This window comes from Acidobacteriota bacterium, from assembly GCA_030774055.1.
Lineage (GTDB): Bacteria > Acidobacteriota > Terriglobia > Terriglobales > Acidobacteriaceae > JACPNR01.
The window spans coordinates 1-44,370 of sequence record JALYLW010000067.1; the positions used below are offsets into that span (position 1 = coordinate 1).

Here is a 44,370-nt window from a genome sequence, read left to right on the forward strand (position 1 = left end):
GCATGGTGGTTCTCCTGACGCTGTTAGCCGCCGGCGGCGTCGTTGGTGAGTGAGGTCTCGAGCGAGTCGAGTTCCTGGCGAAGCGCGTCGACCTGCGCCTGCAGCAGGTTGCGGATGGACAAGATGCCGAGCAGCCGCGCCTGGTCGTCAGCCACGGGCAGGTGGCGGATGTGCTTGTCGACCATGACCTCGAGCGCCTCGCCGGGCGTGGTGTGGACGGTGGCCATCATCACCGGCGTGTTCATCATCTCGCGCACCAGCGTCTTGGCGGGATCCTTGCCGCTGAGGGCGAACTTCTTGAGCACGTCACGCTCGGTGAAGATACCGGCGATACGATTCTCTTTGTCGACTACGGCGACCGCGCCCACGCGGCTGGCGATCATCAGGTTGATGGCGTCGGCGAGGGTGGTCTCAGGATTGACCTTGGCGGGGACATCGTCGCAGAGGGTCAAGATACTCATGTTGGTGCTCCTTGTTGGCCCGCCATTATGAACCCCGGGGGCTTGATGTCAAGACGGAACGGTCATACCCGCTTGGCGAAGCGCGCATTTATTTCGCCTCGTTCTTCCAGACCTTGCCATCTTTCATCACGAAGCGGACGTCTTTCATCACGCTGATATCGCGCGTGGGATCACCGGCGATGGCGATCACGTCGGCATAAGCTCCGGGCGCGACCGTGCCGATCTGCCCGGTCATCTCCAACATCTCGGCCGGACGCGAGGTCGCCGAGACCAGAGCGTCAAGCGGCGACATCCCGAGCGCGACCATGCGCGGAAACTCCTGCGCGATCGGGTCGGACCACGAGAAGCCGCCCACGTCGGTGCCGAAAACGATCTTCACGCCCGCTTTGAGCGCCTTCTGGAAACTCGGGCCGTGCACGGCGACGCGTTTGCGGTCGCGCTTGCCGGCAGGAGTGTTCTCCGGCGCCCACCCGCCGTAGTAGACGGAGAGCGTGGGGCAATACCAAGTCCCCTGGCGAAGCATCTGCGCGACGTTGGCGTCGGTGAGCTCGAGGCCGTGCTCGATGGAATCGCACTTGGCGTCGAGCGCGCGCTGCAATCCAACGCCGTTGTACGCGTGGCACGCGACCTTCTTGCCCCAGCCGTGCGTCTCGTCCACGATGGCATTGATCTCTTCGAGCGTGAGTGTGGGTTGGGAAAAGAGGTTGCCGTCGCGGTCGAGCCACGACCGATGCGTCATGTAGACCTTGATCCAGTCAGCGCCATTATCGAGCTGCTCGCGCGCGGCTTTGCGCGCTTCGATAGGGCCATCGATGAGCTGCGCGCCCTTGGGCAGGTCGGGCTGGATCTCCGGCGCGTAACCCTCGAGGGGATAGCCGCCGCTCGTCGAGATGGCGCGCGTGGAAGCGAAGATGCGCGGGCCCGGGATGTATCCCTTCTCCACGGCGCGCTTCAACCCGACGTCCCCATAGCCGGCGCCCTCGGTCTCCACATCGCGGATGGTGGTGAACCCCTGGTCGAGCGCACGGCGCAGCGCCATGGTCGCGCGCGCGGCGCGATAGGAGATGCCGCCGAAGAGGAGATTCCCGTCGTAGCCACCCTCGACCGGATCCTCGCCCTGGAGAAAGATGTGGGTGTGCGACTCGACCAGTCCGGGCAGCACCATCACGTCAGGCCCCAAGGTGATGCGTGTGGTGGCAGTCTTCGCGTCGGCATTGTCGGGGCCGGTGACGGCAACGATCTTGTTGCCGCGGATGAGGATGGCGCGGTTATGCGTGACCTGCTTGCCGTCGAACAGGTTCGCCGCGGTGATCACGGTGAGCGGCGCCACTTCGACGCTGGCCTGCGCCCGGGCGGCGGTGGCCGTGCCCAGGATCGCGCCCAGGATGATCAACAGTAATAGCAGTCTGCGCATCTCTCCGTGCCTCATCTCTGTGCCTCCGTGAGTCTCTGTGGTGGGTTAAGGGAGCCAGATTGTAGTCGGCGCGGCATGCTGTAGCAATCGTGGCGGTAGAGACCTCGTTTTCCACCTCGCTCCACAGGAAGTCCGCGTATCGCACAGGCACGGAGACGACCGGCATTGCGCGCGCAGCGCGATGAGCAGTACAGTCGGAGGCAGAGATTCCGGATACCCGTGTCGTCATCCTCAAACCAGTCCGCGAACCAGACCGTCTGTCCCCTCTGCGATGGCACGGGATGGAAGTCCGTGAGCAACGGCGCCGCGCGCAAGGTGGCACGCTGTGACTGCATGGCGGCCAACCGCGCCGAGCGCCTGCTCGCTGCCGCGCACATCCCGGCGCGTTACGAGCATTGCGAGCTGGAGAATTTCGATACCACCGGCAGCCGCTCCGGCCTGTCCGCAGCACTCTTGGACGCGCGGCGGTTCGTCGAAGAATATCCGGTGCACCGCGCCGGGCTGCTGTTCGTCGGCGATATCGGTGTGGGCAAGACGCATCTTGCAGTCGGCGTGCTGAAATTGTTGATGCGGGAGAAGAGTATCCCGTGTCTGTTCTACGACTACCGCGAGCTGCTCAAGGACATCCAGAACTCGTTCAATCCGTCGGTACACGAGACCGAGATGGACGTGCTGCGTCCCGTCTTCGATACCGAAGTGCTGATCATCGATGAACTGGGCGCGGTGAAGCCCACCGACTGGAAGTGGGACACCATCTCCGACATCATCAACCGCCGCTACAACGCGCAGCGCACCACCATCTTCACCACTAACTTCCCGGACTTGCCCGAGAGCGGCAGCTCCGGCTCGACCGACCTGCGCAGCTTAGATTCGAGAAGCCGGGCCGCCGCCGAGCGCGCCAACCGCAAAGAGACCTTGGGCGACCGCATCACCGAGCGCATGCGCTCGCGCCTGCACGAGATGTGCAAGCTGGTCGAGCTGCATGGCGATGACTTCCGCGTGAAGGTCAAGAGCGCCAGCTTTCGTTAGGTTTCTCGTTTCCGGTTTCTCGTTTCTCGTGGCCTGAATCCGAGAAACGAGGAACGAGAAACCAGAAACCGTGAATAATGGCCTCGTGGGACCCATCCACATCGACTTCGCGCCCGAGAACGACGTGGCGATCTTCGAATCGCTGCCGGTGAAGCCTGCCGTCTTCACGCTGCGCGGCGAGCCGGGCAGCGAGCCCTATGTAACGAAATCCGCCAATCTGAAGCGGCGGCTGCTGCGCCTGCTGGGCGCGCCCGAGGAGCGGACGAAACGCCTCAACCTGCGCGAGCGTGTCCGCTCCATCGACTACACGCTGACTGGGTCTGACTTCGAATCGCGCTGGGTGCTTTATCAAACGTTGCGCCGCGAGTTTCCCAAGGACTATGCCGACCGGCTGAAGCTGCGCCCTGCGCCCTTGGTCAAGCTCAACCTCGATAACGAGTATCCGCGGGCTTATGTCACACGGAGAATCACAAACCTGCGGGGCAAGTCGCAGTATTACGGTCCGTTCCAGTCGCGCGCCACGGCGGAGAAGTTCCTCGCCGATTCGCTCGACCTGTTCAAGATGCGGCGCTGCGACTTCGATCTGCACCCCGATCCCGAGTTCCCGGGCTGCATTTATTCCGAGATGAAGATGTGCCTGGCGCCGTGCTTCAAAGGCTGCACCGACGCGGAATATTCCGACGAGGTCGCGCGCGTCCGAAAATATCTCGACACCGCGGGCGATTCCCTCACGCGCGAGTTCGAAGCCGAGCGCGAGAAGGCGAGCGCCGAGCTCGCCTTCGAGCAGGCAGCGGCACTGCACACCAAGCTCGAGAAGGTGCATGCCGCGGCGCAGCAGCGTCCCGAGATCGCGCGGCGCCTCGACCAGCTACGCGCGCTCATCGTGCAGCCGGCTGCCGAAGCGGGCTGCGTGGCCTTCTTCCTGCTCGAAGCCGGACGCCTCGCCGGGCCCACACCGTTCACCGTGCAGGACCAGGGCGAGGGCAAGCATCTTTCGATGGAGTCGCGGATCGTCGAAGCCTTGGCCGGTGCCGACCATCCGGCTCCAGGTCCGCCCAGCGAGCTGGTCGAGCACATCGCGCTGCTCAAGCGCTGGGTCTTTCGCACGCAGCGCATCGGCGAGATCTTTCTCGCCAACGAGAATGGCGAACTGCCCATGCGGCGCATCGTCCGCGGAGTCTCGCGCGTCTTTCGCGGCGAGAAGGAAGGCGCGTGGTCAGCGCCGGCGGGCCAGCTGCAGATCGAGCCCAAGCTGGAAGAGCCGCTCAAGTAGGGCTTCCTCGACTCACACGCACCTCGCAAGCTCGGTTCTTGTTCGCTCGGAATGACAATTCCATTGAGGTTGTCATTCCGAGCGAGCGTGAGCGGCAGCGAGCGCGAGCCGAGGAAGCCCTATATAATCGCGGTTCATCCGTATGCTTAAGACGCGTCTATTCCGCTCGACCACCGTGCTGGCGGTGCGCCGCAATGGCCAGGTGGTGATGGCCGCCGACGGCCAGGTCACGCTCGGCGACAGCGTGGTGAAGCATTCGGCGAAGAAGATCCGCCGGCTGCACAACGACAAGATCCTCGCCGGCTTTGCGGGCTCGACCGCCGACGCTTTCTCGCTCTTCGCCCGCTTCGAAGGCAAGCTCGACCAGTATCACGGCAACCTCGGCCGCGCTGCGGTAGAGCTCGCCAAGGACTGGCGGACCGACAAAGTCCTGCGCCATCTCGAGGCCTTGCTGCTCGTCGCCGACAAGGAGCAGATGTACCTGATCAGCGGGCAAGGCGACGTGATCGAGCCCGACTCGAGCGCTTCCGCCATCGGCTCCGGCGGACAGTACGCGCTCGCCGCCGCCCGCGCGCTGATCGACAATACCGACCTGCCTGCGCGCAAGATCGCGGAGGAAGCGATGCGCATCGCGGGAAAGATCTGTATCTACACCAACGACACGCTGACGGTGGAAGAGCTGTAGCGAGTACCGAGTTGCGAGTACCGAGTACCGAGTCCATGTCTGGATACTCCGGGACGCCATTAGCGAAGAAGCTTGGCCTGAAGCCGGGCATGGTCGTCGTCCTGAACGAGCCGAAGGGATTCCGCAAGTTGCTTACGGACTTGCCGGCGGGTGTCCGCTTCACTGATAAGGCGGAGAAAGATTCGGCCGCGGTCTTGTTCTTCACCACTCAGCGCAAAGAAGTCGAGAAGCTTCTTTCGCGACTGATGAAGCAGCTCACGCCCGACGGGATGATCTGGATGGCGTGGCCGAAAAAGGCTTCCGGCGTCGCCACCGACCTCACCGAAGACGTGATGCGCGAGGTCGCGCTGCCGCTCGGCCTGGTGGACATCAAAGTCTGCGCCATCGACGAGACGTGGAGCGGCTTGAAGCTGGTGATCCGCGTAGAGAACCGCAAGAAATGAAGCGCTGCCAGCCCGCCGGAATCGAATCTCCGTTACGATACTAAGTACCGAGTACTGAGCTATGGCCATCTATCTACCCGCCACCGCCGAAGAGCAGCAGATCGCGCTCGACGAGCTCACGCCGAAGGAGATCGTCGCCGAGCTCGACAAATACGTCGTCGGACAGAACGCCGCCAAGCGCGCCGTCGCCATCGCCCTGCGCAACCGCATGCGCCGGCAGAAGCTAACGCCTGAGCTCGCCGAAGAGATCATGCCGAAGAACATCATCATGATCGGGCCCACTGGCGTGGGCAAGACGGAGATCGCGCGCCGCCTGGCCAAGCTCGCCGATTCACCCTTCCTCAAAGTGGAAGCCTCGAAGTTCACCGAGGTGGGTTACGTGGGACGCGACGTGGAATCGATGATCCGCGACCTGATCGAGATCGCCATCGACATGGTCCGCGAAGAGAAAATGGAAGAAGTAGAGGACAAGGCTGAACTCAACGCCGAGGAACGCCTGCTTGACCTGCTATTGCCGGGTTCGCGCGCGCCCGAAAACGCGCAGCAGCCTTCCAGCGCGTCAGCCGGCTTTCTGGAAGGCCAGACCGAGCCGCAAGCGCGCACGCGCGAGAAGCTGCGCCAGCAACTGCGCGAAGGCAAGCTCGATGAGCGCATCGTCGAGCTCGAGGTCCGCGAAAAGTCCTTTCCCGCATTCGAGATCATCTCCAACCAGGGTGTGGAGGAGATGGACATCAACATGAAAGACATGCTGCCCAACCTCTTTGGGCCGCGCATGAAGAAGCGCAAGATGAAGGTCTCGGAAGCCTTCGAGTACCTCATCCAGGAAGAGGAGCAGCGGCTAATCGACATGGACCAGGTGCAGCGCACCGCCGTGGAGCGCGCGGAGAACTCGGGCATCATCTTCCTCGACGAGATCGACAAGATCGCCGGACGCGAGACCGGGCATGGGCCCGACGTATCGCGCGAGGGGGTGCAGCGCGACATCCTGCCCATCGTCGAAGGCACCACCGTCAACACGCGTTACGGCATGGTACGGACCGACCACATCCTGTTCATCGCCGCCGGCGCCTTCCACGTCTCGAAGCCGAGCGACCTCATCCCCGAATTGCAAGGGCGCTTCCCCATCCGCGTGGAGCTGCACTCGCTCACCATGGAGGATTTCGTCCGCATCCTGACCGAGCCCAAGCTCTCGCTGGTGAAGCAATCGACCGCCCTGCTCGAGACCGAAGGCTTGAAGCTGGAGTTCACCGAAGAAGCGCTGGGCGAGATCGCGCGCTTTGCCTTCCGCGTGAACGAGGGCACGGAGAACATCGGCGCGCGCCGTCTGCACACCATCCTAGAGCGTGTGCTTGACGAGATCAGCTTCAACGCGCCGGAGATGAAAGGGACAGACGTGAAGGTCGACGGCGACTACGTGCGCAAAATGCTCGCTGACATCGTGAAAGATCAGGACCTGAGCCGCTACATCCTTTAGCAGCTCCGCTCTAGCGGTGGCTCTCTTTCGAGCCGCGTTCGATCAGGCGCTTGGTCAACAGCACCAGCCCGATGATCTGCGTCCACTCCGAGACGATGTTGCCGACCACCTGGTTCCACTTCCCCTGCGCAGGGTTGTGCAAGTAGATCGCCAACCACACCGCGCCGGTGATGAGCAGGAAGATGGTCAGCGAGTGGCACTCCAGAAAATCAAGCACCTTGCCATGCCAGCGATGTTTCGGGCTACGACTCTCCGCCGAGCCTTGCTCGAACAGGAACTTGGTGGCGAGCACGGTGACGACCACGCCGGTCCAGTCCGCGATGGCGTTGCCGAAGAACGCGCCCCAGTGCGTGTTCGGGTCGGAGCGCCAGTAGAGGATGATCCAGAGCAGTAGCACCCCGACCGCCACGAGGCTGAGCGAGTGGCGCTTCAGGAAGTTCCCTTTGTGCTTTACCAGGTGGAACGTCGTCATGGCGCGTGTTCCCTCCCGCACGATCAGACTGGCAAAAGCCTAGCAGCGATTCGACTTCGGCGGCGCGATTCCATCTGATAGGCTGTTGCGTTTTGATGCACATCCCACGATCGGCTCTGTCTCTCGTCGCTATCGCCGCCGCGCTCCTGCTTGCCGGATGCGGTACGCCCGGCGCGCCCTTGCCGCCCACGCTCGACCTGCCGCAGCCGCCTAGCGACCTGAAGGCCACGCGCAGGGGCGCCAAGGTCACGTTTACCTGGACCGTCCCTTCGCAGACGACGGACCGCGCCCTGGTGAAGCCGGGCCATCTGGGAGCGACGCGCATCTGCCGCGGACAGCAGCCGGTGATGGGGATGAACGCCTGCGTGCAAGCCGCCGGCGAGGTCCCTGCCGCGCGGCTCCAGCCCGGCAAGCCCGCGACGTATACGGATACGCTCTTGCCACAACAACAGGCCGGCTTCACGACTTACGCGGTCGAGACGCAGAATGCGCACGGCCGTTCGGCGGGACTGTCTAACCAAGTCCAGGTCCCGCTGGCGGCGACCGTAGCCGCGCCGCTGTTGAACGCGCGCGTCACTGCCGAAGGTCCTGAGATCTCCTGGCGTCCGATCGTCGGCTGCGTGGCGCAAGACCAGACGACGGGCGCGACCTGGTGCACCTTCCGCGTGCGCCGTGTGCTCAAAGGCGCACCGCCGGAAAAAGAGAGTGTGGTCGCCGAGGTGGAAGACCGTCCCGGCGCGGACGCCGCCCGCACCGACTACGTCCTCAAGGTCACCGACCCCCTGGCGGAGTGGGAGAAGACCTACGTCTATCGCGTCACGCCGATCACGCACGTCCGGGAGGGCGACCAGACCGTCGAAGTGGAAGGCGACGACTCGGCGCCGGTCGAGATCTTTGCGCACGATGTCTTCCCGCCGGCAGTCCCCAGCGGCGTCCAGGCGGTCTACTCGGGCCTGGCGCAACAGAAGTTCATCGACCTGACGTGGGCGCCCGTCATGGACGCTGACCTCGCCGGTTACAACGTCTATCGGCACGAAGAGGGCGCGGCGGCGGTGAAAATCAGTGGTGAACTGGTGAAGACGCCGGCCTTCCGCGATCCGAATGTCCAGCCCGGCCACAAATATTTCTATAGTGTCGGTGCTGTCGACCTGCGCGGCAACGAGAGTGCGAAGTCGGCGGAAGCAAGCGAGCAGGTTCCCCAGTGAGTAAAAGCCCGTCCATGAAAGAAGAAGAACCTTAATGAGATACCAGCAATGAGGTACTGCCGCTTCCAGAGCCCTACCGGCCCGGCCTACGGCCTGATCGAGAGTGTAGGCGGGCGCGACATGATCACGCGCTCGCTCAGCATGCCCGAGGACGCCACCAGCTTCGGCGCCGGCGGACACATGGCCGCCATCGCGCTTTCCGAAGCCAAGCTGCTCGCGCCCGTGGTCCCCTCGAAGATCATCGGCGTAGGACGCAACTACAGCGACCACGCCAAGGAGCTGGGCAACGAGCCCCCCAGCGAGCCGCTTATCTTCCTGAAGCCATCGTCGACCATCATCGCTTCGGGCGACACCATCGTGAAGCCGCGAGTCTCGCAGCGGGTGGATTACGAAGGCGAGCTGGGCATCGTCATCGGGCGCAAGTGCCGCAACGTCCGCGATGACGAAGACGTGAAGGCGTACATCCGCGGCTACACCTGCGTGAACGACGTGACTGCGCGCGACCTGCAGAAATCCGATGCGCAATGGACGCGCGCCAAGGGCTTTGACACCTTCTGTCCGGTGGGCCCGCTGCTCTCCGACGAGATCGATCCCGCGAACGTCACCGTGGAGACGCGGGTGAACGGAGAGCCGCGGCAACGCGGTTCCACGCGTGACTTCATCTTTTCTCTCGATGCTATAATCCGCTACATCAGCCGCGTCATGACGCTCTCGCCCGGCGACCTGATCACCACGGGGACCCCAGCCGGCGTCGGGCCGCTGCAGGCCGGAGACATGGTGGAAGTCACCATCCCGGGTATTGGGACGTTGCGGAATCCAGTCCAGGATGAGCCCAGCGCATGAAGTTCTTCATCGACACCGCCAACCTCAAAGAGATCCGCGAAGCCGCCGCCCTGGGCATCCTCGATGGCGTCACGACCAACCCGTCGCTCATGGCCAAGGAGGGCAAGCCCAATAACAAAGAGACCATCCGCGAGATCTGCGAGGTGGTGGGCGGGCCAGTCTCGGTCGAGGTCGTCGCCACCGAAGCGGGCGCGATGTGCAAGGAAGGCCAGGAGTACGCCGCCTGGCACAAGCACGTGGTGGTGAAGCTGCCCACCACCAAAGACGGCGTGAAGGCGTGCAAGTGCCTCGCTGACCAAGGCATCAAGATCAACATGACGCTCTGCTTCTCGCCCAACCAGGCGCTGCTGGTGGCCAAGGCAGGCGCCTCGTACGTGAGTCCCTTCATCGGGCGGCTCGACGACATCAGCGAGAACGGCATGGACGTCATCCGCCATATCCTGACCATCTATCGCAATTACGGCTATCCCACCCAGGTACTCGCGGCCTCGATCCGGCATCCAATGCATGTGGTGGACGCCGCGCTCGCCGGCGCGCACGTTGCCACCATCCCGTTCAAGGTGCTGGAGATGATGTTCAACCACCCGCTGACGGACAAGGGACTCGCGGCTTTCTTGAAGGACTACGAGAAGGTGAAGAAGCAATAGGATTTGTTCATTGGGTCATTGGGTCATTGCTTCATTCTGAGCCTCGCAGCTCCGGGCGGTAAGCCGCAAATGGACCACTGAAGCAATGAACCAATGAATCAATCCTAGGCCGCCGTATGACCTCACTTCGTCTGCTTCCAATATTGATCGCTGGCGTGGCCGCGCTCGCCGGGCTTGGCGGCTACGCGCTGTGGCGCGCGCGCCGCAAGACCCCGGAGCAGCGCGAGCAGGAGCGCCGGACGCGCATCGCGCAGCTCGGACGCATCACCGACGGCACCGTGATCGACGTGAGCGAACTTGCCGGTAATCAAAGCGGCCCGGGCGCGTTGCAACTGCTCATCTATCAGTACGACGTTGCCGGCGTGTCGTATGAAGCGGCGCAGGATGTGACGCATCTGCGTCCGTTCGTGGACCTGCATACCTGCCGCATCGGCGTCCCCGCATCGATCAAGTACGATCCGCAGAACCCCGGCAACTCCATCGTGATCGCAGAGAGCTGGAGCGGGCTGCGGGCGTAAACCCCGTTCTTACCGCAGAGCTCGCGAGGACGCAGAGGACTTCTCTTTCCTTTTGCCATTTCCGCTCTGCGGTCTCTGCGTGCTCCGCGGTTAGAATCCTTGCGTGCTTCCCGAGATCATCTCTGGCGTAGCAGCCGCCGGCGCCGCAGCCGGCGTCTTCACCTACGGCGCCACGGTGGCGAAGTCGCAACTCTTCGGTCCCACGTTCTTTGGCGTGGCGCCCTCCGGTAAGGGCGGGAAATCAAAGCAGCTCGCGCTCACTTACGACGACGGTCCCAACGACCCGCACACCCAGCGCTTGCTCGACGTGCTCGACAAGCACGGTGTGAAGGCGACGTTCTTCCTCATCGGACGCTACGTGGAGCAGCGTCCGGATATCGCGCGCGCCGTTGCCGAGCGCGGCCACGTCGTTGGCAACCACACGTTCACCCATCCCAACCTGATATTCAGTTCGAAAACCGCGCTGAAAAACGAGCTTGAGCGGACCGAGAAGGCTCTCACGCAAGCTGTAGGTGAGCACTCGCGGTTGTTCCGTCCGCCGTTTGGCGCGCGCCGCCCGGCGACGCTGCGCGTGGCGCGGGCGATGGGGTTCCAGACCATCATGTGGTCGGTGAAGTGTTGGGATTGGTCAGCGCCGAGCGCGGACTACATCGTGGAGAAGGCGCGCCAGCGTATCCGCGGTGGCGACGTCATCCTGCTGCACGATGGCGGACACGTTGAATTTGGCGCCGACCGCGCGCACACCGTCGCTGCGACTGATGAGTTGATTCGCGGCTATAAAGGTGAGGGGTTCGAGTTTGTGACGGTGCCGCAGATGCGGGCTACCGGAGATCACAGCCACTAGATCTGTGATTCCGAGGAATCTGCTTTTGCGCAAGGCAGATTCCTCGTCGCCCGCCGCGGCGGGCTCCTCGGAATGACAACTCAAATAGTCCTGAACGCTTCTCTCGCCGCTTCCACCGTCGCTCTGACATCGTCTTCCGAGTGCGCGTTGCTCAGGAACGCGGCCTCATACTGTGACGGCGGCAAATAAACGCCACGCTCCAGCATCGCCCGGTGCCATTTGCCGAACGCCGCCGTGTCGGACTTCGACGCCGAGCCCCAGTCGGTGACCTTCCCTTCTTCCTTCTGAAAGAACCAGGTGAACATCGAGCCCACGCGGTTCGCGCTCAACTTCACCCCGGCCTCTTCCGCCGCGGCGCAGACCTTTTCGACCAGCACGCCGGCAAGCGATTCGAGCCGCGTGTAGATCTCCGGATGCGCCCGCAGATGTTTCACCGTGGCCAAACCGGCGGCCATCGCCAGCGGATTCCCGCTCAGCGTCCCCGCCTGGTACACCGGGCCGAGCGGCGCGACCTTGTCCATGATCTCGGCGCGCCCGCCATAAGCCCCGACCGGCAAGCCGCCGCCGATGATCTTCCCTAAGGTCGTAAGGTCAGGCGCTATTCCGAAGAGCTGCTGCGCGCCGCCCAGCGCGACGCGGAAGCCGGTCATGACTTCATCGAAGATGAGCAGCGTGCCGTTTTTCGTGCACATCTCGCGCAGCGCCGCCAGATATCCCGGCGCCGGTGGGACGCAGCCCATGTTCCCGGCCACCGGCTCCACGATCACGCACGCGATCTGGCCCTCGAACTTCGCGAACGCCTGCTCGACCGCGGCAATGTTGTTGAAGGGCAGCGCAAGTGTGAACTGCGCGAGCTCGTCGAGCACGCCGGCGGAGCCGGGGATGCCGAGCGTGGCCACGCCGGAGCCGGCCTTCACCAGCAGCGAGTCCGCGTGGCCGTGGTAACAACCCTCGAACTTGACGATGTACTTGCGCGCGGTGTGCGCGCGCGCGAGGCGGATGGCCGACATCGTCGCCTCCGTCCCCGAGCTGACGAAGCGCAGCTTCTGGATCGCGGGAAACGCGGCGACCACCGCCTCCGCCAGTTCCAGTTCGAGCGGGGTGGACGCACCGAAGCTCACGCCCGAGCGCGCGCCCGCTTCGATCACGCGCGTCACCTCCGGATGCGTGTGGCCGAGGATGAGCGGTCCCCACGAGCCCACGTAGTCGATGTACTGATTGCCGTCCGCGTCCCAGATCAGCGGGCCATTGCCGCGAACGATCCATGGTGGCTCGCCGCCGACCGCGCGAAACGCACGCACCGGGGAATCCACGCCGCCGGGGATCACCCTTTCGGCGCGCTGCTGCAACTTGCGAGAGAGTTCGTGCTTGCGCGGCATGGAAAAAGAAAAGCCGCGAACAATATAGCAGCGGCGCGGATTTTGGGCGGACGCAGCCGCGTCAGGCCGCGAACGCCAGGCTACCTTGGCGCAATTGCAGCGCGCGCCGCAGGAAGGCCGCCGCGAGCAGCGCCGCGGCGAATCCCAGGTACATCAGCGGACGTCCTGACTGCGCCGTGACGCCGATATAGTCCATGTCCGGCGTGGCGTGCATCGGGCCAACGTACCACCACGCGACGTAAATCGCTTCGAAGAGCTTGCTCGACCCACTCCACGCGCCGCAGGCAAGCGCGAATGCGGGGATGAACAGCGCCGCCGCCAGCCAGCACGCCAGTCCGTTGATGTCGCGAGCAACAAGCATGCGCAGGGCCGCCGGCCCGCCGGTCAGCACGGCGACCAGCACGCCGGCGAGGTAGAGCGCCGGGAACTGCCGCGTGATGGAGTGCGCGCTCGAAAAGACGAGCGGACCGGTGCGGAAGCGCGCCTCGCGCGTCCCCATCTTCGACCAGATCAGCGCCGTCCAGATCCAGGTGAGCGGCAGCACGACCGCCCGCGTGTCTTTGGCGCTATTCGCCAGCGCCGCGATGAACAATCCGCCCAGCCCGATCCACCACAGCCAGGGCAAGCCTTTGAGCATGAGGCGTAGTTCGCTCGCTACCACCTGCGCAAAGCGGAAGCGCGGCGCGGCGGCGGGCAGCGGCGTGAGATGGGCGTTCATAGGAAAGACAGGAGCAATCGCGATCGCGTCGGATTCGTCCACCGTTTCCGTCTTTCTCCGGAATATCCGGAACAAGCTCCAGCCGCTGCCGCGCAGGCGCAGCCGCATGCGCGCCGGATCGAAGCGATGGAAGATGAGCGCGGCGAGCGCGACCAGCGCGAGCGCGGCGAGCACCCAATAGACGCGGCTCAGCAGGATGGCTGCCGTCCAATCCATGCCGTCCCACACAAATGTATCGAGGTTGGCACGGCTGTGGCCGCCGCCCACAGAGAACGCGGTGCGCGCTTCCGGATGCACCCGGCGCAGTGCGCCAATGATGTTCTGCTGGAACATCAGGATGCCGGCCAGGTCCTGCTTCTTCATCTGGACGGAAGCGCCGAGCAGGATGCTCCAGCCAAAGAAATACGCGAAGTTGCCAAAGCCGCCGCGCAGTCCCGGCGTGCACTCGAAGAAGACAGCCACGCAGCTGATGACGAAAACTCCGGGCAGCGCCACGATGAGGAAGGGCGCAATGAACTTCCACAACTCGAAGTGGCGGTCCTCGCCCTGCCACATCTGCATGGCGATGCCGGCCACGGCAAGCACCGCGACCAGCGTACTGAGCACAAAGAAATTACTGACCGCCTTGCCCAGCACGTACGTGGTCTTTCGGATGGGCGTGGCGGCAATGATCTGTCCCACGCGCGTCTCTTCGTCACGCCGCACGCAGTTCTTCACCACGTAGAAGCCGGCCAGCGTGAGGAAGGTGGTGACCATCAACGTCATCACCGCGCCCGACCACGCCGAGTTGAAGATGCCGCGGTAGTGTTCGCCTACGTCCACGCCGATCGTGCCCTTCACCGTGAGGTACGCGAGCCAGAGCACGGCCGCCATCATCACCAGGAAACTGTAGCGGCGAAAGCGCTCGAGGAAATCCGCGCGCGCGATGTGCCAGAGAGCGCGCATTATTTCGCGACTCCATTCCTTGCCCCGGTGATCTTCAGCAGATACGCGTCTTCGAGCGTGGGCGCGAGCGCCTGCGCGTTCGGGCACGGTGAGGAGTCGGCGATCACGCGGACGTGCACGCCGTCTGAGCGGCGCGTCGTTCCGCTCACCATCCAGCGCGCCTTCGCGGCGTTCAGTTCCGCGCTCGGCACGACGCACTCCCATACCTTGCCTTCGACCTCGGCGAGCAGCGCTTCGGGCGTGGCGTGCGTGATGAGTTGTCCCTGCGCGATGAGCGCAATGTCGGTCGCAACCGCTTCCACGTCGGAGACGATGTGGGTGGAGAGGATCACGATGCGCTCGCCGGAAAGCTCGGAGAGCAGGTTACGGAAGCGCACGCGCTCTTCCGGATCGAGCCCGGCGGTGGGCTCGTCCACGATGAGCAGCTTGGGATCGTTGAGCAGCGCTTGCGCGATGCCGACACGCTGCCGCATGCCGCCGGAGAATCCGCCCAGCGGACGCTTGCGGACTTCGGTAAGGTTCACCAGCTGCAGCAGCTCGTCGATGCGGCGGCGCGCAAGTCCGGCGTCGAGCCCCTTGATGGCGGCAAGATACTCCAGGAACTCGACCGCGTTCAGGTTCGGATAGACGCCGAAATCCTGCGGCAGGAATCCGAGCACCTCGCGGATCGCGTCGGGCTGGTGGCGGATGTCGGCGCCATTCCACAACGCGGTGCCCGCGGTCGGCGCGGTGATGGTCGCCAGGATCGACATCAGCGTCGTTTTGCCGGCGCCGTTCGGGCCCAGCAGGCCCAGCACTCCGGGCGCCAGCGCGAGCGAGAAATCCTTCAGCGCCCACACCTTCTCGCGCCCGCCGTACTGCTTGCTCACGTTCTGTATCTCGAGCTTCAAGCTGGTCGCCTTTATCGGGACAATGTTCGCTAGTTGCGCTGCCGTAGCCATGGTCAGGGAACGTGGCATCCAAGGTCAAAGTTCCGCGAATCGATCCAACTCGCATCGGTCTGCGCGGAGCCGGGCAACGGTTTACAATCGAAGCTAAGTCATGGTCCAGCCGTTTGTCCGCGAATTGTTCGCGGACGTGGAAAAGTCTGACACTTTCCGGCGTGCCCTCCTCCCTCTGAAACGAGGGACCTCCGCATCCGCCTTCGGGGCGGGGGGTCAAAAGGCGGGCGCGGGGCGGATTCGTGTCTCCGGACTCACTCCCACCGCAAAAGCCCTGCATCTTCCCTTGCTGCACCGCGCGGCGCAGCGGCCGCTGCTCATCATCGTGCGCGACAACCGCGCGGCCGACGCCCTATTGCCGGTGCTGCGCGCCGCATGCGAATTGACCATGGCAGCCGATCCGGCGGCGGTCATCGCGCTGCCGGCTTTTGACACGCTGCCCTTCGAGAACCAGTCGCCGCATCCCGAGATACAAGAAGAGCGCGCCGCGGCGTTGTGGAAGATCGCGACCGGCGGCGCCGAGATCGTGATCGCGCCCATCGAGTCGGCGCTCATGCGAATGCGCGTGGCGGAGCACTACTCCGGACTGGCGCGCACGCTGCGCAAGGGCGAGACCATCGACTCTGAACGCCTAGTCGAGCACTTGAACCTCGTGGGCTACGTGAAGGTGGACGTGGTCGAGATGCCGGGACAGTACGCCGTGCGCGGCGGCATCCTCGACGTTTACTCGCCCGAGATGGACCGCCCCGCGCGCGCCGAATTCTTTGGCGACGAGATCGAGTCGCTGCGCAAGTTCGATCCCGCATCGCAGCGCTCGCAGAATCCACTCGATGAGGCGGTGCTGCTGCCACTCACCGAGACCGCCGTCAGCGAAGCGACGCTCGCTGCCATCCACACGCGGCTTTCCGGACAACGCATCATCGGCGCACAGGCGGTGGTCGAAGACGCCATCGTCGCCGGCGGCGTCTCCGTCTTCCCCGGCTGGGAACTCTACGCGCCCGTTGCCGGCGCAAACTCAACGTTGCTCGACTTGCTTCCCGAAGCCGCCGTCTTTGTGGACGAGCCGACCGAGGTCGCGCCCGAACTGGAAGCCTTCTGGGAAAAGCTCGAAGCCGTGCACGAGCAGAGTGGCGTGGGCAAGCTGGTGCGTCCGGCGGAGTTGTTTCTTTCGTCCGACGAATGGCAGGCCGCGCTGGCTCAGCGCCCGGGCGGGTCGCTGGAGCACCTGGCCATCGAGACATCCGGCAGCGAGACGATCACGTTTCAGTCGCAGCCCACGCCCAAGTTCCATGGTGCGGTGCCTGCGCTGGTGGAAGAGGTCCAGCGGCTCACCGCAGACGGCCGCCGCGTGCTTTTCTGCGCCGGCTCCACCGGCGAGATGGAGCGCCTGGCCGACATCTTCACCGAATACAACGTGCCCTTCCGCATGGGCATGCGCACCGGCACCGCCGGCGGCGAGACCTTCCTCGACGAAGCCGCATACTTCACCGAAGACGTCTTTGCCACCACGCTGGTCCGCGCCTACGTGCCCGATGGCGTGCTGCTGCCCGAGGTAAAGCTGGCAGTCTTCGGCTCGCGCGACCTGTTCGATGAATCCGAATCCGCCATCTCGCGGCCTATCAAGCAGAAGTCGAAGACGGCCACGTTCATGTCCGACTTCCGCGACTTGGCGGTCGGCGATTACGTTGTCCACGTGGAGCACGGCATCGGCGAGTACCGCGGATTGCGCGAGATCGATCAGGATGGCGCGCCCGCGGAGTTCATGGTGCTCGAATACGCGGAGGCAGCGAAACTTTACGTCCCGCTGACGCGGCTCGACCTCATCCAGAAATATCGCTCGGCGGAAGGCGCCAAGCCCGTGCTCAGCCGTCTGGGCACGGCCGCGTGGCAGAAAACGAAGACGCGCGTGAAGAAGGCCATGAAGGAGATGGCCGACGAGTTGCTCAAGCTTTATGCCGCGCGCAAGACCGCCGCGGGCCACGCCTTCCCTGCAGACACCGACTGGCAGCGCGAGTTCGAAGACGCCTTCGAGTTCCAGGAGACGGAGGACCAGGCGCAGGCCGTGGTCGACATCAAGCGCGACATGCAGTCGCCGCAGCCGATGGACCGCCTGCTTTGCGGCGACGTTGGCTACGGCAAGACCGAAGTCGCGATGCGCGCGGCATTCAAGGCGGTGAGCGATGGCAAGCAGGCCGCCGTGCTCGCGCCCACCACCATCCTCGCCTTCCAGCATTTCGAGACATTCAAAGAACGCTTCAAGCAGTTCCCCATCACCATCGAGATGATCTCGCGCTTCCGCTCGGCCAAGCAGCAGAAAGAGATTGTCGAGAAAGTGGAGCAGGGGAAAGTGGATATCCTCATCGGCACGCATCGCCTGCTCTCGCAAGACATCAAGTTCCAGGACCTGGGACTGCTCGTCGTCGACGAGGAGCAACGCTTCGGCGTCCGCCACAAAGAGCGGCTGAAGCAGATGAAGCGCGAGGTGGACGTGCTGACCATGTCGGCCACGCCCATCCCGCGCACGCTGCACATGGCCGTGGTCGGACTTCGCGACATGAGCGTGATCGAGACGCCGCCGAAAGACCGCATGGCCATCCAGACGGTGGTCGCTGCCTTCGACGAGAAACTGATCCGCAGCTCGATCGAGCAGGAACTCGAACGCGGCGGGCAGGTCTACTTCGTCCACAACCGCGTGGAATCCATCTACGAGATCGCGGCGAAGATCCAGGAGCTGGTGCCGAGAGCGCGCGTGCTCGTGGGCCACGGCCAGATGAGCGAGCGCGAACTCGAGAAGGTGATGTTCGGATTCGTCCGCCACAACGCCGATGTGCTCGTCGCCACCACCATCATCGAGAACGGGCTCGACATCCCGCTCTGCAACACCATCCTCATCAACCGCGCCGACCGTCACGGATTGTCGGAGCTATATCAGCTGCGCGGCCGCGTGGGCCGCTCGAACCAGCGCGCGTATGCCTACTTGCTCGTCCCGCCGGAGCAGGAGTTGACGGCCATCGCGCGCCGGCGGCTGGCGGCGTTGAAAGAGTTTTCCGACTTGGGCGCCGGCTTCAAGATCGCTGCGCTCGACCTCGAATTGCGCGGCGCCGGCAATCTTCTGGGCGGCGAACAGAGCGGACACATCGACGCTGTCGGCTTCGAGCTCTACACCTCGATGCTCGAACGCACCATCAAAGAGCTGCGCGGCGAGGTCTCGGAGGAGCAGGCTGAGACGCAGCTCAACCTCGGGCTGAATATCCGCATCTCGCCCGAGTACATCGCGGAAGAGAATCAACGCTTGCGCATGTACAAGCGCGTTGCCGCGGTGGAGAGCTTGCAGCAACTGGGCGACGTGCGCGACGAGCTCACCGACCGTTACGGCGAGCCGCCCGCGGCGGTCCGCAACTTGCTGGAGTATGCCGAACTCAAGCTCGCGGCCGAGCGCGTGGGCGTGGCGGGGATCGATCGCCGGCGCGAGGTCGTCCACGTGAAGTTCACCGAGAAGGCCATCGTCGATCCGGAGAAGCTGGCACAGTTCGTCGCTAAAGAGCGCGGCGCGCAGTTCACTCCTGCCGGCGTGCTGCGGTTCCAGTTGAAGTCCACGCGGCCGGAAGACGTGCTCGCCCGGCTGAAGGAACTGCTGGCAGATTTAGCTGCGGAAGAAGTCGGCGTTGCTTGACGGGGCGGCATCAGAGGTTTGTACTAGCGAGTTCTTGCTACGCGTCCGTTAATCGCATTCATCGCGGTGTGGTTTTTGGGATTTCATGAAGAAGATCAGAAAAGCCGTTTTTCCCGCTGCCGGACTCGGCACACGCTTCCTGCCCGCGACCAAGGCACAGCCCAAAGAGATGCTGCCGCTGGTGGACAAGCCCATCATCCAGTACGGCGTGGAAGAGGCGCTAGCGGCGGGCTGCGACCAGATCATCATCGTCACCGGCCGCGGCAAGTCGGCCATCGAAGACCACTTCGACGTGAGCTACGAGCTCGAGCACATGCTCGAGGACCGCGGCAAGACCGACCTGCTGACCATCGTGCGGCAGATCTCGGACATGATCCACGTAGCCTACGTCCGGCAAAAAGAGGCCATGGGACTCGGCCACGCGGTCCTCATGGCGCGCGAGCTGGTCGGCGACGAGCCCTTCGCCGTGCTGCTTGCCGACGACGTGATCGACGCGCGCGTTCCCTGCCTGAAGCAGATGGTACAGGTGTTCGAGCAGACTGGCGCGTCGGTAATCGCGACGCAGTTCGTGGATGGTCCGGGGATATCCGCTTACGGCGTGCTCGACGCGCAACCGGTCGTCGCTCCGCACCTCCAGGGAAGATTCGACGGCCGCCTCTACGACGTCAAGGATCTGGTCGAGAAACCGCAGCCGCAGGACGCGCCCTCGAACCTCGCGGTGGTCGGGCGCTACATCCTCACGCCCGACATCTTCGCGATCCTCGAGAAGACGCCGCTCGGCGCCGACGGCGAACTGCAACTCACCGACGGCCTGCGCGGACTGGCGCAGACGCAGACGCTGCACGGCTATCGCTTCGAAGGCGTGCGCCATGACACCGGTGACAAGCTCGGCTTCCTGAAAGCGACGGTGGAGTTCGCGCTCAAGCGTCCCGACCTCGGCGACGGCCTGCGCGAATATCTGAAGGGACTGAAGCTCTAGCTACTTTTCGCGTGAAGCTTTCAGCTTCGCCGACTTCTCGTCCACACCTCTCGCCAGCTTCTCTTTGTATGCGGCGAGCTTGTCAGCGAGCGCCTTGTCGCTGAGCGCCAGCATCTGCGCGGCGAGGATGCCGGCGTTGGTCGCGCCCGCCTTGCCCACTGCGACCGTCGCCACGGGAATGCCCGCGGGCATCTGCACGGTGGCGAGCAGCGAATCCATGCCTTGCAGCGAGGTCGATGGGATGGGCACGCCGATCACCGGCAGCGTGGTCTCAGCGGCGATCACGCCGGCAAGATGCGCCGCGCCGCCCGCGCCGGCGATGATGATCTTGATGCCACGGCTGGCGGCCGCGCGCGCGAACTCGCTCGTCTTGCGCGGCGCGCGGTGCGCCGAGGTCACGTCGATCTCGTAGGCGATGCCGAAACCTTCGAGTGCTTTCGCGGCCTCGTTCATGATCTCGAGGTCGGAATCACTGCCCATCACGATCGCTACCAACGGTTTGTCAGACATGGTCTCCCTATCGTGGTTCTCCTATTGTGCCGCGGACTTCAGCGCTCGCGCCGCGATATCGCGGCGGTAGTGCATGCCCTCGAACTTGACCAGCGAGCAGGCTTCGTAAGCGCGGTCGACCGCCTGCTCCAGCGTTGCTCCACGCGCGGTGACGCCCAGCACGCGGCCACCGGCAGTGACGAACTCTCCCGCGGCATTCTTCGCCGTGCCCGCGTGGAAGACTTTCACCTCCGGCAACTTCGCCGCGGCGTCGAGTCCGGTGATGACCTTGCCCTTTTCGAACGGTCCGGGGTAGCCGCCGGAAGCGATCACCACGCAACAGGTCGCGTCGGCAGACCACTTGAAGTCGCCCTCGCTCACGCGCCCATCCACGGACGCCTCGAAGGCGTCGAGCAGATCGCTGTCGAGCCGCATCAGGATGGGTTGCGTCTCCGGATCGCCGAAGCGGCAGTTGAACTCGAGCACCATGGGACCGCGCGCCGTCATCATCAGGCCGCAGTAAAGGATGCCGCGGTATTCCGCGCCTTCGGCTTTCATTCCTGCGACCACCGGCTGCGCGACGTGATGGATGAGCCAGTCACGCATCGCGGGTTCGAGGAGCGCGTCGCTCGAATACGCGCCCATGCCGCCGGTGTTCGGGCCGGTGTCGCCATCGCCCACCCGCTTGTGGTCCTGCGCGGCGACCAGCGGCGCCACGCGCTCGCCATCGCTCATCACCTGGAACGAGACCTCTTCGCCCTCGAGGAATTCTTCCAGCACCACGCGCGTGCCGGCTTCGCCGAGCAGCTTGCCCGAGAGCATCTCCTGCGCAACGGACGCGGCTTCTTCTTTCGACGCCGCGATCACCACGCCCTTGCCGGCGGCGAGGCCATCGGCCTTCACTACGATGGGCGCGCTGAAGTGCGCGAGCGCGTCTTTCAATTCCTTCTCATCGCTGACGATGGCGTAATGCGCGGTCGGGATCTGGTGCCGCCGCATGAACTCTTTGGCAAAACCCTTCGACGACTCCAGCTGCGCCGCGGCCTGGGTCGGACCAAAGATGCGGAGACCACGCGCGGTGAACGCGTCCACCACGCCGGCGGTGAGCGGGGCTTCCGGACCGACGACGGTGAGGTCAGGCGCGAGCCGCGCAGCGAGCGCGAGCAGCGCGTCCAGGTTGCCGACGTCATTCTTCGAGTCCCAGGCCACACACTCGGCGGAATCGGCGATGCCCACGTTTCCGGGTGCGCACCATACGTGTTCCACGCGCGGAGATTGGCGCAGTTTCCACGCGAGCGCGTGTTCCCTGCCTCCGCCGCCGATGACGAGGACATTCATTTTCTGAGAACCAGTAAGAAACAACTAGGTTAGGGAGCGCGGTCGAGACTGTCAACGCGTGCCCTCTACGAGGGTTGCGCCCCCGCTGTAGACCTCCTCCGATATACTCTTGCTTCGCCGATGGGTACCCGACCAACCGACACGACTGGCGCGGGCCAACGCTCGCTCGAAGGGATGCATTCGACCGTCGACGTGCCTCATCACGAAGAGGGTTTCTGGGCGCAGTGGCGGGCCTTTGCGGGGCCGGCGATCCTGGTGAGCGTGGGCTACATGGACCCGGGCAATTGGGGCACCGATCTGCAAGCGGGTGCGCAATTCAAGTACGGACTCCTATGGGTGGTCGGCCTTGCCAGCCTGATGGCGATCTTCATGCAGGTGATCTCCGCCCGCCTGGGCGTGGTGACGGGGAAAGACCTCGCGCAATGTTGCCGCGACTGGTATCCCGAGTGGAGCCGCTGGCCCAACTGGCTGATGAGCGAGGTTGCCATCGGCGCGTGCGATCTGGCCGAGGTGCTAGGCAGCGCCGTGGCGCTCAACCTGCTGTTCCACATCCCGCTATTCTGGGCGGTCCTCATCACCGCGCTCGATGTTTTCCTGCTGCTGGCCTTACAGCGCTTTGGCATGCGCACCATCGAGGCCCTGGTCCTGCTGCTGATCGCGACCATCGGCGTGTGCTATTTCATCGAGATCTTCGTGCTGCCGCAGACGCGCCCGGATTTCCTCGAGATGGGCCGTGCCCTGATCGCGCCGCGCATCCGGCAAGCGGGCATGCTGGTCGTCGCCATCGGCATCATCGGTGCCACGGTGATGCCGCACAACCTCTATCTGCATTCCGCGCTCGTGCAGAGCCGAAGACTGCAGAAGGACGAACAGTCCATCCGGCGCGCCATCAAATTCAACACCATCGACTCGGTCGCGGCGCTCACCGTCGCCTTCTTCGTCAATGCGGCCATCATGGTGCTTGCCGCAATGGTGTTCTTTGGGAAGGAAGGCGCCGTCCTCGGCGATGGGCGCGTCGTCCCCTTCAGCGCTGCCAGTGATTGGATCCGCGTCGCTTATCTGACGCTGTCGCCCTTGCTGGGGACGGCGGCCGCCAGCACGCTCTTCGCGGTCGCGTTGCTGGCCAGCGGACAGAGCAGCACCATCACGGGCACGCTCGCCGGTCAGGTGGTGATGGAAGGCTTCATGCGTTGGCGGATCCAGCCCTGGGTGCGGCGGCTCATCACCCGCCTGCTCGCCATCCTGCCGGCCATCTTCATCATCGGCCTGCGTGGCGAGGGCAGCGTCACCGATCTACTGGTCCTCAGCCAGGTGGTGCTGGCGCTGCAGCTTCCGTTCGCCATGTTCCCGCTGCTGCACTTCACCAGCGCGCGCAAACGGATGGGGCGCTGGAAGAACGGCTGGTTCCTGCTGGTAGCCGGGTGGAGCAGCGCGATCCTGATCACCACGATGGACGTGCTTGGTCTGCCGGACTCACTTCGGGCCGCGTGGCACGTCGTCACAGGCGGCTGAACCAGGCGGCTGAGCGCAGGAGGCGAAGCCAAAGACATGTACGACAGGATCCTCGTAACGCTCGATGGCACGGCAACCGACCGGGCCATCATCGAGCACGTCAAACAGCTCGCCAAGCTGGCGGACAGCCGCTTGGTGTTGCTGCATGTCGCTGATGGATGGGCGGCCAGGACCTACGGTGCGGACGCGGTCAGTCCGGAGATCACCGAAGACACCGCGTATCTAGAAACCGTTCGCGCAGAGTTCGAAGCTGCGGGCATCTCCACGGTAGCCGAACTGGCATACGGCGACCCGGCCACGGAGATCGTTCGCTGGGTCGAGCAGAAGGGCTGTGATCTGGTAGCGATGAGCACGCATGGCCACCGCTTTCTCGCCGATGTGTTTCTCGGCACCACCGCCAGTCGCGTGCAGCACAGCATCGGCGTGCCAGTGCTGCTGCTAAGGGCGAAATGAGGAGGAGGGACGCGTAACGCGCACGCTCGTCTATAAGCGAACCCATGACGGGGATCCGGACCGCGAGACAGGTGAGTTCGGAATCCATGGCTGCATGGGCCGGGTACGAACCTGGGACTTCGAGGCCGTTATTGGCGTGGGTGGCCTCGGCCCTGAACCCAGGTCGTACGGATTGGGCGGCAAGGTGAACTGGATCGGCATCGGGCCCCATAGCGGGCGATGGTACTCGTTCGTCTCTGGATCCATTGGAGCATTCCATCTGCCGAAGGCCTGGTCGACTCCAATACGAACAAGGTACGCGCGCATCCTGTTCCCTTCTGCGACAGTCATAGCTCCCGATGTCGCGGGCGGGACGCCCGCGCAACAGCCGGCGAGACGCCGGCGCTACCGTTCGCTGCGGTCAGAATTCGTAGCGGCCGCTCTCCCACAGCTGCGACATGCTGTCGCGGCTCACGCGATAGAGCGCGTAGCGGTAGATGCCATCGCCGATCACGCGGAAGAGCAGCTCGCCTTTACCTTTGCCGTCGGCATCGACCGCGCCGATGAGCTGCATGCGCGGGATGGCGTCGAGATGGTCCTTGTCGGTGACTACCGCAAAGACCTTCTGCGGCGTGAACTCGAGATTGGTGCGCGCTACCAGGGTGACGAAGACGTCGCCGGAGGTGGCGGTGACGACCAGCTCGGCGTTGTTGTCGAGTCCAAGATCGTAGCCCGTGACCTGGACATTCTCGAGATGGATGGCCGGTGCGGCCTTTTTCGCGGACGTTTTCCTGGCTGACTTAGCTGATGACTTCTTCTCGGACGGCTGCTTTTCGGCAGCCGCCGCGCCAAACCGTCCGGCGCGATACTTGGCGACCTCGGCCTCGGCCAGGGCGACGGCTTTGGCCTTGAGTGCGCGCTCTTCCTCCGGCTTCCATGGGAAGCCGAAGTTGCGCGTCGGGCCGGTGCCGTCCGGATCGGAGACGGCGATGAAGACTTGCGACGGATTTGAAGCCCCGCCAGATTTAGCTCCAGACCTGGCCGCTAGCGTCGGGGCACTCCCGATCTTCGCTCCAGCTGCGGCCGCCGGCGGCGGCTCGAGCGTGGCGCTGACCTGCTCGCCACCACCACCGCGGCGTAGTGTGGGACGGTCAGGATCGGTGATCGTCGCGTCGTTTGAACCAGCCCCCGAACCCGCCCCCGAGCCAGCGGCCGGCGGATGGTCTTGGCCTTTACTGGGTTTCTGGCGTGGCGCCGGGGCGGTCTCGCTGGGCTTGGGCTGTGGATCACCGGGCTTGAGCTTGCGGAGTTTGGGCGGTCCGTCGTCGGTGAGCGTGCGCGTGCGTGCCTGCCGGGCCGCGGCGGCGGCTTTTTCCGCGCGCGCTACCTCGGCGGCCGACTTCCACTGTCCTACACCGAACCACTCGCCCTTATCGCGATCCTGGCGAGCGGCGGCGACGGTGAAGAAGCCGGCGGGATCGCCGTTGTCCAGCGCTTCGTAGACCGTGCCTTCATCGAGCGCGAGCGGGCGCGGCGTGGCGTTGTACGTGGCCGCGTCGTACCACTTTTCGCCGACGAGGATGGCGATGGGCAGCAGGCGTCCGCCGGTCGGCTTAGAAGTTTTACCAGAGGCCCCGTACAGCTCGACCAGCGCGATGGCGCGCAGCTGGTGCGAGCGCTTGCGCTGGCCATAGGCGAGTACCCCGCCCGCGATCACCGCGCCGACGAAGGCCGCACAGATGACGGCGGCTACTGCTTTGCGATATAAGGGCCTGCGGTATAAGGGCGCGTGCTCGAGGAGAGCCATCATGTTGGCAGTAGGAGACAAGGCACCTGATTTTACCGTGCCGGATGAGACCGGCGCTGATGTCCGCCTAAAAGACCTCCGCGGGAAGAGCGTCGTCCTGTTCTTTTTCCCCAAGGCCGACACGCCCGGTTGAACCATTGAAGCGTGCGGGTTCCGCGACGCATACAAGAAGATTCAGAAGGCGGGCGTGACCGTGCTCGGGATCTCCGGCGACACTCCCGCCGCGCAAAAGAAGTTCAAAGAGAAGTACGACCTGCCCTATCAGCTGCTCGCCGACGCCGACAAGAAAGTCGCCAACGCCTTCGGGGTGATCAAAGAGAAGAACATGTACGGCAAGAAGGTGAAAGGCATCGCGCGGACGACGTTCGTGATCGGTCCGGAGGGAAAGATCGCCAAGGTGTTCGAGAACGTGAAGCCGGATGGGCACGCGGAAGAAGTGCTGGCGGCGGTCAAGTAGCTAGGAGCTAGTAGTTAGGAGTTAGGGTCGATGGACAAATCCCAGAGGCTTCTCATTGCAGCGTCCATCTGTACTGCGCTGTTACCTGTTGCGCTGTTCGCAATCTTGGTCCAGTGGGACTTGCCGCTTGTCGGCGGATTTTTCTCTCAATCCGATGATCCTGATGGCTTACGTTTGGTTGATTCTTAGGATATGGGCTTCCAGGCGGCATAAACGCAGCGTGTGGCTTTTCTGTTTGTTCCCGATTGCCTTTGCGGTTCCTGTTTGGTTGATGGGGTTTGGGCTTGTCGAGCCCGGTACATTCGGTCACTGAGTCCGCTAACTACTAGCTCCTATCTCCTAACTACTATTTTGTCCGCTGCAACTCCCGGTACGCCTCGCTCTTCGAGACCCCGAACTCTTTCGCTGCGCGCTTGAGCGCGTCCTTCTCATCAAGCTTTTCCGCCGCCTGCAGCTCGCGGACGCGCGCGGCGATTTTCCTGGTGTCCGGCGCGACATCGACCATCACCTCGGGAGCGCGCGCGATCATCAGCGTGATCTCGCCCTTCACGCCGTCGCGGCCTTTGAGTTGCTCGAGCAACTCGTCCGCACGGCCGCGCAGGAACTCCTCGTGCAGCTTGGTGACCTCGCGCGCGATCACGACCTGGCGCGAGCCGCCCATCACCGCGACAATGTCTTCCAGCGTCTCGACGATGCGATGCGGCGCCTCGTAGAAGACCTGCGTCCGCGGCGAATTGCGGATCTGCTCGAGTTCGGTGCGGCGCTGGCCGGTCTTGGGCGAGAGGAAGCCGGAGAAGCGGAACGAGTCGGTCGGCAGGCCCGAGGCCGCGAGCGCGGCCACGAACGCGCTTGGTCCCGGGATGGGCACCACTGGGATGTGATGGCGCACCGCGAGCGTCACCAGGCGGAAGCCCGGGTCAGAGATGCCGGGCATGCCCGCGTCTGAGACCACGGCGATGCGCATGCCCTCTTCCAGATCCTTCACCAGCTCGGCCGCGCGGGTGAGCTCGTTGTACTCGTGGTAGCTCACCGTCTTCTTCTTGATGTCGTAATGGTTGAGCAGCTTCTGCGTCTGGCGCGTGTCTTCGCAGGCGATGAGGTCGGCTTCCTTGAGCACGCGCAACGCGCGCAGTGTGATGTCTTCGAGGTTGCCGATAGGCGTGGCGACGATGTAGAGCACGCCTCGGCCGTCGCTGGGACCGGTTGCCATCCGCGCAGTCTACACCGATGGCAGGTCAGCGTGACGGGCGGGGTCGCCCGTCTCCACACGACCCTAGGTTTGCGGGTTTCCGCGCGCGCACCTTAGAATCGAAACGATGCCCATCTACGAATACAAGTGTAAGAAGTGCGGACACCGCTTCGAGAAGCTGCACCAGAGCTACTCGGACGCGCGGGTAAAGAAGTGTCCGGAGTGCGGCGGCGCGGTCGAGCAATTGTTCTCGGCGCCGGCGGCGCACTTCAAGGGCGAAGGCTTCTACGTGACCGACTACGCGCGCAAAGGTTCGGGGAAGGCAGATTCGGCCGAGAGCGAGAGTTCGGCGTCGGCGGCCAAAGAGAAGTCAGAGACGAAGCCGGAGAGCAAGTCCGAGAGCAAGCCGGAGACGAAGCCGGAAACGAAGACTGAAGCCAAGTCCGAGGCGAAGGCAGAGACAAAGTCAGAGAAGAAGGCGCACAAGAAATAACGGCGCCGCGCGGCGGCTGAATCCGGAGGCGGTCCCGCCGCATCCAATGGCTTGGATCGAATCTTATCGATGCACAGCGGGCCCAGCCGGAATTCGGCTGGGCCTGTTTGATTCTTGAAAGGACAGCCATGATCCGCATCCGCAAGAGCAGTGACCGCGGGCACATCCAGTGGGATTGGCTCGACACGTATCACAGCTTCAGCTTTGGCGACTATTACGATCCCGAGAACATGGGATTCCGCGCGCTGCGCGTGATCAACGACGATCGCGTCGCGCCGGCGAACGGCTTCCCTATGCATCCGCACCGCGACATGGAGATCGTGACCTACGTGCTCGCGGGCGCGGTCGGGCACAAAGATTCGATGGGCAACGGCTCGGTGATCATGCCGGGCGACGTGCAGCGGATGTCCGCCGGCAAGGGCATCGTCCACAGCGAGTGGAACAACTCGAAGACCGAGCCGGTCCACCTGCTGCAGATCTGGCTGCTGCCGGAGCAGCAAGGCATCACGCCCAGCTATGAGCAGAAGACGTTCTCGGCGGATGAAAAACGCAACCAGCTGCGGCTCATCGCCGCGCCCGCGGGTTTACAGAACAACGACCCCAGCAAGAACGGCGCGGTGGAAATCCATCAGGACGCGCGCGTCTTTGCTTCTGTCCTGTCGAAGGACGCGAGCATCGAACACACGCTCGCTCCCGGACGCCATGCCTGGCTCCAGGTCGCGCGCGGCGCGGTCACGCTGAACGGCCAACCGCTGAGCGAAGGTGATGGCGCTGCCCTGAGCGACGAGCAGCAGCTCGCGCTCGCCGGCGTGGCCCCAGAGTCGGAAGTGCTGCTGTTCGACCTGGCGTAAGGCAGCGATCAGCGATCAGCAAAAAGCCAAGGCGCGGGCCTTGGCTTTTTTGTTGCTATAGGGGTTCCTCGACTCGCGTTCGCTGATGCTCGCGCTCCCTCGGAATGACAAGGGTGAGGGGTAACGAAGGCTCCGCTCGTGGGCGAGCGGGCTACAACTGCGTTGGCTCAGGCTGATTGCTGATAGCTGACAGCTTGCTAGATCCGCTTGACGCGCTGCACATCGCGCACGCCCGCGAGCTTCCTGAGTCCCGCGACGATGCGCTCGAGGTGTTTCAAGTCTTCGGTGTCGACGGTGACGTCGATGGTGGCGTGCGCGTCGCCGGTGCGGGCTTCGATGGTGCGGATGTTGGTGTTGTCGTCGGAGATCACGGCGGTGACCTGCTTCAGCATGCCGGCGCGGTCGTCGCAGGAGAGCGTGAGCTTCACCGGATAGGTGGCGGTGCCGTCGCTCTTGCGCATTGCGGCCCACTCCACGTCGATGCGGCGGTCGGGCTCGTACATCAGGTTGAGCACGTTGGGACAGAACTTCGAATGCACCGCCACGCCCTTGCCGCGGGTGACGTATCCCACGATCTCTTCGCCGCGGATGGGATTGCAACAACGCGCGCGATAGATGAGCAGGTCGTCGGAGCCTTTCACCTTGAGCGCGCCGACCTCTGGGGTCTGCCCGAAGACGCGGCGGATCACACTGCCAAAGCCGGAGGCGGGCTTCTCTTCCGGCGCCACCCCCACCGATTCCGGCACCAGCCGTCCCAGCACCTGGCGCGCCGAGAACTTTCCATAGCCGATGCCGGCGATCAGGTCGTCGGGGCGTCCGAGACCGTGTTCGGACGCGACTTTCTGGAAATCCTGTTCCTTGATCTCCTTGAGCGCGATGCGATACTTGCGCGCTTCCTTCTCGATCAGCTTGCGCCCGATCTCGATGGCGCGTTCGCGCTGATGGATGTTCAGCCAGTGCTTGATCTTGTTGCGCGCGCGCGAGCTGCGCACGAATCCGAGCCAGTCGCGGCTGGGCTTGTGGCCTTCCTTGGTCACGATCTCGATGATGTCGCCGTTGCGCAACTTGGTGCGCAGCGGCACCATGCGTCCGTTGACCTTCGCACCGGTGCAGGCGTTGCCCACCTCGGTGTGGACGGCGTAGGCAAAGTCGATGACGGTGGCGTCACGCGGCAGGATGACCACTTTGCCTTTCGGCGTGAAGGTGTAGACCTCTTCCGGATAGAGCTCCACTTTGAAGGTGGAAAGGAACTCGCCCGGATCGGCGACCTCGCGCTGCCAATCCACCACCTGGCGCAGCCAGGCGAGGCGCTGCTCGTCCTTGGCGGAGACGGGCGCGCCATCCTTGTATTTCCAGTGCGCGGCGATGCCTTCCTCCGCGATCTTGTGCATCTCCTCGGTGCGTATCTGGACTTCGAAGGGCGTGCCGTTCTCGGAGATCACCGTGGTGTGCAGCGACTGGTAGAGGTTGGGACGCGGCATGGCGATGAAGTCCTTGATCCTGCCCGGCACTGGACGCCACAGGTTGTGGATGGCGCCGAGCACGGCGTAGCAATCCTTCACCGAGCCGGCGACGATGCGGATGGCGAGCAGGTCGTAGACCTGGTCCACCGCGATGTTCTGGCGCTGCAGCTTCTGGTAGACGGAGTAGAGCCGCTTGATGCGGCTCTCCACCCGGGCCTCGATGCCGTTCTCTTTCAGCTTCTCGCGGATCACGCCCTCGATCTGCTCGAGGAATTGCTCGCCGCGCTTGCGTCGCGCCTCGACCGCGTCCTTGATCTGCTTGTATCCGATGGGATCGAAGTGCTGGAAGGCAAGGTCTTCGAGCTCGCCGCGGACTTTGCCCATCCCCAGGCGATGCGCGATGGGCGCGTAGATCTCGAGCGTCTCTTTGGCGATCTGCGCCTGGCGCTCGGCCGGCAGCGCGCCCAGCGTGCGCATGTTGTGCAGCCGGTCGGCGAGCTTGATGAGGACGACGCGGATGTCATCCACCATCGCCAGCACCATCTTGCGCAGGTTCTCCGCCTGACGCTCTTCGCGGGTAGCGAAATCTATCTTGCTGATCTTGGTCACGCCTTCGACCAGCTGCGCGACCTGCTCGCCGAACGCAGCCTTGATGTCTTCGGTGGTGACGGAGGTGTCTTCCACCGAATCGTGCAGCAGCGCGGCGGCGATGGCGGTGGGATCGAGCTTCAACTCGGCGAGTATGGCGGCGACCTCCAGCGGATGCGCCAGGTAGGGCTCGCCGGAGGCGCGGGACTGACCTTTGTGGTGCTCGAGGGAGTAGTCGTAGGCCTTGCGGATGATCTCCACGTCGTCGTTAGGACGATTCGCGCGCACCTTCTTCAGCAGGTCACGGAACTTCGTGACCGTCAGGACGTTGGTCGCGATCTGGTGACGCAGGGTCGCCATGGCAGGTGCCAGTCCGATTATAGCCACGATTTTCGCGGCTTTCCGGTGACAAACCGCTTGCCGCCGAGGTGATAAACACCGATAATCCCCGCCGTTCGCTACATCTGCAGGAGGCCGCATGTTCTGCGCCCAGTGTGGCACCTCGAATAAGGATTCCGTATGAACATCGCGATGAGCGGTGCTTCCGGCTTCGTGGGCTCAACCCGGATAATCCCCGCCGTTCGCTCGTCCGCCGGGGCATACTCATGAACCAGGGTCACGACTTTGCCGTGGTCGGCGCCGGCGTCTTTGGGGCATGGACGGCCCACCACCTGCGCCAAGCGAAAGCCCGCGTCGCGCTGCTCGACGCTTACGGCGTCGCCAACAGCCGCTCCAGCTCGGCGGGCGAGACCCGCGTCATCCGCATGAGCTATGGGCCGGACGAGCTCTACACCCGCTGGTCTCTCCGCTCGCTCGCGTTATGGCGTGAGTTCTTCGGCCCCGTCACGGACCTGTTCCGCCGCACGGGCGTGCTCTGGCTCAGCCACGACACGGACACCTACACTCAGCAGGAACTCGCCGTCCTTGACCGGGTCGGGGTGGTCTACGAGAAGCTGACGGGAGACGACATCCGCCGCCGCTGGCCGCAGTTTCGTTTCGACGACGTCACCTGGGGAGTGTTCGAGCCGGAGAGTGGCGCGCTCATGGCCCGGCGGTCGGTGCAGGCGCTGGTAAAGGACATGGTGCAGGGCGGAGTGGATTACCTTCCCGCTGCCGTCCTTCCGCCCCGCGGTAACAGGCGACTCACCGAGCTCCGGACCGCGGCGGGCGATTCCATCGCTGCCGACACGTTCATCTTTGCCTGCGGACCCTGGCTCCCCAAACTGTTTCCCGAGGTGCTGGCGGGGCGGATCGTGGCTACACGCCAGGAAGTCTTCTTCCTCGGTGCACCCGCCGGCAACCACGACTTTCGCGCTCCCCGGATGCCGGTGTGGATACACCACACGCACCCGGAGCGTCCCTACGCGCTGCCCGATATCGAGGCGCGCGGCTTCAAGCTCGCCTTCGACCGCCACGGCCCGGAGCTGGATCCGGATGACGCCGCACGCGTCGTCAGCCCGGCATCGATCGAACGGCTCCGCCGCTACCTCGAGCAGCACATCCCCGCCCTGCACCAGGCTCCGCTCGTCGAGACTCGGGTGTGCCAGTATGAGAACACCTGGAACGGCGACTTCCTCATCGACCGCCATCCTGACCTGGAGAATGCGTGGCTGGTCGGCGGGGGCTCGGGACACGGATTCAAGCACGGCCCCGCCGTCGGCGAATACACCGCCGCTCGCATCCTGCACAGCGCTCCGGCTGAGCCCCGGTTCTCGCTCGCCAGTAAGCAGACCAGCCAGGAGCGTGCCGTCTACTAGGCGGCTCCGGCCAGCACTTTGCGCGCGGCGCTCCGCATCGTGGACAATAGCGGACAGGTTTCAACCCTATGAACATCGCGATGAGCGGCGCTTCCGGCTTCGTGGGCTCGGCGCTCGTGCCCGAACTGGTCGCCCAGGGACACAAAGTCATCCGCCTGGTGCGCCGCCATCCCGAGCCCGGTACGCCCGAGCTGTACTGGGACCCGAGCGGGCCGCCGCTGCCATCGTTATTCGAAGGCTTTGACGGCGTGGTACACCTGGCGGGCGAGAACATCGCCGGGCGCTGGACGCCCGCGAAGAAGCAACGCATCGCGCAGAGCCGCGTGCAGGGTACACAGTTCATCGCCGACTCGCTGGCCACCATGTGCAAGCCGCCACGCGTGCTGGTGATGGCTTCTGCCATCGGGTACTACGGCAACCGAGGTGAGGAGGTGCTGCACGAGGCCAGTGCCCCGGGCAACGACTTTCTTGCCGACGTCTGCCAGCAGTGGGAAGCTGCCGCCAAGCCGGCCGAAGATGCGGGGATCCGCGTGGTCAAGCTGCGGTTCGGCGTGGTGCTGGCCAAGCATGGCGGCGCGCTGGCTAAACTGCTTACCCCGTTCAAGCTCGGGCTCGGCGGCAAGGTCGGCAGCGGCGAGCAGTACTGGAGCTGGGTCACGCTCGCGGACGTGACCGGCGCGATCGCGCACGCGCTCGGGACCGAGTCGCTGCGCGGCCCGGTGAACGTCACGGCACCGCAACCCGCACGCAATGCTGAGTTCACGCAGGCGCTGGGACGCGCGCTGCATCGTCCGGCCATCTTTCCCCTGCCGGCTTTCGCCGCCAAGCTCGCGCTCGGCGAGATGGCCGAGGTCGTTTTACTATCCAGCCAGAAGGTGGATTCGGCAAAGCTCGCGGCAAGCGGCTACAATTTCAAGCATCCGCAACTGGAGCCTGCGTTAGCCGCGGTTCTTAAGGCATGACGTGAAGGAGGGCCGCAAGTGGCCCACGAACGCTTTCCCGAGTGGGAATTCGATCCCAGCACCATGCGCGTGAAGGTGGACGTGACCATCGCCGCCAACCTCGAGCACATCGATGAGGTCGTGGACGGCGTGCTCGCGCTGATGGCGGCGATGAAGTGCGGCTGCGGCAAAGAGTTCCAGGTGGAGACAGCGTTGCGCGAAGCGCTCGCCAACGCCATCATCCACGGCTGCGAGAACGACACTCGCAAGAGCGTGCGCTGCACCGTGGCGTGCGATGACGACCGCGGCATGCTGATCGTGGTGCGCGATCCCGGCTCGGGCTTCGACCTGAAGCAATTGCCCAATCCTACCCACGCCGAGAACCTGTTCGCCGACCACGGCCGCGGCATCTTCATGATCAACCAGCTGGTGGATCACGTGTCGCATGACGAGAGTGGGACGGAGATCCGCATGCGCATCCGCGGCGGGAAAGAATGCACCGAAGCGGACATCTTCTGGAAGAGCTGAGGGTCTCTCGCGCTCATGATGGCGCGGCTATTTCTGGAAGAACATCCTCACCGCGACCGCCGCAAGCACCACCGCAAACGTGCGCCGCAGAGCGACATTGGACATCATCTGCGCCCAGTGTCCGCCGAAGTAGCCGCCGATCAACACGCCGATCGCCAGCAGCAATCCGACCTTCAGGTTCACGTTGCCGGCGCGGTAATACTCCATGATGGCGAAGGCGCCGGTGGGACCGAGCAGCATCATCAACGACGTGCCCTGCGCCATCTTCTGGTCCATGCCAAAGGCGTAGATGAGGATGGGTACGGCGATCACGCCGCCCCCCACGCCTATCAATCCCGAGAAGACACCGATCATGAGTCCTGCCACCAACGCGCCCAGTATCAGCAGCATGTCTCGCCTCCATGCTCCAACGCTGGCATGGTAACAAAACGAAATCCACCACAGAGGCACAAAGGAGGCGCAGGAAAGGCCTTGGCCGGGGCGCTTACGCCACGCGCGGCTGCGGGGATGGCGCACGGATGCCGCGTTGCTGGTGCCGGTGCCGCAGCCAGAAGCCGAGCGCGAGCAGCGCGCTGAGCACGGCCAGCGCAATGGCCACCCAGAGGATGGGCTGGTAGTACGCGCGGAAGAAATGGACGAGCTGGCGGCGGTAGTGCGCGCCCAGCCACGCGATCAGGAAGTAGCGCACGCCGCGTCCGATGGCGAGCGCGGTAAAGAACTTGCGCAGCGGCAGCCGCAACCCGCCGGCGGCGAGCAGGAAGGGCGAGAGTGGGAAGGGTGGCGGGATAAGCGCCGGTATCGCGATCGCCCACGCGCCATGCTTTTCGAAGGCGGCACAGACCCTTTCCACCTTTTCCTTGGAGAGCTTCCGCTCGAGCGCTGCCTTGCCGCCTCGCCGTCCCAGACGATAAGTGGGATACGCGCCCAGCACGCCGCCGATGGTTGCCATGATGGCGTAGTACCACCACCACTCCGGGTGATGAGCGGCGAGCACGATGGTCAGCAGGTCCATGCTGCCGGGGAGCGGGATCACAGAGTTGTCCACGAAGGCGAGCAGGATCAGGCCGAGGCCGCCGAGGCGTAGCAGCCACAGCCACGTCGCGGAATGCGGAGCGGCAAGGATCACGGTGCTCAGCGCGATGAGGGCGGTCGGCGACATGCTCGTTGATCAGAACCTCATTCATTAGAACAGGGTTCAGGCTGGAATGTTGCGCCGGGCAGCACAGTTGCTGCTGCTCACATCTCACTGAGAGCCAGCAGCGATACGTGACTTCTCATCGCGCCACCGCCTTCAGCTTTTTCGCATACTCCTCGTAGCCCTTGCGTCCGAGCAGGCCGTAGGTCAGCTGCTTGGAGAGGACCCCCGCGGTCGCTGGCTCCCGGCTCCTGACTAGTCGTTGACCAGGAACGTATGCGAGATGCGGTCATGCCACGCGAGGCGGTCCTGGTCGATGTACGCCCAGAGGAATCCCATTCCCATGGACATCGCCGAGACCGACATCGCCAGCGCTCGCGCGCGGCGGCGATTGCGCGTGATGGGCTTGTCGTCTTCAAACGGCGCGAGCCCCAGCTGCGCGATCTGCATGCCCGGAGTCGTGGCGCAGCGAACCAGGAAGAGGTAGTGATAGGCGGCCCACAGCACGGCGGGCAGCGCGAGCGCGCAGGCAGCGAGTTCGCGGCCCTGGGGAAGCTCTTTCGCGATCATCATGAAGATCATGCCGAAGATGGCGGTGGCGGTGAGCACGATCAGTATGTCGATAAGGCCGGCGCCGATGCGCGGCCCCATCGGCGCGACCGGCAAGGGCAACTCCAGCTCCACGTTGTTCGCCGCGCAGTCGAGTGCGGCGTCGTGCTGCGGCTCGTCCAGTTGGATGTGCGCCAGCGGCTGTTGGGGCAGCGCGTGCGTACCCTCGGGGACGTCGAGGATGCGCGGCGTCTCGCTGATCGGGTCGGCGAGTTCGTCCGCCAATGGTAACGCCAGCGGCATCTCGGTGGCGGACACTGACGTCACCGGCTGGGGCTTCGGAAAAACGATGAGGTTCGTGTCCGCGACCTTCTCGACCACTTCCAGGCGCACCGGCGCGAAGCGTGCCGGCAGGGCAGTCTCGGCGTCGGGAAGCGAGTCGAAGTTCAGGCTGAGGGATGAGCTTGGGTCATAGCGGCGTCCGCGGCCGCGCTTGGCGTGGTATGCGTCGACCTTGGAGGTGACTTCATCGCGCCACACCGGCGGCTCCGGCGGACGGTAGAACTGCGGCGGCGGCTCGGTCGTGGCCGCCTCGATCAGCATCGTCGCCACTGCAGGCGCCACGAAGCTGGATGCCGCTAGATTGGAGAGCTGCGGCGTGACCACGGGCGTGCCGGTGGCGCCGAGCGCTAGATCGCCCAGCGGCTCGTCATTTTCCGCTCCCCCCTCGACTCCGCCCATCAAGTCGTGGACGAGAGCGGTGTCGTCGCCGGCGGCGCCGTCAATGGTGGAAGCGAACTCCTGTTCGCTATCTTCGTAACTTTCGGGATCGATAAGGACGGAAACGTGCGCGTCTTCCGCCTTAGCGGCGGAGCAGCGGCACTGTTCTCCACAGAGTGGACAGGCCATTCTTCAGGTTGCGGGCTCGGCCAGAGCGGGCCCGGCGCCAATACCAGCGCGCCGGCACATAGTCACTTGTATTCCCAAGCAGCGCTTCGTCACTTCGCTTTGCGCCTGAGCGCAAAGGATGTTAACGTTTTGCGCTTCCCTCATGACTGTGCACAATCAACTAGTTATCACGGCAGTAGCGGTTTGTCATCTGTTCGCGGCCGTGCCGCTAGTAACCAGTCAGTTGCCGCCGCCGGCTGCTCCCTCGACGGTTGCTTCCGCGCAACCACGCGCGAGCGGATCACCCGCGTCGACCCCGGAAGACCAGGACCAAGCCGAACCGCCTGCCGCATCTTCGTCGTCATCGTCCTTGCCGGTCACCAACATCTCCCAGCAGGGTGAGCCGATCACCATCCGCGCGCGCGAACAGGAAAAGGCCGGCGACGTCTTCACGCTGCGTGGCGAGGTGGAGATCGAGTTCCGCGACCTGACGCTCCGTGCCGACGAGATCAGCTACAACTCCGCCACCGGCGATGCCACCGCCACTGGACATGTGGTGCTCGATGGCGGCCCGCACGACGAGCACATCGAAGCCAGCCACGGCACTCTCAACGTGCGCACCCGGACCGGGCAATTCTTCGACGTGGCCGGCACCACCGGCGCTCGCTTCAAAGGCAAAAGCGTCACGCTCACCTCCTCGAACCCCTTCGCCTTCTCCGGCAGGATGGTGGAGAAAGTCTCGGCCGACCGCTACGTCGTGCATCACGGCTCGGTGACCTCGTGCGAGATGCCCAACCCAAAGTGGAGTTTCAACGCTGAGAAGATGGTCATCGACGTGGGCAGCTCGGTAAAGATCTACAACAGCACCTTCCGCGTGAAGGGCGTTCCCATCGTCTATTTCCCGTTCGCGCAGCATCCGGTGGAGCGGCTGGCACGGCAGACTGGGTTCCTGATCCCCACCGCCGGCGCCTCCTCGCGCAAAGGGACGATCGTAGGCGAGAGCATCTATCTCGCCCTCGGACGCAGCGCCGACCTGCTCGTCGGGGCGGAATATTTTTCCTCGCGCGGATGGTCGCAGAATGCCGAGTTCCGCGCCAAGCCGAGTGAAGATTCCTACATCGACGTGAAATATTTTGGCGTGCTCGATCGCGGTCTCACGCAGCAGACCGCCACCGGGTTCACCAAAGTCGACCAGGGTGGCGAGGACGTCAGCTTGAACGCCGAGGGCCGGCTGCCATGGGGTTTCCGCGGCGTGGCCGCGCTCGAATACCTGAGCTCGTTCGTCTTCCGCCTCGCTTTCACGGAAGGGTTTTCGCAGACCGTGAACTCGGAGGTGAAGTCTGACGCCTTCGCCTCGAAGACCTACGACGGCTTCTCCTTCAACCTCTTCGGCTCGCGCTACCAGAACTTTCAAAGCACGCTGCTTGGCGATTACATCTCCATCCTGCATGTGCCCAGCCTCGAGTTCTCATCGGTCGACCGCCAGGTCGGCAACTCGCGCGTCTTCTGGTCGTTCGACGCCGCCGTCGAGGGCGTCTCGCGGCGCGAACCGGACTTCACCACCGCCGACGTGGTCGGCCGCTTCGACCTGAACCCACGCGGCGCGGTGGCCGTGACCTGGCATGGGTGGTCGTTCCGTCCCGAAGTCGGATTGCGCGATACCTACTACTCACAGCGGCGCACGACGGTCGGGCCTCTCCAGCTCGCGCTCGACGACAGCGTGAACCGGCGCGCGCTCGAGGCTTCTTTCGAGGTGCGTCCGCCGGTGCTCGGCCGCGTGTTCGAGAAGACGGTCTTCGGCCGCAAGCTGAAGCACACCATCGAGCCGCGGTTGATCTACCGCTTCGTCGATGGCATAAATAACTTCCAGGACATCCTGCGTTTCGACGCGCGCGACATCCTCTCCGACACCAGCGAGCTGGAGTACGCGCTGGTGCAGCGCCTCTATTCCAAACGCGAGGGCGACGACGGCATGGCGCACGAGGTGCTGAGCTGGGAGATCGCGCAGAAATATTTCTTCAACGATGATTTTGGCGGCGCCGTGGTGCTCGGCCGCCGCAACGTACTCTCCACCACGGTGGATTTTGCCGGCATCGCCTTCCTGACCGAGCCGCGGCGGTTCTCGCCCATCGTCTCGCGCATCCGCGCCCGCGCCAGCGCCAACACCGACCTGCAGTGGGAACTGGATTACGATCCGCAGAAGGGCCGCATCAACGCCAGCACCATCCTGGCAAACTATCGCTTGGGCAATTTCTTTCTGGGCGGCTCGCACGCTTACCTGCGCGTCCCCGGCGAGATCTTCTCCACCACGCCGCTCGTGGGGCCCGACCGCTTCAACCAGTTCCGCACCCTAGTGGGCTACGGACATCCCAACAAGCGCGGCTGGAGCGCCGCCGCCAACCTCGGCTTCGACGCCCACTTCGAATTCCTGCAATACGGCGCCATGCAGACCAGCTACAACTGGGATTGCTGCGGCCTGGCCATGGAATTCCGCCGCCTCGCCCTCGGCTCGGTGCGCAACGAGAACCAGTTCCGCTTCTCGTTCACGCTCGCCAACGTAGCCAGCTTCGGCAACATGAAGCGACAGGAAAGACTGTTTTAACGTTCTTGTCTACCTCCCTCGGAATGTAAATCAAAAGCGATTCATTTAAGATTGCTCTCTTGCAGCCGTCTCCCCAACTCGCGGCACTGAACGCCCGCTTGCACGCCCTCGGCAAGGTCATGGTCGCCTACTCCGGCGGCGTGGACTCCGCCTTCCTGGCGTGGGCGGCGCACGAGCAGTTGGGCGACCGGATGCTGGCGGTGATCGCCGATTCACCTTCCCTGGCGCGGACGCAGCTTGCCGACGCGCTCCAGTTCGCCGAAGAGCAGCGCATCCCGGTGGAGGTGGTCGCCACCAGCGAGCTCGAGAATCCGGACTATGCCAAGAACGATGGCGCGCGCTGCTACTTCTGCAAAGACGAGCTCTTCACCGTGATGGAGCGTATGCGCTTGGCCCGCGGCTGTGACGCCGTGGCCTACGGCGTGAACCTCGACGACCAGGGCGACTTCCGTCCCGGACAGAAGGCCGCGCAACAGCATGGCGTGGCCGCGCCGCTGCTCGATGCCGGCCTGGGCAAGCAAGCCATCCGCGAGTTGGCGCGCGCCGCCGGGCTGCGCGTTTGGGACAAGCCCGCGTCAGCGTGTCTCTCCTCGCGCATCGAGTACGGACGCCCGGTCACCCGCGAGGTGCTCGCCCAGGTGGAACAGGGCGAAGAAGCGCTGCGCGCGCTCGGCTTCCGCCAATTCCGCGTGCGGTACCACGGCGAGACGGTGCGCGTGGAGATCGCGCGCGACGAGATGCCGCAAGCACTCACGCCCGCCATGGCAGCCGAGTTCACCCGCATCTTTAAGGCGCTGGGCTTCGCCTACGTCACGCTCGATCTCGAGGGCTTCCGCTCGGGCTCGATGAATGCCGTGCTGCCGGCAAGTGACATCGCCCCCATCGCCCGCGTGCGATAATCTTTAATATCTATTTCTCCATCCCTTTATGAAGGCGGTTTTCGTGGCGATGCTGAAACGTGCGCTGGTGCTGGTGGCCGTGCTTTGCTTGGGCTGCGCGGCACAAAACAACAACAACTCCGCTGAGGTGAATCGGAGGATCGAGCGCCAAGTGCGCCATGCGGCGGAGGTCTCGGCCACCGCCGACGTGACCGTGGGCGAACGTAAGGCCAGTGCCTTCGGTGGCTGGGACGAGATCACCGTCCTGGTGAACGACCAGGGCACGCCCAAGACTTACACCTTCCTGCTCTCGAAAGACGGCAAGTCGCTGGTGCATTACCAGAAGTTCGATATCTCCACCGATCCGAACCAGCGCGCCATGGCGGGCATCGACCTTGCCGGGCGTCCCGTGCGCGGCAACAAAGACGCCAAGGTCACCGCCGTGGTGTACGACGACTTTCAATGTCCGTACTGCGCGCGCATGTACGACACCCTGTTTACCGACGTGATGAAGACCTATGGCGACCGCGTGAAGGTCGTCTACAAGGATTACCCGCTCTTCCAGATCCATCCCTGGGCGGTGCGCGCGTCGGTGAATGCCAACTGCCTGTTGGCGCAGAGTAATGAAGCCTTCTGGCAGTTCAGCGACAAGGTCCACGCCAACCAGAGCGAGATCGGGCAGCAAGAGAGCGCTGCCGCTAAGGAGACGAAGGCCGCTCCGGCAAAAGATGCGAAGGGCGCGAAGCCCGCAAAAGATGAGAAGGCGGATCACAAGGTCCGCAGCACTGGCCTCGACAAGCTCGCCGCCGACGTGGCCGCACAGAACAAGCTGGATACGGCGAAGCTCAATGCCTGCCTGGAGAAACACGATACCGGCCCGGTGGGCGTCTCGCTGGCGGAAGCAAAGAAACTGGGCGTGAGCGCGACGCCCACACTGTTCATCAACGGTGAGCGTCTCGAGGGCGCGGCCAGCGCCGAGGAGCTGAAGGCGGTTCTGGACCGCGCGCTGCGCGATGCCGGCCAGGCGCCGCCTCAGGCCCCGCCGCCAGCACAACCAAAGGCCCAGCCCAAGCCTGGCGACGCGAAATAGCGTATTACTTTCGCCCTGCGAGTCCAGACGTGCCGGGCACGGACCTGCTTGGTACAATCAGTGTTTCCACGGGGTGCGGCTATCCCGATGGAACGTTTCCGCGATTCCGCATTTCCCGGGAGATCCGTTGGAGGGACTACCCCTGATGCTCAACCCGCAAAACTTCCGTCGCCGCGTTCTCGCGGTGGCGGGGACCCTTGGCCTGGCGCTGCTTCTCTTCCTCGCTGGCTGCGACAAGAAACAGAACGCCGGCGACGTGATGGCCGAGGTCAACGGCAAGAAGATCCTGCGCTCGGAGGTGGAGAAGTACTACGCCAACCAGACCGCGGGCTCGCCGCAGCAGCCTGCGGGGGAGCAGGCGCAAAGCCTGCGGCTCAGCATCCTGCGCGAGCTCATCGACAACGAGATCATGATGCAGCGCGCCGAGAAGCTGGGCCTGCTCGCGACCGATGAAGAGACGGAGAGCAAATTCAACGAGATCAAGTCTCCTTACACGCAAGCGGACTTCGACAAGCGGCTCAAAGACCGCAACATCACCGTCGACGACTTCAAGCGCGATCTGCGCCGCTCGCTGACCATCGACAAAGTGCTGAACAAAGAGATCAAGTCGAAGATCAACATCTCCGACGCCGACGTGCAGTCCTACTACAACGCGCACAAGGCCGAGTTCAACTTGGTGGAGCCGCAATACCACCTGCAGCAGATCGTGGTGACCTATCATGCGGATCCGCGGGTGCGGAACCTGAAGAACTCGAAGGCCCAGAGCGAGGCCGAAGCGAAACGAAAGATCCAGGAGATCATGAACCGCCTGGAGAGCGGCGAGGATTTTGCCACGGTGGCGATGAACTGGTCAGAGGATCCGCAAACCACCTCCAACGGCGGCGACATGGGCTTTGTGCAGGAGTCGGCGCTGAAAGCGAACCCCGATGTGATCACGCGCAACGCCGTGCTCTCCCTCAAGCCCGGAGGGATCTCGAACGTGCTCTCCGCCACCGACGCGAACACGCGCCAGCAGTACGGCTACCGCATCGTGCGCCTGGAATCGAAAGAGCCTGCCGGACAGCGCGAGTTGAGCGACCCGCGCGTGTTGCAGGCCATCCGCGAACAGCTCCGCGGGCGCCGCGAGCAACTGCTGAAAGAGGCTTACTACGAGTCGGTACGCGACGACGCGCGCGTGCGGAATTACTTCGCCGAGCAGATCCTCAAAGACTCCGGTTCCAAGTAACCGCTCACTCGACGACGGCGAGCACTTCGCCGGCGTCCACCGCGGCGCCTTCTTCGGCAACGATGCGCTGCACCGTGCCCGCCTTGGGCGACTTGATCTCGTTCTGCATCTTCATCGCCTCGACCACCACCACGCCCTCGCCCGCCTCGACTTTGGTCCCCGCAGGAGCGAGGATGCGCACCACCTTGCCCGGCATGGGTGAGACCAGCTTCCGGGGGCCGGCCGCATCCCCCGCATCCGCTTTCTTCCGCGCGCGAAAAGACCGCGGGTCGCGCACCTCGGCGCTGAAGGAGACGCCGCGGACAATCATGTACATGTGCGTCTGGGTCTGCTCGCCTTGGCCCGTGGTCTCGCGCTTGATGTCGTAAGACTTGCCGTAGACCAGCAGCGACAGCACGTCACGCTCGGCCAGCACGGCATCCACCACCATCGGACGCCCATCGACCTTCACCTCCAGGCGGCTGCGCCCGTTGTTGAGGGCGCCGAGCTCGACCCGGTGTCGTTTGCCGTCGATGATCACGTCGTAAGTCATGGGTCTGTTGGACCACGCTTTCTTGGACTACGCTTTCACGGACCACGCTTTCTTGGACTACGCTTACGCTTTCTTGGACTACGTTTTGCCGACGCGCCTTGCCGGACTACTCATCCCGCAACGCTTCTTCCCGCGCCATCTTCCTCCACGCGGAACCCGGTTGCTGGGCCGCGCTGTCGCCGGTGCCATTCGACGCTGGACTGGTGGACGCAACAAATATCGCCGCCGCGATGGCGGCGATCAGAGCATGTTCGCCGTCGCCGTCGCTCTTCGCGGGGCGCTGCGCGCGTTCCGCTAGCAAGCGGTCGAGGAAGCCGGTGGAAAGCTTGCCGGCCACGAAATCGGGATGGCGCAGCACCTCGGGAAACAGCGACAGGTTGGTGCGGATGCCGCCAACGAAGTATTCCGAGAGCGCGCGTTCCAAGGTCGCTGTGGCCTGCTCGCGCGTGGCCGCGTAGGCGATCAGCTTGGCGAGCAGGGGATCGTAGTCGAGCGGCACCGTCCAGCCCTCATACATGCCACTGTCGTTACGCACGCCTGGCCCTGAGGGCAGCGTCAGCTTCTGGATCTTTCCTGGCGAAGGCAGGAAGTGGTTGTCGGGATCTTCGGCGTAAACGCGGCATTCGATGGCGTGTCCGCGCAACTGCACGTCGGCCTGGGTGAAGGGCAGCTTCTCACCCGCCGCCACGCGCAACTGCAGATGCACCAGGTCGAGCCCGGTGACCAGCTCGGTGACCGGATGCTCCACCTGCAACCGCGTGTTCATCTCGAGGAAGTAGAAGTTCTTGTTCGCGTCTACCAGGAACTCGACCGTGCCCGCGTTGGTGTAGCCGGCGGCGCGTCCCACCTTCACCGCGACCTCGCCCATGCGGCGGCGCAGGTCTTCATCCACCAGCGAGGAAGGCGATTCTTCCAGCACTTTCTGGTGGCGGCGCTGGATGGAACACTCGCGCTCGCCGAGATAAACGAGCCCGCCGTGCTCGTCGCCGAAGATCTGGATCTCGATGTGCCGCGGGTCTGCGAGCAGCTTCTCGAGGTAGACCTCGCTGTTCTTGAAGGCGCGCTCCGCCTCGCTCTGCGCCGAGGCGAATGCTGACGTCAGCTCCCTCTCGCTGGGGACGAGGCGCATGCCCTTGCCCCCGCCGCCGCCCGCGGCCTTGAGCATCACCGGATACCCGATCTCGGCGGCCACGCGTTTGGCGTCTTCGAGCGACGCCAATCCTTTGGTCGAGCCGGGCACGAATGCGACGCCCGCCGCCGCCATCGCCTGGCGCGCGCGCGTCTTCGAACCCATCAGCTCCATCGCCTCGGGCGTGGGCCCGATGAACTTGATGCCGGCATCGCGGCACGCCCGCGCCAGCGCCGGATCCTCCGAGAGGAAGCCGTAGCCCGGGTGCAACGCTTCGGCCCCGGAGCGCCGCGCCACCTCGATGAGTTTGTCGATATCGAGGTAAGACTCGGTGGCGCGGGCGGGCCCGATGGGATAGGCCTCGACCGCGCGGCGCACGTGCAACGCGCCGCGGTCCACTTCCGAGTAGACCGCGACCGAAGCGATGCCCAGCTCGCGGCAGGCGCGGATCACGCGCACCGCGATCTCGCCGCGATTCGCGACCAGCAACTTGCGGAATGGAGGCTTTGAGGGCATCGGACAGCGTCCGTCGATTCTAAAGCAGAACGGCCGTC

The 44,370-nt window shown here is 64.2% G+C and carries 40 protein-coding genes; 24 read left to right on the forward strand and 16 right to left on the reverse strand.

Annotation, left to right across the window (positions count from 1 at the left end; translation table 11 throughout):
• Positions 1–23 precede the first annotated feature (23 nt).
• Both M3P27_05030 and M3P27_05035 read right to left on the reverse strand, forming a co-directional pair.
• The gene (locus tag M3P27_05030) at positions 24–461 is read right to left on the reverse strand and encodes a CBS domain-containing protein (GenBank protein ID MDP9267674.1); all 438 of its coding nucleotides are present in this window, start codon (positions 459–461) and stop codon (positions 24–26) included.
• An 88-nt stretch (positions 462–549) separates the two neighbouring features.
• Positions 550–1,875, reverse strand: a complete 1,326-nt coding sequence (locus M3P27_05035; GenBank protein ID MDP9267675.1) for an amidohydrolase family protein — start codon at positions 1,873–1,875, stop codon at positions 550–552.
• A 291-nt stretch (positions 1,876–2,166) separates the two neighbouring features.
• Here M3P27_05035 and M3P27_05040 point away from each other — a divergent pair, with 291 nt between their 5' ends.
• The 5 genes from M3P27_05040 (at position 2,167) to hslU (ending at position 6,779) form a co-directional block, all read left to right on the forward strand.
• Positions 2,167–2,904, forward strand: a complete 738-nt coding sequence (locus M3P27_05040; protein MDP9267676.1) for an ATP-binding protein — start codon at positions 2,167–2,169, stop codon at positions 2,902–2,904.
• Positions 2,905–2,974: 70 nt separating this feature from the next.
• A complete protein-coding gene (locus tag M3P27_05045; protein ID MDP9267677.1) occupies positions 2,975–4,177 on the forward strand; it encodes an excinuclease ABC subunit C in 1,203 nt (400 codons plus the stop codon).
• A gap of 142 nt (positions 4,178–4,319) precedes the next feature.
• Entirely contained in the window at positions 4,320–4,862 is a 543-nt protein-coding gene (gene hslV, locus M3P27_05050; protein ID MDP9267678.1) for an ATP-dependent protease subunit HslV, read from the forward strand.
• Between the two features lie 35 nt (positions 4,863–4,897).
• Positions 4,898–5,305 carry a DUF3052 family protein gene (locus tag M3P27_05055; GenBank protein MDP9267679.1) on the forward strand — a complete coding sequence of 136 codons (408 nt, stop codon included), beginning with the start codon at positions 4,898–4,900 and terminating at the stop codon, positions 5,303–5,305.
• 61 nt (positions 5,306–5,366) lie between these two features.
• Positions 5,367–6,779, forward strand: coding sequence for an ATP-dependent protease ATPase subunit HslU (hslU, locus tag M3P27_05060; GenBank protein MDP9267680.1), 1,413 nt, complete (start codon positions 5,367–5,369; stop codon positions 6,777–6,779).
• A gap of 10 nt (positions 6,780–6,789) precedes the next feature.
• Here hslU and M3P27_05065 read toward each other — a convergent pair whose 3' ends face one another.
• Entirely contained in the window at positions 6,790–7,251 is a 462-nt protein-coding gene (locus M3P27_05065) for a hypothetical protein (protein MDP9267681.1), read from the reverse strand.
• 95 nt (positions 7,252–7,346) lie between these two features.
• On the opposite strand from M3P27_05065, the gene M3P27_05070 reads away from it, so the two are divergent.
• The 5 genes from M3P27_05070 to M3P27_05090 all read left to right on the forward strand — a co-directional run bounded on the left by M3P27_05070 (position 7,347) and on the right by M3P27_05090 (position 11,308).
• Positions 7,347–8,456: a hypothetical protein gene (locus tag M3P27_05070; GenBank protein ID MDP9267682.1), complete on the forward strand. Its 1,110-nt coding sequence runs from the start codon at positions 7,347–7,349 to the stop codon at positions 8,454–8,456.
• Between the two features lie 48 nt (positions 8,457–8,504).
• On the forward strand, positions 8,505–9,299 hold the full coding sequence (locus M3P27_05075; GenBank protein MDP9267683.1) for a fumarylacetoacetate hydrolase family protein: 795 nt from the start codon (positions 8,505–8,507) through the stop codon (positions 9,297–9,299).
• Positions 9,296–9,946, forward strand: a complete 651-nt coding sequence (gene fsa, locus M3P27_05080) for a fructose-6-phosphate aldolase (GenBank protein MDP9267684.1) — start codon at positions 9,296–9,298, stop codon at positions 9,944–9,946. The genes M3P27_05075 and fsa overlap by 4 nt, the downstream gene beginning before the upstream one ends.
• Positions 9,947–10,062: 116 nt before the next feature.
• Positions 10,063–10,464 (forward strand): hypothetical protein, encoded by a 402-nt coding sequence (locus tag M3P27_05085; protein MDP9267685.1) that lies wholly within the window; start codon positions 10,063–10,065, stop codon positions 10,462–10,464.
• 103 nt (positions 10,465–10,567) lie between these two features.
• Complete coding sequence (locus M3P27_05090; protein MDP9267686.1) at positions 10,568–11,308, forward strand: polysaccharide deacetylase family protein; 741 nt, start codon at positions 10,568–10,570, stop codon at positions 11,306–11,308.
• Positions 11,309–11,388: 80 nt separating this feature from the next.
• Here M3P27_05090 and hemL read toward each other — a convergent pair whose 3' ends face one another.
• The 3 genes from hemL to M3P27_05105 all read right to left on the reverse strand — a co-directional run bounded on the left by hemL (position 11,389) and on the right by M3P27_05105 (position 15,240).
• On the reverse strand, positions 11,389–12,687 hold the full coding sequence (hemL, locus tag M3P27_05095; protein MDP9267687.1) for a glutamate-1-semialdehyde 2,1-aminomutase: 1,299 nt from the start codon (positions 12,685–12,687) through the stop codon (positions 11,389–11,391).
• Positions 12,688–12,748: 61 nt separating this feature from the next.
• A complete protein-coding gene (locus M3P27_05100; protein MDP9267688.1) occupies positions 12,749–14,350 on the reverse strand; it encodes a hypothetical protein in 1,602 nt (533 codons plus the stop codon).
• The gene (locus M3P27_05105) at positions 14,350–15,240 is read right to left on the reverse strand and encodes an ABC transporter ATP-binding protein (protein ID MDP9267689.1); all 891 of its coding nucleotides are present in this window, start codon (positions 15,238–15,240) and stop codon (positions 14,350–14,352) included. The genes M3P27_05100 and M3P27_05105 overlap by 1 nt, the downstream gene beginning before the upstream one ends.
• A 151-nt stretch (positions 15,241–15,391) precedes the next feature.
• Here M3P27_05105 and mfd point away from each other — a divergent pair, with 151 nt between their 5' ends.
• Together mfd and galU are read left to right on the forward strand one after the other, a co-directional pair.
• A complete protein-coding gene (gene mfd, locus M3P27_05110; GenBank protein ID MDP9267690.1) occupies positions 15,392–18,964 on the forward strand; it encodes a transcription-repair coupling factor in 3,573 nt (1,190 codons plus the stop codon).
• 85 nt (positions 18,965–19,049) lie between these two features.
• Entirely contained in the window at positions 19,050–19,943 is an 894-nt protein-coding gene (galU, locus tag M3P27_05115) for a UTP--glucose-1-phosphate uridylyltransferase GalU (GenBank protein ID MDP9267691.1), read from the forward strand.
• Here galU and purE read toward each other — a convergent pair whose 3' ends face one another.
• Both purE and purD read right to left on the reverse strand, forming a co-directional pair.
• The gene (purE, locus tag M3P27_05120) at positions 19,944–20,453 is read right to left on the reverse strand and encodes a 5-(carboxyamino)imidazole ribonucleotide mutase (protein MDP9267692.1); all 510 of its coding nucleotides are present in this window, start codon (positions 20,451–20,453) and stop codon (positions 19,944–19,946) included. It abuts the gene before it with no gap.
• A 21-nt stretch (positions 20,454–20,474) separates the two neighbouring features.
• On the reverse strand, positions 20,475–21,770 hold the full coding sequence (gene purD, locus M3P27_05125; protein MDP9267693.1) for a phosphoribosylamine--glycine ligase: 1,296 nt from the start codon (positions 21,768–21,770) through the stop codon (positions 20,475–20,477).
• Between the two features lie 120 nt (positions 21,771–21,890).
• On the opposite strand from purD, the gene M3P27_05130 reads away from it, so the two are divergent.
• Positions 21,891–23,282, forward strand: a complete 1,392-nt coding sequence (locus M3P27_05130) for an Nramp family divalent metal transporter (protein ID MDP9267694.1) — start codon at positions 21,891–21,893, stop codon at positions 23,280–23,282.
• A gap of 36 nt (positions 23,283–23,318) precedes the next feature.
• The gene (locus M3P27_05135; protein ID MDP9267695.1) at positions 23,319–23,735 is read left to right on the forward strand and encodes a universal stress protein; all 417 of its coding nucleotides are present in this window, start codon (positions 23,319–23,321) and stop codon (positions 23,733–23,735) included.
• 400 nt (positions 23,736–24,135) lie between these two features.
• Here M3P27_05135 and M3P27_05140 read toward each other — a convergent pair whose 3' ends face one another.
• Positions 24,136–25,524: a hypothetical protein gene (locus M3P27_05140; GenBank protein ID MDP9267696.1), complete on the reverse strand. Its 1,389-nt coding sequence runs from the start codon at positions 25,522–25,524 to the stop codon at positions 24,136–24,138.
• Between M3P27_05140 and bcp the strand changes: the two genes are divergently transcribed.
• Positions 25,523–25,978: a thioredoxin-dependent thiol peroxidase gene (gene bcp, locus M3P27_05145; protein ID MDP9267697.1), complete on the forward strand. Its 456-nt coding sequence runs from the start codon at positions 25,523–25,525 to the stop codon at positions 25,976–25,978. The genes M3P27_05140 and bcp overlap by 2 nt on opposite strands.
• A 346-nt stretch (positions 25,979–26,324) precedes the next feature.
• Here bcp and rsmI read toward each other — a convergent pair whose 3' ends face one another.
• On the reverse strand, positions 26,325–27,188 hold the full coding sequence (gene rsmI / locus M3P27_05150) for a 16S rRNA (cytidine(1402)-2'-O)-methyltransferase (GenBank protein ID MDP9267698.1): 864 nt from the start codon (positions 27,186–27,188) through the stop codon (positions 26,325–26,327).
• A 106-nt stretch (positions 27,189–27,294) separates the two neighbouring features.
• On the opposite strand from rsmI, the gene M3P27_05155 reads away from it, so the two are divergent.
• On the forward strand, positions 27,295–27,660 hold the full coding sequence (locus M3P27_05155; GenBank protein ID MDP9267699.1) for a zinc ribbon domain-containing protein: 366 nt from the start codon (positions 27,295–27,297) through the stop codon (positions 27,658–27,660).
• Positions 27,661–27,788: 128 nt separating this feature from the next.
• On the forward strand, positions 27,789–28,511 hold the full coding sequence (locus M3P27_05160) for a pirin family protein (GenBank protein MDP9267700.1): 723 nt from the start codon (positions 27,789–27,791) through the stop codon (positions 28,509–28,511).
• A gap of 197 nt (positions 28,512–28,708) precedes the next feature.
• On the opposite strand, the gene M3P27_05165 is transcribed toward M3P27_05160, so the two are convergent.
• On the reverse strand, positions 28,709–30,922 hold the full coding sequence (locus M3P27_05165; GenBank protein ID MDP9267701.1) for a bifunctional (p)ppGpp synthetase/guanosine-3',5'-bis(diphosphate) 3'-pyrophosphohydrolase: 2,214 nt from the start codon (positions 30,920–30,922) through the stop codon (positions 28,709–28,711).
• 245 nt (positions 30,923–31,167) lie between these two features.
• Between M3P27_05165 and M3P27_05170 the strand changes: the two genes are divergently transcribed.
• The 3 genes from M3P27_05170 (at position 31,168) to M3P27_05180 (ending at position 33,788) form a co-directional block, all read left to right on the forward strand.
• Positions 31,168–32,319, forward strand: coding sequence for an FAD-dependent oxidoreductase (locus M3P27_05170; GenBank protein ID MDP9267702.1), 1,152 nt, complete (start codon positions 31,168–31,170; stop codon positions 32,317–32,319).
• A 68-nt stretch (positions 32,320–32,387) separates the two neighbouring features.
• Positions 32,388–33,281, forward strand: a complete 894-nt coding sequence (locus tag M3P27_05175; protein MDP9267703.1) for a TIGR01777 family oxidoreductase — start codon at positions 32,388–32,390, stop codon at positions 33,279–33,281.
• Positions 33,282–33,299: 18 nt separating this feature from the next.
• The gene (locus M3P27_05180; GenBank protein ID MDP9267704.1) at positions 33,300–33,788 is read left to right on the forward strand and encodes an ATP-binding protein; all 489 of its coding nucleotides are present in this window, start codon (positions 33,300–33,302) and stop codon (positions 33,786–33,788) included.
• Between the two features lie 27 nt (positions 33,789–33,815).
• Here M3P27_05180 and M3P27_05185 read toward each other — a convergent pair whose 3' ends face one another.
• The 3 genes from M3P27_05185 to M3P27_05195 form a co-directional block, all read right to left on the reverse strand.
• A complete protein-coding gene (locus tag M3P27_05185; protein MDP9267705.1) occupies positions 33,816–34,178 on the reverse strand; it encodes a sulfite exporter TauE/SafE family protein in 363 nt (120 codons plus the stop codon).
• Positions 34,179–34,272: 94 nt separating this feature from the next.
• Complete coding sequence (locus tag M3P27_05190; GenBank protein MDP9267706.1) at positions 34,273–34,947, reverse strand: VTT domain-containing protein; 675 nt, start codon at positions 34,945–34,947, stop codon at positions 34,273–34,275.
• A gap of 231 nt (positions 34,948–35,178) precedes the next feature.
• Positions 35,179–36,381 (reverse strand): RDD family protein, encoded by a 1,203-nt coding sequence (locus M3P27_05195; protein MDP9267707.1) that lies wholly within the window; start codon positions 36,379–36,381, stop codon positions 35,179–35,181.
• 202 nt (positions 36,382–36,583) lie between these two features.
• Here M3P27_05195 and lptD point away from each other — a divergent pair, with 202 nt between their 5' ends.
• From lptD to M3P27_05215, 4 genes are all read left to right on the forward strand, one after another.
• On the forward strand, positions 36,584–38,962 hold the full coding sequence (lptD, locus tag M3P27_05200; GenBank protein ID MDP9267708.1) for an LPS assembly protein LptD: 2,379 nt from the start codon (positions 36,584–36,586) through the stop codon (positions 38,960–38,962).
• A 119-nt stretch (positions 38,963–39,081) separates the two neighbouring features.
• Positions 39,082–39,861, forward strand: coding sequence for an ATP-dependent sacrificial sulfur transferase LarE (gene larE, locus M3P27_05205; GenBank protein ID MDP9267709.1), 780 nt, complete (start codon positions 39,082–39,084; stop codon positions 39,859–39,861).
• Between the two features lie 28 nt (positions 39,862–39,889).
• Positions 39,890–40,930, forward strand: a complete 1,041-nt coding sequence (locus tag M3P27_05210) for a DsbA family protein (protein MDP9267710.1) — start codon at positions 39,890–39,892, stop codon at positions 40,928–40,930.
• Positions 40,931–41,075: 145 nt separating this feature from the next.
• The gene (locus M3P27_05215) at positions 41,076–42,155 is read left to right on the forward strand and encodes a SurA N-terminal domain-containing protein (protein ID MDP9267711.1); all 1,080 of its coding nucleotides are present in this window, start codon (positions 41,076–41,078) and stop codon (positions 42,153–42,155) included.
• A gap of 4 nt (positions 42,156–42,159) precedes the next feature.
• On the opposite strand, the gene M3P27_05220 is transcribed toward M3P27_05215, so the two are convergent.
• Positions 42,160–42,687: an acetyl-CoA carboxylase biotin carboxyl carrier protein subunit gene (locus M3P27_05220; GenBank protein MDP9267712.1), complete on the reverse strand. Its 528-nt coding sequence runs from the start codon at positions 42,685–42,687 to the stop codon at positions 42,160–42,162.
• A 106-nt stretch (positions 42,688–42,793) separates the two neighbouring features.
• Entirely contained in the window at positions 42,794–44,332 is a 1,539-nt protein-coding gene (locus tag M3P27_05225) for an acetyl-CoA carboxylase biotin carboxylase subunit (GenBank protein MDP9267713.1), read from the reverse strand.
• Between the last annotated feature and the right edge of the window lie 38 nt (positions 44,333–44,370).

Bases quoted from the DNA above. Each gene is read 5' to 3' on its own strand.
- M3P27_05030 (MDP9267674.1), bottom strand. From the start codon at position 461: ATGAGTATCTTGACCCTCTGCGACGATGTCCCCGCCAAGGTCAATCCT.
- M3P27_05035 (MDP9267675.1), bottom strand. From the start codon at position 1,875: ATGCGCAGACTGCTATTACTGTTGATCATCCTGGGCGCGATCCTGGGC.
- hslV (MDP9267678.1), top strand. From the start codon at position 4,320: ATGCTTAAGACGCGTCTATTCCGCTCGACCACCGTGCTGGCGGTGCGC.
- M3P27_05055 (MDP9267679.1), top strand. From the start codon at position 4,898: ATGTCTGGATACTCCGGGACGCCATTAGCGAAGAAGCTTGGCCTGAAG.
- hslU (MDP9267680.1), top strand. From the start codon at position 5,367: ATGGCCATCTATCTACCCGCCACCGCCGAAGAGCAGCAGATCGCGCTC.
- M3P27_05065 (MDP9267681.1), bottom strand. From the start codon at position 7,251: ATGACGACGTTCCACCTGGTAAAGCACAAAGGGAACTTCCTGAAGCGC.
- M3P27_05070 (MDP9267682.1), top strand. From the start codon at position 7,347: ATGCACATCCCACGATCGGCTCTGTCTCTCGTCGCTATCGCCGCCGCG.
- M3P27_05075 (MDP9267683.1), top strand. From the start codon at position 8,505: ATGAGGTACTGCCGCTTCCAGAGCCCTACCGGCCCGGCCTACGGCCTG.
- fsa (MDP9267684.1), top strand. From the start codon at position 9,296: ATGAAGTTCTTCATCGACACCGCCAACCTCAAAGAGATCCGCGAAGCC.
- M3P27_05085 (MDP9267685.1), top strand. From the start codon at position 10,063: ATGACCTCACTTCGTCTGCTTCCAATATTGATCGCTGGCGTGGCCGCG.
- hemL (MDP9267687.1), bottom strand. From the start codon at position 12,687: ATGCCGCGCAAGCACGAACTCTCTCGCAAGTTGCAGCAGCGCGCCGAA.
- M3P27_05100 (MDP9267688.1), bottom strand. From the start codon at position 14,350: ATGCGCGCTCTCTGGCACATCGCGCGCGCGGATTTCCTCGAGCGCTTT.
- mfd (MDP9267690.1), top strand. From the start codon at position 15,392: ATGGTCCAGCCGTTTGTCCGCGAATTGTTCGCGGACGTGGAAAAGTCT.
- galU (MDP9267691.1), top strand. From the start codon at position 19,050: ATGAAGAAGATCAGAAAAGCCGTTTTTCCCGCTGCCGGACTCGGCACA.
- purE (MDP9267692.1), bottom strand. From the start codon at position 20,453: ATGTCTGACAAACCGTTGGTAGCGATCGTGATGGGCAGTGATTCCGAC.
- purD (MDP9267693.1), bottom strand. From the start codon at position 21,770: ATGAATGTCCTCGTCATCGGCGGCGGAGGCAGGGAACACGCGCTCGCG.
- M3P27_05130 (MDP9267694.1), top strand. From the start codon at position 21,891: ATGGGTACCCGACCAACCGACACGACTGGCGCGGGCCAACGCTCGCTC.
- M3P27_05135 (MDP9267695.1), top strand. From the start codon at position 23,319: ATGTACGACAGGATCCTCGTAACGCTCGATGGCACGGCAACCGACCGG.
- M3P27_05140 (MDP9267696.1), bottom strand. From the start codon at position 25,524: ATGATGGCTCTCCTCGAGCACGCGCCCTTATACCGCAGGCCCTTATAT.
- rsmI (MDP9267698.1), bottom strand. From the start codon at position 27,188: ATGGCAACCGGTCCCAGCGACGGCCGAGGCGTGCTCTACATCGTCGCC.
- M3P27_05155 (MDP9267699.1), top strand. From the start codon at position 27,295: ATGCCCATCTACGAATACAAGTGTAAGAAGTGCGGACACCGCTTCGAG.
- M3P27_05160 (MDP9267700.1), top strand. From the start codon at position 27,789: ATGATCCGCATCCGCAAGAGCAGTGACCGCGGGCACATCCAGTGGGAT.
- M3P27_05165 (MDP9267701.1), bottom strand. From the start codon at position 30,922: ATGGCGACCCTGCGTCACCAGATCGCGACCAACGTCCTGACGGTCACG.
- M3P27_05170 (MDP9267702.1), top strand. From the start codon at position 31,168: ATGAACCAGGGTCACGACTTTGCCGTGGTCGGCGCCGGCGTCTTTGGG.
- M3P27_05175 (MDP9267703.1), top strand. From the start codon at position 32,388: ATGAACATCGCGATGAGCGGCGCTTCCGGCTTCGTGGGCTCGGCGCTC.
- M3P27_05185 (MDP9267705.1), bottom strand. From the start codon at position 34,178: ATGCTGCTGATACTGGGCGCGTTGGTGGCAGGACTCATGATCGGTGTC.
- M3P27_05190 (MDP9267706.1), bottom strand. From the start codon at position 34,947: ATGTCGCCGACCGCCCTCATCGCGCTGAGCACCGTGATCCTTGCCGCT.
- M3P27_05195 (MDP9267707.1), bottom strand. From the start codon at position 36,381: ATGGCCTGTCCACTCTGTGGAGAACAGTGCCGCTGCTCCGCCGCTAAG.
- larE (MDP9267709.1), top strand. From the start codon at position 39,082: ATGGTCGCCTACTCCGGCGGCGTGGACTCCGCCTTCCTGGCGTGGGCG.
- M3P27_05210 (MDP9267710.1), top strand. From the start codon at position 39,890: ATGAAGGCGGTTTTCGTGGCGATGCTGAAACGTGCGCTGGTGCTGGTG.
- M3P27_05215 (MDP9267711.1), top strand. From the start codon at position 41,076: ATGCTCAACCCGCAAAACTTCCGTCGCCGCGTTCTCGCGGTGGCGGGG.
- M3P27_05220 (MDP9267712.1), bottom strand. From the start codon at position 42,687: ATGACTTACGACGTGATCATCGACGGCAAACGACACCGGGTCGAGCTC.
- M3P27_05225 (MDP9267713.1), bottom strand. From the start codon at position 44,332: ATGCCCTCAAAGCCTCCATTCCGCAAGTTGCTGGTCGCGAATCGCGGC.